The following is a 57,671-nucleotide window of genomic DNA, read 5'->3' on the forward strand; positions in this document are numbered from 1 at the left end:
AACTAAAAGTTATTACATCTGAAAATTTTGCACTAACAGGCTCATAGACAATTGCCTGAGCAGCATCATTGACAACAATTGCCCCAACCGATTCAGCTTTTTGTTTAATTAATTTCATATCCGTAGAAACATTAAAATTGTTATTCATTTGTGCAAATGCGATAACTTTAGTTTTATTATTAATATTATTATGCAAGTCGTTTTCAACTATTATTTTTGCACCGGTTTTTTTGGAAATTTCTATTCATGGAACAAAATTCGATGAATGATTAAATGAACTTAATAAAATTTCATCACCAGGCTTAAGTTTTGATTGTAGCATTAGAACTAACATATTTAATGACGCAGTAGTACCTGAAGTAAAAATGATTTTTGTCTCGCTAATGTTTGTCTCTAATAAGTCACAGATTTTTTTACGTAAACTATTGATAATAGCAATATTTTGGATTCCCAAAGGTGCATTGTTAGTTCTTACACTAACAGAATATTTTAGATAAAAATCTGTACTTGCTTTAATAGCCATATCCGGCTTTAAACATAGTGCTGCATTATCGAAATAAGTAATTTTTTTTAACATTTTGAAATGATCTCTTAGTTTTTTCATAATTCAATTTTATTGCACTATTTGAAATATCATTCAACTTTCCAAAAAATTTCCTTTTAATTTTGGAGATTTAATGTATATTTTTATTTATACCGAGATAAGCTTGTGTCGCTTAAATCGATATACCATTCGGTTCGACGAATGAAATCCAGTAAAAATTATCCCGTTAACGAATTGGTTTTACCAATTAAAAAATATTGAGGAGAAAACAATGAGACAAACAACTATTGTAAACAAAGAAAACGCAAATAAAAAATGATACGTTGTTGACGCCGAAGGACAAGTTCTAGGTCGTTTAGCAGCCACTGTCGCAACAGTTTTAAGAGGAAAGAACAAACCAACCTTTACTCCAAATGCTGACATGGGCGACAATGTTATTATCATTAATGCTGAAAAAGTTGTATTAACAGCTAACAAAGAAGAAGACAAAGTTTACTACCACCACACAGGATATCCTGGTGGTCTAAAAAGCATCACTGCTGCTAAGTTAAGAATTAAGAAACCTACAGCAATTGTACAAAAAGCCATCTACGGTATGTTGCCTCACACAAAATTAGGTGACAAACAACGTAAAAACTTATTTGTATATGCAGGTCCAGAACATGCACACCAAGCGCAACAACCAGAAAGTTTAGAGGTAAAATAATATGGCTACAAAATCAGTTATCGAATATCGTGGTTTAGGACGTCGTAAAAGTTCTACAGCACGTGTTATTTTAAGACCAGGTAAAGGTACATTCACTATTAATGGTCGTGATGCAAGAGCTTATTTAGCATCGGATTTATTTTTACAAGATGCTTCACAACCTTTAGCATTAACTGAAACAGTTGGAAACTTCGACATTACAGTTAATGTTCGTGGTGGTGGACTAAGTGGTCAAGCCGGTGCAATCCGTTTAGGTATTGCTCGTGCATTATTATTAGCAAGTGATTCATACAGAGCTAAACTAAAACCAGCAGGTATGTTAACTCGTGATGCTCGTGTTAAAGAACGTAAAAAACCAGGTTTACGTAAAGCACGTCGTTCACGTCAATTCTCAAAACGTTAATTTTAATTTTTTATTTAATAATCCAAAAAGTTGCGGTATAATTAATTCCGCAACTATAATTGCGAGCGTAGCTCAGCTGGTTAGAGCACACGACTGATAATCGTGAGGTCGATGGTTCGAGTCCATTCGTTCGCACCATTTCATTAAGTTGACCAAGTGACCCTAGCGGTCATTTTTTTATTATTTTTTATAGAATTGTTTAAAATTAATAATATGTTTAAAAAAATAAAACTAATTAAAGATGTAATAAATATTAAAAATGATGTCAATCATTCTAAATGGACAAACGAAGAACTTTCGCATACCTTATTTAGTAATAAAGGCCACAAAATCGAAATAATACATTCTTTTGAATATAATTCCGATTGAATGCAAAACAATGATTTAGAACATGCCTTTTTAATCAAGGGAACAGCAACTATTGAAGACGAGAACAGTAATATTTTTGAGATGTCAGAAGGGGACTGTTTGCGAATTAAAAAAACACTAAACATAAAATAATTAAGACATCGCAACATGCAATTTGATTAGTAATTCATATAGGAGATACAAATGAATAAAAAAGTTAAAAAATTAATTATCCCAGCAGCTGGATGAGGAACAAGATTTTTGCCAATGACAAAAGTAGTTCACAAAGAATTAGTGCCTATTTTAAATAGACCTTCTTTGGACTTATTAGTAGACGAAGCCTTAAGCGCCGGTATTGAAGAAATTATCTTGGTAATTAGCGAACGTAAACAAGATATATTAAATTTATTTTCAGTTAATCAAGCTCTTGAAGAAGAGTTGGAATCAAAAGGCAAAGCTAAATTATTAGATTTGGTTCGCAAAACAAATCGCTTTAAACACATCAAATTTGTTTTCCAAGACAAACAAAATGGACTAGGAGATGCTTTAGCTTCAGCAAAAGAATTAATTGGTAATGAACCATTTGCTGTGATTTTAGGAGATGATTTAATTAAATCAAACACTCCTGCTATAAAACAACTAATTGACTTTTATGATAAAACAGGAGCTAATATTTTAGGTGTGCAAACGGTAGAACCAGAAAATGTTCACAAATATGGCGTTGTTAAACCTCTTAATAACGAAGAAAGAAATTTAAAATCATTTGAAATTAGTGACGCAGTAGAAAAACCCGCTTTGGAGGTTGCCCCATCGCACAAGGCAATTCTTGGAAGATATGTATTTAATCCTGAATTATTGGATATTTTGTCTAAAATTGAATATGATGGTAAAAATGAAATACAAGTAGTCGATGCATTTGAAGAGTTAAAAAACAAATATAATCAAAAAATCTATGCTTTCGAATTTGAAGGCACTAGATATGATTTAGGTTCAATCGAAGGATTCGTTAAAGCAACTATTGATTATTCATTAGAAAATGTTGAAATTAAAGATAAAATTAAGGAATACATCACACAAAAAGTTAAATAATAACGCAAATTGTGTATGATTAATTTCGTAAGGGAGAATCATGAATAAAAAACTTTTATTAACCCTAGGGTTTGCTTCTAGTGTTCCATTGGTTACTGTTGCAGCTAGTTGTTCAAAACTAAGCAAAGATGGTCAAGAATTACAACAATATGTTGAAAATGTAGAAAATACTCTTTTACTTAAAATGAAGAATCAAATCTTCAGTAGCGATAAATTAATTAGTGAATTAATACCAAAATTAGAAAAGGTGATTTTAGATGCTAAAAACTTAATTAATGATACTCAAAAACATGAGGATTCAGAATATAAAATGCGCCTTCACAATTTGGTTGATGTGTCTAAAGTTAGTCAAGAAAGAATAACTTTGCTTGACACCAGAAATAATTTAAAAATTGTGATGAAAACATTAGAAGTTGATATTGAAGAACATCAAAAAGCTCCAAAATATTCAGATAAAAGATACAAAAAAATAAAATCTTTATATGATGAAATAAAAGCCAATATTGATAATGAAGATATTACCATATTACAATCATTATATAAAAATGCTCAAGAATTATAAAAGGAGACTATCATGCCAACACCACACATTAGTGCCCAAAAAGGCGAAATAGCAAAATACGTATTAATGCCAGGAGATCCATTGCGTGCAGAATACATGGCTAAAAAATTTCTTAAAAATCCAAAATTAGTTTCTTCGGTAAGAAATGTATTATTTTACACCGGAGAATATAATGGAATGCAAGTAACTATCGGTGCCTCAGGAATGGGCGCTGCATCAATCGGAATTTATGCATACGAACTTTATACTGTTTATGGCGTTGAACAAATCATTAGAGTGGGTTCAACCGGTTCTTATATTGAAGAATTAAATGTAAAACAACCAGTTCTAGTTAATAGAGCTTATGCTGATGGTTTCGGATTTGTTGAACTTATGGTTGGTGAACGTACACATGAAATGTTTCCAACAAAATCAACAATGGATTCGCTAATTAATGCTGCAAACGATATGGGAGTTGAATTAAAACAAGTTTCATGTCATACAACAGACGTGTTTTATGGTTTAAGAAGTATCGAAGAAACAAAAAAAGTTACCCAATGTCAAGTTGTAGATAATGAATGTTTTGCATTATTTGCCACTGCTTTAAGATGCAATAAAAAAGCCGGTGCTTTACTTTCAGTTTCTGAAAACATTGTAACCGGAGCTAGCCTTTCAAGCGATGAAAGACTATTAGAATTTTCAACTATGTTTGAAATTGCTTTAAATTCACTAAATAAATAATATATAATGAAACAATAATGTTTCATTTTTTGTTAAATATTGAATAATGTGTTTATTCGTAGAATGGAGATATAATGAAAAACAACACAAAACTATTCCAAAATGATTGAATAAGTGTATTTAAATCTGATAAAGGTTTTACTTACTGTCAACGCCGCAGTATTAACTCAATTGCGGCTCTATTGTTTAAAAAAACAGACACGGGATATGAATTTATGATTCATTACCAACCTCTTCCAGAAGTTAAAGAAAAGAAACGATGAGATCAACCATATCCATCTGCTATAACTGGTAGTATTGAAGACAATCAAACCCCAAGTGAATGTTGCATTAATGAAGTATTAGAGGAAGCTGGTTACAAAATAGAATTATCTAATATAATAGCTCATAATGTTTGTGTTGCAACTACACAAATGAATGAAAAAGTATATAACTTTGTTGTTGATGTAACAAATTTAACAGCTCATGATATACTAACTGATGGTTCAATATTCGAATCAGTTGCTTATAATGAATGATTCACGCAGGAAGAATTTGAATCAATCTTAAAATCGGAATTACATCTATCTTCATTAAGCGCTCTTTATACGCTTTTCTTACTTAATAAGTAAATCTTATTTTGAGATTTTTTTATTAAATTGATAAATTTTATTGAATTTTTCAGCAAAAACATTAAAAATAACTTTTTTGTTCCTATAAATACAATTTATATATATAATAGTAAAGCAAAATGGGACAGTACTCAAGAGGCTGAAGAGGCGGCACTGCTAATGCTGTAGGGGTGGCAACACCCGCGGAGGTTCAAATCCTCTCTGTTCCGCCATTTTTTTTATACTTTTTTGTTAGGTTTTATAATATCCATTTAAAATAATATTCAAAGTAGAAAGGGAAATAATGAATAAAGAAGAATCATTAAAATATAACGGTTTAAGTTCAAAAGAAGTTTGGGTAAAAAAACAAAAATTTGGATCTAACTCGTTAATTAAAAATAAAAAGATAAATCCAATAGTAGCATTCTTTAAACAATTTTTGGACCCAATGATAATTTTATTAATTATTGGGGCCGCAATTTCATTGGGATTAGCCATTTTTGAACAAGTTACTAATAAAAAAAGTGGCGTGGATTTAACTATTAGTTATGTAGAACCAGCAATAATTATTTTAGTCATTATATTAAACTCAATGCTTGGCGCCTATCAAGAAGTGAAATCCGATAACGCTGTTAGAGCTTTGGAGAAAATGAACGAAACATATTCGAATGTGATACGTGACGGAAAAGTCATCAAAATCAAGGCTACTGACCTAGTTCCTGGGGATTTGATTATTTTAGCTGCAGGTGATACTATAAGCGCAGATTGCAAAATTATTGAATCCTCAAACCTAATGGTAGTTGAATCTTCACTAACTGGAGAAAACTTACCAATTTTAAAATTTGCTGATTGAAATGCGGAAACTAATGCAATATTAGCAGAAAATAAGCATTTATTATATTCTGGAACCTATATTACAAACGGTAAAGCTACTGCGTTAGTTATTGGTACCGGTGTTAATACTGAATTAGGCAAAATTAACGAATCAATACAAAAACAAGGTAAAAATATTACTCCTTTACAATACAAACTAAATAATTTAAGTAAGTGGTTTGGTATTGGTGGTGTTGCATTACTATTTGTTAGTCTTTTTGTTCAAATTTTACTGAATAATATTTATACAGGTGTTTGAAGCAATTTAGATATCTACACACACTCATTAGTAACAGCAATAAGCCTTGCAGTAGCTGCAATCCCAGAAGGATTAATCACATTTACGACTGTTTTATTATCCGTAGGTGTTAAGGCTTTATCAAAAGAAAAGGCCTTAGTCAAAAACCTATTAGCTGTGGAAACGTTAGGTTCAGCTTCAATTATATGTACAGATAAAACTGGGACATTAACGGAAAATAAAATGAAAATAGTTGATGTTTTCGACTTATCATCTAATTTGATGTTAAGTAAAAATAAAAACAAAAGTAAATTTAAAAATATAGCCTCATTATTAACACTTTGCAATGATGCTTTCATTGATTTGGACAAAAAAACGGGGTCATTCAATGAGATTGGAGATCCTACTGAAACCGGAATGTTGAGATTTGCCCATGAATTAAACATTACGAAGAAAGAAGTGTTAGTAAAAACACCGATAATTCAATCGCTACCTTTTGATAGCGACCGTAAAATGCACTCTGTTTTAGTTGAAATTAACAGCGAAAAGTGAATGATTACTAAGGGTGCGCCCGATATCATTATTAATAAATCTATTAATATAAATAAAGATGAAATACAATCAATAAATGATAATTGAGGTAGCAAATCATATAGAGTTATAGCTTTATCTCGTAAAAAAATTGATAAAGATACAATTTCATTTAGTGATGAAGAAAATTTCGAATTTATTGGTCTTGTTGCGCTGATTGACCCTCCTCGTGATAATGTTCGTGAAAGCGTTGAAAAAGCCAAAAAAGCAGGAATTAAAACAGTAATGATTACTGGGGACCATATCATAACAGCTAAAGCAATTGCTAAAAATTTAGGTATTTATCAAGAAAGTGATTTATGCATCTCTGGTTCCGAATTGTCTAAAATGTCTGATGAAGAACTTAATGAAAAGGTCACAAAAATAACTGTATATGCAAGAGTAAATCCCGAAGATAAACTTCGCATAGTAAAGGCGTGACAAAAACACGATGAAGTTGTTGCAATGACCGGCGATGGTGTTAATGATGCACCAGCACTTAAAGCTTCTGATATAGGTTGCGCCATGGGTATAACAGGAACAGATGTATCGAAGCAGGCAGCAGATTTAATATTGGTCGATGATAATTTCAATACAATCGTTAGTGCCGTTAAAAATGGACGTACCACTTTTGACAAAATCAAAACAATTGTTATGAACTTATTGGTTTCTTCAATAGTTGAAATACTCGTAATGTTGATTGGTATGGTTGTATTCTTTTTTGTTTATAAAGAATATTATTTACAGGAGTTTTATATTTTTGGTGCTAGTCAATTATTGTGGATTAACCTTGTATCTCATGGGTTACCAGCAATAGCTTTAGGTTTTGTAGATAACAAAAAAAATGTTATGGACAGAAGTCCATACAATAGAAAAGAAAGTATTTTTTCACGCGGAATGGGCTCAATGCTTATTTGACAATCACTATTATTAAGTTTTGCGACATTAGCTTCATACGCAATTGGTGCTGAATATGCAATCAAAAACGGATTAGAATTAGCTCAAATATCATCTACATGCGGGTTTATTACTTTGGGGCTAGCTTGTGGCATTAACACTATCAATTTTATCAGTGAAAAATCAATTTTTGTTTCTTTATTCAAAAAATACTGATTAGTTTGAGCAGCAATAGCATTTTCTGCAACAACAATACTGATAATTGCATTAGTCCCTCAAATAGCACAGATTTTTAGAATGGCAAACATTATTGACCACCCAATTCTAATTATTACATCAATTCTATTGGGATTAGTTTTAATTGCGATGAATGAATTGCTTAAATTATTCAAATTTATAAAAATTAGTGTTAAAAAGAACCGTTAATAGGCGGTTCTTTTTAATTTCTATTTGTAAAGAAATCGTCCTCAATTGCTTGTATATTTTCGTTCGAAACATGAATTTGTGCATTTTTAGTTTCAAAGTAATAGTTAAGTAATCTTTTTTCTTTTTCAATTTCGTCTAAGTTTTCATCATCAAATACAATTATATTTCTAATCTCGGCAAATAAAGGGTCTTGTCTTACTTCTGCCGGAATTAATGACGAAGCGCCTAAACGTTCGTTAAAGATAGTTTTTGCTACATCCGTAGCGATATTAGCTAACATTTGATTGAATTTTTTGCTGCCCTCTTCTGTGTAAACTTGATATGGGTTTTTTTGAGAATATTGAACTAAATTGACATTAGAGCGTAATTTATCCATTGTGTTAATGTGATTTTGTCAATATTTATCCACAACCGATAAAACTATTCGTTTTTCAGTATAAAACAATAAATCCTTGGCATAATCCTTCTCAACATTATTTCTTCAAATATTGTATTTATCAAGAATTTTTTCAATTAAATAGTCTTTCATGTCACTTTCATGAATTTTAATCAACTCCTCAAAATTGATTTTTTCTCTAACACCTTTGCCAAGAAAATCATTGTTTAAATACGATAGTAATTTTTCATAAACGAATGAACCCGTTTTATTTAAGAACTCAGGATTAGTTACTATTGAGTTGATCGAACTTTTTAACATTCTTTCAATAATAAATCCCAAATCTTCATGTATTAATATTAAATCTCTTTGAGCATAGAAAAGGTCACGCTGTTGTCGGATAACATCATCATAATGAAGAACACTTTTACGCGAATCATAGTTAAAACCTTCAATTTTCTTTTGAGCAGCCACAAAACCTTTAATTAACGATTTAGTGGTTATTTCTGCGTCGCCTTTAGAAGCAAATTGTTCCTTAAATTCTTCATAATTTGCAAAACGCTTCATTAACTGGTCGTCGAGCGATACGTAAAATTTAGATGTTCCTGGGTCACCTTGACGTCCACTACGCCCCCTAAGTTGGTTATCTATACGTCTCGATTCAGCCTTATCTGTACCAATAACATACAAACCGCCTAACTCTTTTGCTTCCGCGCTTAGTTTAATATCAGTACCACGACCAGCCATGTTCGTTGCTATTGTAACCGATTTAACTTGACCTGCATTTGCAATTATTTCAGCCTCAGAAGCATTTTGTTTAGCATTAAGGACTGTATGGGGAATCATAGCATTCAATAGATACTGATGTAATATTTCGGAATCTTCAATTTGAGCAGTACCAACTAATATTGGTTGTCCTTTTTCGTATAATTCTCTAATTTTCTCAGTAACGGCAGCCCATTTACCAGTTGCTGTTGCAAAAATTGAATCAGGTAAATCTTGTCTGATGACTGGTTTGTTTGTTGGGACAACATTTACCCGCATGTTATAGATATCAATAAATTCTTGTTCTTCAGTTTTGGCGGTACCTGTCATACCGCATAGCTTATTGAACATACGGAAAAAGTTTTGGTATGTAATGGTTGCAAGAGTTTTAGTTTCACTTTCTATTTCTACACCAGCGCAGGCTTGAATTGCTTGTTGTAATCCTTCAGAGTAAGCACGTCCTTCCATAATACGACCTGTAAAAGCATCAACAAGTTCAACCTTACCATCTCTAACGATATATTCGACATTTTCTTTCATTACTTTATGAGCTCTTAGTGAGTTTTGAATACGGTGTACCATTTCAGAGTTTTCAATATGGTAAAGATTCTCAAATCCGAAATAATTTTTTGCTCTTTGAATACCACTGAATGTCAATGAAATAGCTTTTGATTCTTCATCAATTTCATAATCATCTTCAGTTAATGTTCTAACAAATCTATCAGCAAGGAAATAGTCTTGAGTATCTTCTCCTTCTCCGCCGGAAATAATCAAAGGGGTTTTTGCTTCGTCAATTAAAATCGAGTCAGCTTCGTCAATTAGGCAAAAGTGAAGTCCTCTCTGAACTTTTTCTTCCATTGAACTCGCCATATTATCTCTTAAATAGTCAAAACCCAATTCAGAGTGAACTGAATAAGTAATATCTGCCGCGTAGGCTCTTCTTTTATCATCGGTCTCCATTTGGGCTTTATTGATGCCAACTGTCATACCCAATCAGTTGAATACTTCACCCATTTCGATAGCATCCCGTTCTGAAAGGTATTCGTTAACAGTGGAAACAATAGCCCCTTTCCCTTCAAGCGCATTTAAATATACTGGTGCAATCGAAGTAATTGTTTTACCTTCACCAGTTTTCATTTCCGCAACCGAAGCTAAATCAAGAAGCAATCCTCCTATCATTTGAACATCATAAGGTCTTTTACCAAGAACTCTTTTGGTAGCTTCACGAGAAACAGCAAAAACTTCCGCTCTCATTGATTCTAAACTTTCTCCATTAGCTAAACGGCTTTTGAATTGCAATGTTTTATTTTTAAGGTCTGCGTCGCTAAGTTTTTGAATTAATGGTTCAAAAGCATTAATTTTTTTTAAGGTCTTTTCTGCGATACGCATTTCTGTAGATTTAAAGTTAAATAGTTTCATATTCACAATTTTACATCATTAACAATATAAATTAAATTTTGATATTAATATTATTACTTAAATTAATTGCTCGATTGTTATGACATGACATTCATTTTTGTTGAATAAATAATAAAACTAGAAAAACTTTTGCAAAAACTAAATTTTAACTATTGATGTCTGATTTTTAATCGAATATGACAATAATACGATTTACATTTTGGTACGAACCTTGTAAAAAAACTCGCTGATAAATAGCGAGTAAAAATTAATAATTAAATTTCTTTCTTTGTTTTTCATTATATGAAATTACTTTATCTAAAATATCTGACTTCATTTTGTCATTTTTAGTTCTGTAAACGTAATCTATAATAGCTTCGGAAAGGCCGTTTTGGTTACAATCTGAAGTATAAAGGGAAACCTTAGATTTTACGTAATCAGAAGCGTTATCCATAGCATAACCATATCCGACTTTTGATAACATAGATAGATCGTTTTTACTATCGCCAATAGCCATAACGTATTTTAATTCTGTATTAAAAATATTGTTGCACATTCATTCAACGGCCGACCCTTTTGAAACATCTTTAGCTGTAATTTCAATAAAATCAAACAAGAAAACCATTTCAATATCAAGATTCATTGAATCTAATTCTTTATAAATTTGTTCAATACAATGAACCGGTTCCAAAATTTCGATTTTAAAAATGTCTTCAATCTTTGGCATAGGTTCTGAGTCATAATCGAAATCATTAAACTCAGATAAAAATTCCTTGGTGTTATTAGAAACGTTATAAATTCCAAACCCGTTTTCGTTGTTTCAAGAAATTCCGCCATTATATTTTTCAACAACCGACATTATTTTAGATAGCGCGGAATTTGAAATTGTTTTTTTGTAAAGATATTTTGATTCATGAGTATCATAAATTTCAGCGCCGTTTGAAGTAATTAAATATCTAGATTGAAATTCTTTGGCTAAATCCTTCATTTTTTGAAAAAGAGGATTACCTGTGGCTATTACAAATTCAACATCTTCAACTTTTGAGTTAATTATTGTTACCCTATTTTCTGCTGTTATGATACGCGTTGGATATTCGTAAATTGTACCATCAACATCACTAAAAACTACTCTTTTAAACTTGTTTTCTATCATATTAAATTAAAGGTTTCTCAGTCATTTCTTTTGGAATCTCAATACCCATGTATTTAAGAACTGTTGGTGCTATATTTCCTAATTTACCATCCGACAATTTAACATTTTTATCGGTGCAAACTAACATGACAGGATTATCTGTATGTTTAGTAGCTGGCCCGCCTTTTTTGTCGATCATTACTTCAGAGTTACCGTGATCAGCCGTAATAAATAATGTAACATTATTATTGTTAGCTCATTCTAATACTCTGGCTAATTGAGTATCAAGTCATTCAATTGCTTCAATTGTAGCATTTAATACTCCTGTGTGACCAACCATATCTGGATTAGCATAATTCATGATAACTAAATCATTTTCCAGTCCATGTGCTATTAATTGGTTTGTAATTTCTTCAGCACTCATCTTAGGGGCTAAATCGTATGTTTTAACCTTTAAAGAATCAACCATTATACGTGATGAATTGTCATATACCACGTCAACACCACCATCCATAAAATATGTGACGTGCGAGTACTTTTGAGTTTCAGCTAATCTTAATTGCTTTAATCCAGCATCAGCAATTACGGCGCCAATTGGATTTACAACCTTCATTTCTTCGATTGCTACAAGGCTATTAACACCTTCGTATTTCATCATAGATACAAAATTATGTAATTTAACGGAATTAGGACAATTATATTCAAATAAATCCGAACCTATAAAGCAGTGAGATAACTGTCTTGCTCTGTCAGGTCTAAAATTGAAGAAAATCACTGAATCGTTTTCTTGAACAAATAACCCTTTTTCACTAGCGGCAGGAACTAAAAACTCATCAGTAACATTTTTACCATACATACTGTTAACATATTCAATTACGTCAGAAAATTTGTTGTCTGTATTACCTCTTATTGCATCAAAATGAAGTTGGATACGGTCAAACATTTTATCTCTATCCATACCATAATAGCGACCTCCAATTGAAGAAATTTTGAATGAATATTCATTGCAAATTTCTTGTAAATGATTTAAAGAATCAAGTATTGATTTTGGCGCAACATCCCGACCATCGCCAATTGCATGAATAGAAACATTTCGCAATCCTTTCTGATGTGCCAATTCAATTAAAGCAAATAAATGATCTTCATGTGAGTGGACACCACCATCACTTAATAATCCAACTAAATGCAGAGTCTTACCTGACTTTTTAACATCATCCATTACCTTATTTAAAACACTGTTATTATTAAAATCGCCAGTTTTTATCGCATGATTGATTAAGCTTAAACCAGTATATACAACTCTACCTGCGCCAATATTTAAATGGCCAACTTCTGAATTACCCATTTGCCCTGCTGGCAAACCCACAAATTCACCCGAGGCTTGAATTAGGGAATGAGGATATTTATTTAAAAATTTATCTAAGGTTGGAGTTTTAGCTAAGTCGAAGGCATTACCTTCGTATTTTTTTCCTAATCCCAACCCGTCTATTACTATTAATACTGTCTTTGTCATTATTCTCCTTATTTTTTATTTATTAATAACATTTTAATATTTTTTACATATTTATTCCACATATTTATTTTGCACACTAAAATAAGGTGGTATTTATATCATTTTTTTGATTGTTTTAACTTTGCCAAAAAAATATTTTTAATAATTTAGGACATATTAAATTAATATTAATATAATTAAATAACTATATGGGGGGTGAAAATGGTTTACAAGGCATTATATCGTAAATATAGACCAAGAACTTTTAGTGAAGTTAAAGGTCAAGATCATATTGTTCAAACACTTAGAAATATAATTTTAAATCACAAGGTTAGCCATGCGTATCTATTTGCGGGACCAAGAGGTGTTGGTAAAACATCGGTTGCTAAAATCTTTGCAGCAACATTAAATTGTGGACATGGTAATGATTTAACGCAAATTTGCGATATTTGCCTTAACAAAATTGACCGAAATTTCGACATCATTGAAATGGATGCTGCGTCAAATAATGGCGTGAAAGAAATTAGAGACCTAAGAGATAAAATCCAAAACTCACCTGCACACGGGAAATATAAAGTTTATATAGTTGATGAAGTTCATATGTTGTCCAAAGGGGCGTTTAATGCCTTATTGAAAACACTTGAAGAACCACCTGCACATGCTATATTTATCTTGGCTACTACCGATCCTCAAAAAATTCCTTTGACAATTTTGTCTAGAGTTCAAAGATACAACTTTAGAAAAATTCCTACAAATGTTATTACAGAACAATTACAACACGTTTTGGCCGATGAAAACGTAGGATTTGAACCTAGCGCGCTAAACTACATAGCTAGACTAGCGACTGGTGGAATGAGAGATGCTTTATCAATTGCTGATCAAGCATTGGCTTATGGTAATGGTAATATTCATTTAGACGATATAGTTTTTGCATTCGGTATTTCTTCTAACGAGAATCTAATAAATATAATAAATCTTCTTTATGAAGGTAACATTAAAGAAGTTTTACTTATTTTTGAATCATTGAAATTAGGCGGGTTAGATTCTAACCAATTTGTATTGGGTCTTATAAACACTTTTAAGGATTTCATTATTTATGAAAAAACTGGCGACATTAAATTGTTGGAATTACTAAATGAACAAGAATTGAATGAATTGGATATTGATCTGGATTTCGCATTAGAAAAATCAGAATTACTATATAAACTATATAAAGATTTAATGTATGCTGACTCTCCATTTCAATTAATTGAATTAAATCTTTTAAAAATGTCTAATGATACTTTAGAAACGCTTAAAAAAGCAAAAGAACAAACATCTAATATTGAAAGAAAAGCTAATGATAATTTGCAAAAACAAGGAGTTGAAATGATTGCACCTGTAAAGAATAAAGATAGACAAGAAGACACCATAAAAACCGCATTGGAAGAGAGCTGTGAAATGATTTTAGAAACCAATGATGAGCTGGGCGACACACAAACTATAAATAATGATATTTTGAATTCTGCAAATGATTTTGATTTTGATGACGATGGTCTAATCACTACTTCAGAAATCACATTGGATGATGAATTAATAAAACCTAATGATATTATTGTGCCTAATTTTTCAAGAAATTATGCTTCAAAAACATCGTTTGAAACTACTCTAACAGATGACGAATTAAAAAACCTATTGTTACTTTCAGATATGAGCTTTATAAAACAGTTAAATGACAGCATTGATGTTTTAAAGAAATTATCTATCGATAAAGTGTATGACCCATATATAGAGGTTTTGAGCGACCTTACAATTCTAGCTGCTAACGATAACTTCATGTTGTTAAATACAAACGATGCCACAAAACTTAATTATTTAAACGATGTTTCACACGATTATAATTTCCAGGAATTTATTAAAAAATATTTAAATTCCCATAAACATATATTTTTAATTAAAGATAGAACAAGATATAAAGACGTATCAAAAGCTTTAATCAAAGAAATTAACGAAGGAATCACAACAAAACCAATTCCTTTAAAACCAATAAAAATTAATAAAGCTCAAACACCAACAAGTTTACTGTTTGAAACACTAAAATAAAGGAGGTCAATATGGACCAAGGAATGTTAAGAAAAATGCAAAAATTGCAAAAAGAATTAGAACAAAAAACTGAAGAATTTATGGAATTAACTTTTAGTGAAGAAAAATATGGTCTGGAAGTTATTGCGACTGGAGCTAAAAAAATTGTTTCTATCAAAATTAAAGATCAAGATTTATTAGACCCTGAGGATGCTCAAACATTAGAAGATTTAATGACATTAGTTATTAATCAATTATTTACCAAAATTGATGATGAGCAGGAAAAATTGATGCCACATATGCCTAATGGCTTTAGTTTCTAATGAAAATAGATACACTTGAAAAAGCTAATGAAGTTTTTAAAAAAATACCCGGAATAAGTAAAAAACTAGCCGAAAAAATAAGTACATTTATTTTGAATCAAAGTACTGATTTTTCAGTTGAATTAGTAAATGCAATTCAAGATATCAAAGACAATATTGTTTATTGTTCCCAGTGTAACTTCATTCGTGAAAATAATAAATGTCTAAATTGTGATGATCCTTTGAAAATGAATTCATTAATGATAGTCGAAAGTATTACTACCTTAATTAAAATTGACGAAATGGGTATCTTTTTTGGTTTTTATTTTGTTTTACCAGAATTGTTGAGTGTTAAACAAAAAAATGATTACAAATATGAATATCAACAACTTTTTGAATTTATTGGTAACCACAATTTTGACGAAATAATGATAGTTCTTTCTCCTTCATTAGAAGGTGAAATGACTACAGCTCATTTACAAAAATTGTTACAAAAAAGAGGCATAAAAGCAACAAGAGCAGCAATTGGAATGCCAATGGGTTCAAATCTTGAATATCTTGACCCATTCACAATAAAACAAGCTATAAAAAACAGAAATATTTAGGGGAGACATATGTTTATAACATTTGAAGGGCCTGACGCCAGTGGCAAAACCACAATAATCAATAAATTAGTTGAATACTTAACTTTAAGATTTCCTAATTTAAAATACCTGACAACTAGAGAACCAGGTGGTAAAGATTTGGTGGAAGCAGAAAAAATTAGACAAATAATTTTAGATAAAAAATCAGTATTAAGTCCTGTTGCAGAGGCAATGTTATATTCTACCAGTCGTAGAATTCACTTAGAAAGAGTTATTTGACCAGCATTAAAAGAAAATAAGCTTGTTTTGTGTGATAGATATGTAGATAGTTTTTATGCATATCAAGGATTTGCAAGAGGCCTAGGCATTGATTATGTTAAAACAATGACTAATCTAATTATTGATGATACCATGCCCGAAATCACTATTTTCTTAAATATAACCCCTAATGATTCTAAATTAAGAATGAACCAATTGCGTTTAGTGGAAGAACACGATCGTTTGGACAATGAGACAGATTTATTTAGACAAAAAGTTTACGAAGGATATTGAAAGTTAATTAATCAAGACCCCGAAAGATTTATAATTATTGACGCAAATAAATCCATTAGCAATGTACTTGATGAATTAATTAATAAATTATTTAGTAATAATAGATTCAGCGAATGAATAAAAGAGTCGGTTGAAAATGTTAGCCAGTAATTTAACAAAAATTATTGATTCTTCTATTAAATGCAAAAAAATAAATCACTGTTATTTATTAAAAACAACTAAAGGCGTAAATCTAGACGATAATATTATTTATATGATTAACTCATTTACTGGGTTAAACATTAAAAATTTAGATCAATCTTCTTTGCCATCAAATATTATTCTTGCTGATGCATCAAAATCGCAAGGAGAAGGATTAAAAAAAGATAATATTGTGGATATCTTTGAACAAAGTAATTTTTCTAATTTTCTTGAGAATGGATTGAAAATAATAGTTTTTAAAAATATTGATTTGGCATCACATCAAGCTTTAAACGCCCTATTGAAAACAATTGAAGAACCTGCAAATGATGTGGTATTTATTTTGACAACCCAAAATATTAATCAGGTTCTAACGACTATCAAATCACGTTCCTTTATCATAAATATAAATAAACAAAAAAAGGCTGTGTTGGAAGATGAAATTTCAAATCTCGGATTTGATAAAGACCAAGCCTGACTTTTAGCGAATGTTGTGTCTGATATATCACTAATCTTAGAGAATAAACAGTTATATGAATTCTCTAAGATTAATGATTTACTGACTGCTTTTGTTAAGTCGTTTAAAGATAAAATTTCGCTAATTATCTTATTAACAAAATTAAACAAACGTGAATATCACGATGATTTAGTTTTTCTAATCGAATGCTTAAAATTTATACTAACTTGATCATGAATGCCGCTTGATTTTCTCCCTAAGAAATTTCGATCATTTGCTAAAAAAATTGCTGATGCAAAATTCAATTACAAAAAATGTTTCTTAGTTATAGACAAGTTCTTAAATTCGGTCGGAACTAACGATAATTTATTTTTACAGACGGAAACAATGTTCGTATACATGTTGGAGTGTTATGAGTAAAATTTATATTATTGGAACACCAATTGGTAATTTAAAGGACATAACTTTGAGAGCATTGGAAACATTAAAAATTTGCGATGCAATCGCTTGCGAAGACACTCGCGTAAGTGGCAAATTATTATCATATTACGGGATTGATAAAAAATTAATTTCTTATAGCAAAATAAACGAAAAGAAAACGGCTGAATACCTTATTGAAATGTGCTTAAGTGAAGAAATTAATTTAGGTTTAGTTTCAGACGCAGGAATGCCAATGGTCAGTGATCCAGGTTTTGAATTAATTTCGCTTGCTAGAAAAAATGACATCAGTATTGAATTAATACCGGGCGTCAATGCTGCAATATCAGCATTTGCTTTAAGCGGACTATCATCCACATTTGTTTTTCATGGATTTCCTAAAGAAAAAAAAGGACAAAGACAAAACCAACTTGAATCATTATCGTCTGATTTTTCACATATTTTTTATGTTTCTCCACATAAATTAAATAATTTTCTGGATGATTTAGAAATAATATGAGCAAATAAAATACAAATTTTTATCGCTAGAGAATTGACTAAAATACATGAAACTCAGTACTTTGGGAATATAAGAGATATAAGAACTCAACTGGATAATACAAGTCAAAAAGGTGAATTTACTATTGTTATAAAACCTGTTGAATCTAAAAAAATAAAAATAAATAAATACGCAGAATTTTCAAAAGTCAAGAACTAGAAATTATTAGTTTTTGATTTTATTATTTAATTTTAAATATTATATTAATGTTTAGTATATAATACCCACAACTAGAAACTTTAAAATTCAATTAAATAATTTAACAAAATGGAGGATATATGAATCATATTAATATTTTTGCATTAGGCGGTTTAGATGAGAATGGTAAAAACTGTTACGTTTTAGAATATAACGAAAAAATCTATATCATTAATGCCGGAACTAAAGTTCCTATCAATTCACAAAACGGAGTTGACACATTAATTCCTGATTTTTCTTATCTTGAAAAAAATAAAGACAAAATAGTTGGGGTGTTTGTAACCGATGTTAAAAACGAAACTTTTTCAGCATTACCTTGATTATTAATGCATATACCAAATCTAAATATCTACACGTCACCATTTAATAAAATAATGATAGCGGATCGTCTTTCGAAATATAAAATCATGAACAAAGATTATAAGATAATTTCTTTAAGTAAGATGGCTAAATTGGGTGAAATTTTTGTCCAACCAATTGAGCTTGCTGGTTCAATGCCCGGACATATTGGTTTTGATTTTATTACTCCAGACGGTGATGTGTTATTTATGTTTAACTTCGTTGAAGGTAATTTAGGTATTTATGGAAAACTGGATTTTCAACATTTAAAAACAGGCTTTACAAAACGCAAATTAATTGCTTTAGTTGTTGATTCTGGTCGCGCAAACTATTCAGGAAAAGCAGTAGATAAAATCAACCTTCCTGAATCAATTAAAGATGTTTTTATGAGTGCAAAGGAAAATGAAAGAATAATTATTGGTGCCTATGACGAAGAAATGGTTTCAATACATCAAATACTAGAACTGGCAATAAAAACTAATCGTCCAATAATTACTTATGGCAAGACATATGGACAATTATTCTATCTAATGCAAAAGGAAAATCCTAATTTAAAATTACCGGAACAAATAGATTACAAAATGGCTAATAAATCAGACAATGCAGTTGTTTTGGTCACTGGAGCCATCGAACGTCTTTACTCAAGATTTTTAAGAATTACTGATAATAATGATGTTTTCTTAAAATTAAAACCAACTGATAATGTAATTATGATTGCACCCCCAATAGCTGGTCTTGAAAGTATTGCAGCAGTATCATTAGATGATATTGCTAGAATTACACCTAAAATTTCTGATGTTTCGAATAAAGAATTCTATCGTCACCGCCCAGCAAGACAGGATTTAATTGATTTAGTTAAAACTTTGCAACCCCAATATGTTATTCCAGTTCAAGGACTTTACCGTTATTTATCAGAGGCTGCTAAATGTATTAGTAAAGAAGCTAAAATCAAACCACAAAATTGTATATTATTACAAAATGGAAAGATAGCTCACTTTATCAATGGCAAATTATCAAGTACCAAAGGCAAAATTAAAGGTATCGGCGATGTTATTATTGATGGTTTTGGAATTGGAGATATTAGTACCGAAGTTATAGCAGAGCGTGAAATTTTAGGCCGTGATGGAGCAATAATAATTACATCGACTTATAATTCGAACACTAAAAAATTAACAGGACGTACACAAATTAACATCATCGGAGCAATCTCAAAAGAAGATAAAAAAGAAGCTGAAGAATTAATTATTTCAACAATTGTAAGTCTTTTAGAAACAGAAGAATTTGAAGGGTTGAAAGATTTTCAAAATCGTGCTCGTCATGTGATTAGAAAAAGAATTTTCAAAACATTTAATAAAGAACCAATGATTATCGTTTCTTTAAACCAAAATTAAAAATAGGGTCATAAAACTCTATTTTTTAATTATTTAAAACGAATTAGATTTGTTTAATCTTTACTTAACCTTTCTTTGATCTGCGAGGTTTTGAAGGTTCCGTAGTTCTGAAATCCTTTGGTAAAGAATTGTCCTTCTTAATTACATCAATATAGTAATCAATCAATTTAGGATTAAAGAAATATTGTTGCTTCTCATATTTATCCACAACCAATTCAAGCGTTTGATAAATAATCATTTTTAAACTTTCAGGATATTCATATTTCTTTGAATTATGAGCGAACTCATCCCTATCAACAATTGCAAGTTCGCGTTTTGGATATGACTTAATGTCTAAATCAAAATCAATAAATTTAATAGTATTATCTTCGTAAATTGGTTTTGAGGCTATATTTACATATATATAATTATGCTTTTTCTTTAACATTATTAAAGCATTATAGTTCTCATGTTTAGGCATGAATCAAATAACGGGCTCGCGATAAACTCACGAACTTTTTTCAGTTTCGGCAACTCTTGTTTTGTAAATAAACAGCGCGAAGTGATCATCTGTGTTTCTAATAACCTTAACTCCGTTTCACTGGCGATATAAATAACCGTTGTATTTATAAGCCTGCACATTAATAATAGCTCCCAAGAGTGGGAACTTCATTTCTTTGTTTTTATTTTCTGGCATTTTTCCCCTCGGAAAGATAAAAAATATCTTTATTTTTATTAAAAAGCTCTAATCGCTTATTTTTCCAAATCAATTCAATATATAAATTATAAAATATTTTTCCGAAACTATGACACAACTTTACGAATACACAGGCTTTATACCGCAATAAGCAAAATAGGCGATGCCTATTTATTAATATTGAATTTATATAATGAAGCAACTGTTAAAGCAGCTATTGTTCAACAACCTGAGTAAAGTATGCAGATCCAAACATTGATTTTATGTCCAAACAAAACAATATAATCTATACCTAATGCTTCTTTACCGAAATTAATATTACTTTCAGAAATATTTGCCAAACTTAAATATTTAAAAATATTTGTAAATTGAGTCTGCGGAATTACAGAACATATTTGAAGAAGCACATTATTATTTAAAGAGTTTCAAGGTATATATATACCTATTAAGAACCCTATAATTGACGAAAATAATGAACAAAATGCGCTATAAACAGATTTGTTTTTAAAAAAACTAAAGATAAGTGTAAATAATATCGAATTAAATAAAGTAGATAAAATAATCATCGGAACAAAATAAAGATAGTTATTTCAGCCATTAATTGCTGTGTGTTTAATTAACATGTAACAAACAACAATTAAGAATAATCCGGTCGAAATAATTAAATTAATAATTCAATTAATTAATATAAAACTCACTCTTATTGTTGATGATTTGATTGGAGTAATTGAAATATCTTTTAAAACACCACTTAATTTGTCATCAACTATTTGAGTCGCACCAGTCACGGCAGTTGTGATGGTTGTTATCGAAATAATTCCAAATAACAAAAACCCATCAACCAAAGCGTCTTTAGTAATTTTAGAAGCATTTGGTATATTTTCGAAACCACCTGCCATGAGTTTTCTTATTAGTATGAAATAAATGAATAAATAGATTAATGGTGTTAAAAATGTGAAAAATACTTTGGATTTACTTTTAAAAAAGCAAAGGAAATTTCTTTTTAATAAAGCATTAAGTTGTGTCATTATTCTTTCTCCTTAGTCACGTTTAAGAATACTTCATCCATACTTCCTTTTAGAATTTCATAATCTTTGAGATTAGTGGAATATTTATCAATGAATTGTTTTAAATCAATGAAATTCATAAATTTAATTAATCAATAATTATCTTGTCTGATAGCACCAACTTTATTGATTGTTGTTTTAATGTCTGACGCTTCGTCAAATTCATGTATTTTCAAAATTGTTGTTGAATAATTTGATTTTAATTCAAATGGTGTGCCTTCAATCAATTTAACACCTTTCTTAATTATGATTATGTTATCGCAGTCGTTTGCCTCTTCCATATAGTGAGTAGTTAACAAAATTGTAAGATTATGATCTTTTCTAAGTTTTTTTAATATCTCTCAAACCATTTTTCGCGATGAAGGATCGAGCCCGGTGGTTGGTTCATCAAGAAATAAAATACGTGGATTATGAACTAGTGCTCTAGCTATGTCTACCCTTCTTTTTTGGCCACCTGATAATTTACCATAAGGTCTATTTTTCAATTCATTTAGTTCAAATTCATTCATTATTCTATCAACGGTTTTCTTTACATTATTTACCTTATCTTGATACAAAGAACATCTTATTACTAAATTTTCATATACTGTTAACTCACCGTCTAAAACCGATTCTTGAAAAACTATACCTATTTTATTTCTTATTTTATCTATGTTATTTGTTAGTAAATCGCCTTCAATATATACTTCTCCGCCGTCTTTGTTTAAAAGACCTAAAATTATATTTAATGTAGTGGTTTTACCGGCACCATTTAAGCCAATAAAACCAAATAACTCTCCTTCATTTACTTCAAATGAAAGATTGTTTACAACTTTTAGTTTGTTAAATTTTTTAACCAAACCTTTTACTTTTATCATTGTTTTCTTATTCATTATTGCCTCGACAATAATTATAAACATATTTTATACTCAAAGCATTTAAACAATGAATGTCTTTTGCTTAAAAATATTTGATTTTCCTTTAAAATTTAGACACTATGGGATTTTTTAAATTTTTAAAAGAAAAAGTTTTTGGCAGAAAAAAGGATAAACTTGCTGAAAAAGAACAAAAAATTGAACAATTAGAAGAACAAAAACTGATTGAATCAAAAAAACTGGAAAAATATTCGACCGGACTAAGCAATGCATCTAGTCTTGGACGAAAAATTTTTAACCTGCAAAATAAGCACAAAAAAATTAATGAGGAATTTTTCGAAGAATTAGAAGAAATTTTAATCATGTCTGACATTAATGCTTCATTGGTGTACGCGATTATAACCCACCTAAAAAATGAAGTAAGATTGCGTAATTTACACGATACTAAGGATATTGGTGAACTAACAGCCGATCAGATGTTTGTTATCTACACGAATAAAAGTGTTGTTGATACTAACTTAAATTATAAAGATGGTCGCCTTAATATTTTTGTTTTTGTTGGGGTTAATGGTTCAGGAAAAACTACTTCTGTAGCCAAAATTGCTCATAAATATATTCAAATGGGCAAAAAAGTTTTGGTAGCTGCTGCCGACACATTTAGGGCGGGAGCTGTCAGCCAATTGGATGTTTGAGCGAATCGTGCTGGTGCTGATATTGTTAAACCAGCAAAAGAAGGTGTTGACCCTTCATCAGTTGTTTTTGATTCTCTTAAAAAAGCTAAAGAAGAAAATTATGATTTGTTACTGATTGACACCGCTGGTAGATTACAAAATAAAATAAACTTAATGAAAGAACTGCAAAAAATGTACGGAATAATAACCCGTTTCCAAGATGACGCACCCCATGAATGTTTATTAGTGTTGGACGCAACCACCGGACAAAATGGTGTTAGCCAAGCACGGCACTTCAAAGAAGCAGCAAATCCAACCGGAATTATTTTGACTAAAATGGACGGTACAAGCAAGGGTGGAATTGTCCTTTCAATTAAAGATGAATTTGACCTTAATGTTAAATACATTGGTTTAGGTGAAGGTTTAGATGACCTCGAACAATTTGATCTTGAAAAATTCATCTACACAATGACGAAAGATTTAATGGTGGAAAATGAGCAAGATTAATGATATTGAACAACGTGAAATTTACATTTCTTTATTTGAAAAATTTCAAAATTTATTAACACAAACTCAAAAACAAGCTTTTCAACTTTATTTTTTAGAAAATTTAAGCTATCAAGAAATCGCTGACATTACAGCCACAACTAGAGCAGCAGCATACGATAGTGTAAAAAAAGCAATTCAAAAATTAGAGAAATACCAAGAAAAAATTAATTAGCTAACTAAGAATTTATCCCGTTTGACAAAAATATGCTAAAATAAACAAATAACACAACTAAAAATTTATTTTAATTATATTTATGGTTATAATTAAAAAATAATTAAAAAGAATTTTACACACATAAGATTACACATAGGAGACAAGAATGGCAAGAGAAGGATTTACATTCCAATGTACTGAGTGCAAAATGGAAAATTACATTAGTAAGAAAAACAAAAAAAACCACCCAGAAAAAGTGGAATTAAATAAATACTGTGGCAAATGTAACAAACATACAAACCACAAAGAAAAGAAATAATAATCATAATTAATCGGCTTTGCCGGTTTTTTATTTAAATAAAAAATAGCTAAGAAGCTACTTTTAATCAAGGTTCAAATAAAATCAGCGCTATTACTACATTACCTAATATTAACTCAAACATAGGGATTTTTTTGAAATACAAAATTAAAGAAATAATAATTCCGATTGGTACATATACATATAAAACAATTCCCCTTCACCCTGAGAAAAATATGACTGTTTTATCACTGTAATCTAATCCAAAATATTCCTTAGCTGATTTATTAAATACTACTTGTGGCGCAATTAACCCAATAAATAACTGAATTGCTAAAGCGACAATTATTCCAGTTACAACCGGATTCATGATATTAATTAATTTCTTCAAAAACAATGAATCTTCAAACTTATCAGCATATTTCATCGCTAATTTCATCATTAAGATAGGCGGAACACAAAATGCTAGATAAGTCAATATCATTGCTGTATAACCCCATCATTGCCCTTCCGACACCAAATATCCCGTAACGGTCGCAAATTTCGGACTTAAAATTCCTGGAGTTGAATTTGAAATTGCAAATACACTATTAATTTGTTCAGTAGTTATAGTTATATTAAATCATTTAGCAAGGGATTTTCATAACCAAGTAAATATTGGCATAAATATTTGACCACCACCAAACACAGATAATGAAACAAGAATAATAAGGGGTAGAGAAACTAATAAAGCTAATAATCCCATTATTTGACCTCATTAATATTGTCTTGTTTTTTATTTATCTCTTCAATGTTATTCACCTCTGTTATTGAATGTGAAATTTCTACATTTTCAATTGATTTATCCGTGTTCTGGATTATTTTTTCTTGTTTTAATTGACATTTTAATTTCTTGATATTTTTTCTTTTTTGAACACAATAAATAGCAGCAAAAATACCAATAATTAAAAACATAATTGCGACTGGAACGTTATAAGGGGTAGGAACAAATAATGAAAAAGCCATCGTAATTAAAAATAATATTGTTCACACACCAATCTTGTTAGATTTAATTCCTTTTTTAAAATATGATCAACTAAAACCAATTAAGCTCCCAACAATAGCGACTAACACTCCAACCTGAACCACATATAAATATTCAAGTGGTAACTTTGACAATACAAAGAATAAGGCTATTGTAACCACAATATGCGGCAATGATGCAAATAAAACGACAAGAAAACCTTTTCAAAATCCAAGTGTTTTCATTGCAATATAAGATAAAGCCTCAATAGCCATTGGACCAGGTAACATATTTGTAATAACAACATTTTTGTCGAATTCATCACTATCTAGCCATTCATATTTATCAACAGCATATCGTTTTATCACAGGCATAAGGGCATTTCCGCCACCAAAACCAATAAAAGTTACCATAAGTATTAAGACAAATACATTTCAAAACGTGGGTTTTTTTATTATATGATTCTCTTTATTTTTATTCATTTTGCCTCCTCCATTGAAATAAATTTTACTAAATACTTATCTAAAATAATCTCATTTGATCTGTTTCATCTAATTTTGCAAAAATGCCCATTTTTTCCATCTTTTCAACTAAAGTTTTATTAACTTTGGCCCTGGTTATAAAATCCTGAATAGAACTGAAAGACTTTTCGGTGCGAGCATTTACGATAGATTCTGCAACTGAATCTCCTAAACCGTCAAGTGATTTAAAAGGTGGTATTAGACATTTTTCATCGTTATCAATTACTCACTCATGTGCTTGTGAACGTTCAATATCTATATTTGCTATATACAAACCGCGTGCATATAGTTCGCGCACAACTTCAAGCGTAGGCATTAAATCAATTGATTTATTATCTAACTCTTTACGATTAACGGATTGAAGCTGAACTAACTTATTGTGAGCTTTTTTTCCGTTACGCACATCCACCATGCTTTCTACATCAACGGCTTTTGCGTGAGTTGCAAAATAAGATGCATAGAATGCTAAAGGTTGATTTATTTTGAATCAACCAATTCATCAAGCCATTAGAACATATGCGACTGCGTGAGCCTTAGGGAACATATATGCAATCTTAAGCATTGAATCTATCTGCCATTCAGGAACATTGTATTTTCTTAATTCAGCTTGTTCTTCAGGTGTTAAACCTTTACCTTTACGAACCTTTTCCATAATGTTAAACGCATAACGATTCGGAACACCTTCAGCAACCAATTTAGCAAGAATATCGTCACGACAACAGAAAATGTCAGGAAGTCTAAAGCCCTCTTTCATAATTAAATCTTGATTATTTCCAATTCAAACATTTGTCCCATGACTTAACCCTGATATGGATACTAAATCGGCAAACGATTTAGGTTGAGCTTGTAATAACATTTGACGAACAAATTGAGTACCAAATTCAGGTAATCCTATGGCGCCAGTTGCTTCACCACCAATATCGGATGGCTTTATACCTAATGGATCTGTAGAGTTAAATACCTTAACAATTTCTGGATCATTTTTAGGAATATCAGCAATTCTCAATCCGGTATATGTTTCTAACATTTTAATTATCGTAGGGTTATCATGCCCCAGTAAGTCAAGTTTTAAAACATTATCATGGATAGCTTTATATTCAAAGTGAGTAGTGAATCAGGTTGAATTTGTATCATCGGCAGGATAATTAATTGGGGTGAAATCGTAAACATCATATTCAGTAGGAATAATGATAATACCACCCGGGTGTTGACCTGTAGTGCGTTTTACACCATCGATTTTAGTCGCTAAATACATAGCATAAGCATCTGAGTAATCTGTATGAGTTTCTTCAATAAAATTCTTTACATAGCCAAAACCTGTTTTAGGTGCAACTGTAGATATTGTTCCCGCCCTTAATGTATGTGTTTGACCAAATAATCTTCTCGTTTCATTATGGACTTCTCCTTGAAATTCGCCAGAAAAGTTAAGGTCAATATCGGGAACTTTGTCAGCTTTAAAACCAAGAAATGTTTCAAAAGCAATATTATGCCCGTCTCTTTCCATATCGATTTCACAGTTAGGACATTTTTTGTTTTTTAAATCATAAGCAGAAGTAATTCCAGGAACATTTGCTAATTCAAAAAACTTACATTTATTACATAAATAATATGGTGGTAGAGGGTTAACTTCAGATATTTCGCTTAGTGTCGCAACAAGAGACGAACCAACAGAACCACGACTACCAACAACATAACCTTCATCCAATGATTTTTTGACCAGCCTGTGTGAAATTCAATAGATTACATCAAAACCATACTCAATAATAGGGGTTAATTCAGCCTTGATTCTTTGGTCGACAATTTCAGGCAAATTATCACCATATTTTAATTTTGCATTTTGATAAACTAGTTCTCTAAGTTTTCTTGAAGAGTCATCAAATTTAGGAGTATACAGCTTGTCTTTTATAACAACGACTTCCTCACACATATCAGCAATTCTGCGACTATTAGTAATTACAATTTCTTTAATTAAATCTTCATCGCCAAGAAATTCAAACTGATTCAACATTTCATTAGTAGTTAAAAATTCCTGGTCAGGAATAGTTAGAGTACCTTCTTTGGCCCTTCCATAATTATATAAATAGTGGCGAGCTGCACCAATTCCTTTTGCATAAACCAAAATTTCAAAAGCTTTTTTATCAGCTTTATCGGAATATCTAACATCACCTGTAGCAACAGGGATTTTATTATATTCTTTAGCAGTTAAAATAATGTCTTTCAATCCATCGTGCAGTTGGTCTTTAGTAATGAATTCCATGTCAACCCAATGTTTGAAAACCTGTGGAGCTGGAATTTCAATATAATCATAACGTTTAATTTCCTCTAAAAATTGACTACGTGAAGCATAAAAATAATCATCGATTAATTTAGATTTTAATGTTCCTGAACCAAATAATAAATCAGGATCGGGTTTGATATCTTCATAAAATGTTCTCGGCCCATAACTATAATTTTTGGTTAAACAATCACTTACCATTGCAAATTGTTTTTTTAAACCCAATTGATTACGAACCAAGCTAGTAAATGCATACGGGAAACGATCTTTGAATTCATTTTCCGGTTTAAATTCTAATAAATCTTGAAATGTGAAGATATTTTTAGTTGACATGGTGTGCATCATTTCCAATCAAATATCGGCTAGGACTTTGGCATCATAATCTCCACGGTGAGCAACATTCGGGTTATAGTTAACACCTAAATTAGCTGCTAAATCTCCAAGCGAGTGTTTTTTGCGTTCAGAAAAAATTAATCTCGATACTGCTAAAGTATCAATAACAACAACATTTGGAAATTCCATATTATTTAACCTAAATTGTTCTTTGATAAAGTTGTAGTCAAATTTTGCGTTGTGCGCAAGAGCTATTTTGCCATTTAAATCATCATATATTTTTTGTAATGCAACTTTACAGTCAAGACCAGTACTATCAATATCTTTTTGTGTAATCCCTGTAAGTTGTGTAGTATATGGTTTAATTTTTTCCTTGGGCTTTACTAAAAATTGTGTTGGCTGAGGAGCAATTTTATTCACATTAATTACATATGAACCATATTCAATTAATTCATGAAACTTTGGACTTAAACCTGTTGTTTCAATATCAAAAGAAACATAAGAATGATCGGTAATTTTTCCACTCGGAACATCACCATAAAAAATGATTGGGTTTTTATGGAATACTGAAAAAGAAGCGGCATATAAACCTTTTACTTTAGATTTTCTTGCTTTTTGGTAAAAATTAGGATAACCTTGAACGGCATCTAAATCACAAATTGCAACGGCAGGCATACCAAATTCTTCCGCTTTTGAAATAATGTCAGGCGGATTAAATAATCCATCCATAGTATTTAATTTAGATGAAACATGCAATTCTATTCTTTTTTGGTCCTCAGAAGCAGTATCAACACGTTTTTTATATATTGATTCAGCTTTTTCGAATGAATCAATATATATAAATCATTCTGGTTTACCAAATGTTTGATATGCAGTAGTACCAAATAATTTAATAAAATTTCCATTTTTTAAATCTTTATTTAGAATGTCTTCATCAAGTGCATCATCTCTAAATCATTTAGCATTAATTGCGTCAGTGTGGTCAGTAATCGAAAATGAATAAATATATTTTTTATTTTTAGTAACTATTAAATCGCTAGCGTATATTTCGCCTGTAATAGTTATATTTGTTTTTTCCGGTAAATGTTTTATATTAATTATTTCAACATCCTGATATTGTTTTCTAGATCATTTTTTGCTAGGTTTACTATCCGAAGATTTGCTTTGTACGGGTTTAGAATTCATCAATTTTAAAAATTGTTCTTGGGCTAATAAGTCATTATCTCGATTTGATGCATCAAGTTCCTTTAATACAAGACTTTGATATATTAATTTTAGATTTAAATTTTTATAACCATATTTATTCAATGAATTAGATAACTGATCAACTAAATCTTTAAACTCATTAAAACGTTCCTCACTAATAGTAGTAACTTCAAAATTTGAACCATCCAAACCAATTAATTCTCTGTTTCAATCAAACACTTTTAGTTTTGAATATTTACTTTTAGTAGCGATTATATATTCAATAAATTTAACTAAATTAGTGTGTTTATACTGTAATAAGTCAAAACTAAAAGTTATAAATACTTTATAAATTTTATTTGCTCTTATGGCTGTTAATAAAGCAAAAAAATCTTCAGGATTTATTTCATCTCTGAAGTTTATATTAACACTGATTTGATCAATATCGGTTTCGTACTTTGTAACTTCGAGTTCAGTTTTTATCAAATTATCCGGAATTTTAAAACCTATTGAATCGCAAAATTTTTTAAATCTGATATTACTTTCATTCATAATTCCCCCAGCCTATTATTATCATTATAATTTAAAAGAACAAAACCATAAATAATGATTAGCATTTTCTTCATAAATTAGAAATGAGCGCCGTAGCGCTCACTTCTAAAAACTATCGAAGTAATAAAATAAGAACTCATCAACCATTGCGGCTCGTCTTTTATAATAAGTTGTTTTAGAGCAAAGCATATCTCACCAGAATGGGTCATCGCAAGGGTCTAACAACTCATTATCTAATATTTCGCGGCTAATGTCACTCATACATACCAACACTCTTTGCATATTTTCTGAGTAATAGTTGTATAAGTTTTTTATATCGCTAGTTAACGTTGAAGGTTTCTTGCCATTTTTAAATTCATTCATTCTTTTACTTTTGGCTCGACCTAATTCTAATTGACATATATCTTTAACACCTTTATATTTTTCGAGTTGCGTTAAATTATAATTCGAGAAGTTTTGGATTAAAAAAGAATTCATATTATCTCCTAATTAAAAAAACCTAGCAAAACGCTAAGTTAATCCATTAGTAAGCGCGTGCAAAAATCACAAAACGTTTTGTAATACGATGGCACGTAATACATGGTTTCATTTTTTCGTCTCTTTCCATTGATTTGGGAATACAACGTGCGGTAGCACCTGTTTCAGCTTTAATTTCTTCCTCTTCTTCGTCATGACAACAGAAAGGAGCTAAAACGAATTTAGATTTAGAAATTTGATCCGCAAATTCCTCGTATGTGTCAACGGCAACAATATTTTTGTCTAATCTTTCTTTTGCTGTTGCGTATAGATTATTGTGAATGTCATTAAGTAAAGTTTTTACTTCTTTTTTAACTTGATTGATTGGCATTACAATTTTATCTAGAGTGTCTCTACGAACTATTGTTACCATATTGTTTTCAAGGTCTCTAGGACCAATTTCAATTCTTAGTGGCGTGCCTTGGATTTCAGAATTAGAAGCTTTAAATCCAGGGTTTTTATCGGAATTATCTAATCTTACTCTATAGATTCTTCCTAAATCTTTAACTAATTGTTTTGCTACTTCACTTACTTTTGGGTTTTTAGATGCAAACAATTCAAGAATATCAATTTGTGTTGGTGCAATTCTAGGCGGAATAATTATTCCTCTATTATCACCATGGGTCATAATAATTGCTCCCAACAATCGAGTAGAAACACCCCATGATGTCTGATAAGCAAATTGAATATTGTTATTTTCATCCTTAAAAGTAATTTCAAAAGGTTTTGAAAAATTTTGAGCAAGATAGTGGCTGGTGCCTGCTTGTAAGGCTCTGCCGTCCTTCATCATAGCTTCCACTGTATATGTGCTACATGCTCCTGCAAATTTTTCTTTAGGTGTTTTCTTACCGACAATTACAGGGATCGCTAAGTAATTTTTAAGAAATTTTGCATAAAGTGAAATCATTATTCTTGTTAATTGACGCGCCTCCATTGCATTATTATGACATGTGTGACCTTCTTGTCATAAAAATTCCCGACTTCTTAAAAATGGGTTAGTTGTTTTTTCTCAACGAATAACATTCGCTCATTGATTATAAATAATCGGTAGATCCTTGTAAGATTCAATTGAGTTTTTAAATAAATCAGCAAATAATACTTCTGATGTTGGTCTAACAAAAACCTTTTCTTCTAATTTAGCTTCTCCAACTTGTGTAATAGTTGCTAACTCAGGGTTAAACCCTTCTATATGATCTTTTTCTTTGTTAAATAATCTTTCAGGTATTAACAAAGGAAGATAAACGTTTTGAACTCCTTGTTGTTTAAATTCTTCATTTAAGTATTTTTGAATCAACTCTCAAATACCAAATGAATTAGGCTTAAAGACTAATGTACCTTTTAATGGTCCATACGCAATTAGGTTGCCTTGTTTTACGACATCGGTGTATCACTTCGCAAAGTCTTTTTCTAATGGTGTAATTTTATCTAATTCTTTCATAAATTCATTATATATACTTTTTTGAAAAACTTAATATTTTTATTAAAAAAATGTGTTTTCAATCGCTTTTGCAAAAAAACACATTTTATTTAATAATTTTCTTTAAAATTTTCAGTTTTAATTCAGAATACGGATGCTCACTCAATTCAGTAGAAAATCAAGTTCTCCGATAATAACTGACTGAATTTGAAAATTCTAAAAATCCAGCATATCCCCGACTGCGTCCATGTCCTGATGCTCCGACACCACCAAAAGGTAAATAATGGTTAGCTAACTGAACCATTAAATCGTTAATTACTAAAGCACCAGTGCGTATATTTTTAAAAACTTCATCGACAAATTTTTTTTCTTTTGTAAAAACATAAGTTGCTAATGGTTCTGATTTTTCAGAAATCTTGCGGACTATTTCTGAAAAATCTTGATACTCAATAACAGGTAACAATGGGCCAAATACTTCCTGCTTCATAATTTTATTATTTCAATCAGAAATGAACGCTTTTGGCAAAATTTGAGTATCAGTGTATTGAACGTTGACATCATTGGGAATTAAACCCATAATTCTTTTGTGATGTTCCTCGCTAATTATTTTAGGATAATTCTCAAGTTTATCTAATTTTGCATTTATGTAATCTTGACAATATTCTATAAATTTAGTTCCTTTATTTTTAGGAACAACAATATAGTCTGGAGCAACACAAGTTTGACCGCTATTTATAAACTTAGCAGTCATAATTTTATTGGCTGCATTCCTTAAGTCTGCACTATCATCTAGAATAACTGGACATTTACCACCGAGCTCAAGAGTTATTGGAGTGTGAAACCTAGAAACTTGTTCAGTGATTAACTTCCCTACACGTTCCGAACCAGTGAAAAAGACGAAATCGAATTTATTTTTTAACATCTCTTTAACATCATTAACGTCAGAACTCATAACATATACCTTATCTGTTTTTAAATCTTCATTAATAATTTTCATTATCAAACTAGAAGAATGTTTTGATAGTTCAGATGTCTTTATTATCACTCTATTCCCAGCTGCTATAGCAGAAATTAAAGGCATAAATGTTAAATAAAATGGATAATTTCAAGGACTAATAATTAGACAATGCCCCAATGCCTGTTGAATAATTTTAGAAGCACCAGAAAATAAAGCTAATGGTGTTTTAACTTTTTTAGGTTTCATTCATTTTTTTAGATTTTTAAGTACAAATCTAATTTCATTCAAAATTAAACCAATTTCAGAAAAATAAACTTCATTCTCATGTTTGTTTAAGTCTTTTTTTAAAGAAAAGTTTATATTGTTAATGTTTTCTTTAATTATTGATTTTATTTTTTTAAGAATTGAAACACGTTCTTCATAGGAAATGAAAGGTGTCTTTAAAACGTCGTCCCTCTGAGATTCATATTTTAACAAATCTTCTTGTTTCATAAATTATTAAGATCTTTCTTCTGGTTTAGAAAAGACATAATGTCCCGTTTCCGTGACTAAGACATCATCTTCATTTCTAGCACCGCCAAGACCCTCAATATAAATTCCAGGTTCAACTGTGATGACCATACCAGGTTCTAAGATGTAATCATAACCTCTAGAACTTACATATGGCAATTCATGAACATCAATACCCAAACCATGACCAGTACCGTGAACAAAATACTCACCGTAACCAGCGTTATTGATGTAGTCACGACAAATTTTATCGATGGTGCTTGCTTTAATGCCGGGCTTAACTGCATCTCTACCAGCTTTAGCAGCTTCTAAAACAATGTCTAAAATTTCTTTTGCTTTTGGATTGTTAATGTTAACCTTACCATTTTCGTCAGGCATAATAATTGTTCTGGTGATGTCAGCAGAATACCCTTTATACAAAGCTCCGAAATCAATCTTTAATAAATCACCGGCAACTAATTTTCTATCTGTTGGGTGATGGTGAGGTTCAGCTGAAGAAGGTCCTGTAGCAACAATCTCATCAAAACTTTCTTTCTCGGCACCATTTAACTTCATTAAATAATTTAATTTCGCAGCCACTTCCTTTTCAGTCATGCCTGGTTTTATTCATTTATAAAGTTCTTTAAGAGCTTCTAAAGAAATATCTATTGATTTTTGCATTATTTCAATTTCTTCATTTGATTTTAAAATACGTAATTCTTGACCACGGATGAAAACTTCTTCGGTTGGATTAATTATGCTTTGTAAATATTTGTGTGTTTGAAGGTTTAAATAATCTTCCTCAAAAGCAACTTTGTTGTATTTTTTTTCTGCAAAAAAATCTTTCAGAGAAGTTCCGACCAATAAGTGAATATTAACATTTTTAGCATTATTGCGAGCAAATTCAATGTATCTTCCATCGACAAATAAATGCGCTTCGTTTCTCTCAATAATTACATACCCATCAGTTGTTTGAATGCCGGTTAATCATAATCTGGTTTGCGGCGCTTCCGACACGATAGCGTCAATATTGTGTTCTTTAAACACTTTGTCCAAATACTTTCTATTCATATTTTCTCCTTTAATATCCCATTTTCTTTAAAAATTTAGGATCATTTATCCATTTATCAGCTATTTTAACTTTTAGACGCAAATCGACTTTAGCACCAAATAGCATCGACATACGTTTACGGGCATTAATGCCTATATTTTTTATCATTTGCCCATCTTTACCAATAACCATTCCTTTTTGTGAAGGTTTTTTTACAAAAATTAGGGCTTCGATATTAATTTGATTTTCATTTTCAATAAATTCACTGACCTCAACAGCAATTGAGTGAGGAAGTTCTTCACGAAGCAATTTCATTGCTGAAACTCTAATTATTTCTTTAGCCATAAATCTCATTGATTTATCAGTTATAAAATCCTCATCATAATATGGTTCCCCATCGTAACAATATGATTTCAATTCCTCTATTAAACTCTTAATTGAAGAGATATTATCGGTTGAAATACTGTATATTTTTTCAAAACCAAATGATCTTAATTCTTCAACTTTAGCCAATAAAATATCTGGCGATTTGGCTAAGTCCACTTTTGAAATAACAGCTATTTTATTTTTTTGATTTTGTATTTTCTCTAAAATTACCTTATCTCCCGCCCCGATATTTTCATTTACAGGCGAAAGAAATAAGATACAGTCAATATCCTTCAATGAATTGTACGCATTCTTGTTTAATGATTCGCCTAATTTATTTAATGGTTTGTGTATTCCAGGAGTATCAACAAAGACAATTTGGTAACCAGGTTCATTATAAACACCATTAATTTGATCTCTTGTTGTTTGTGGTATGTTGGAAACTATAGCAAGTTCATAGTTTAAAATTTGGTTCAGTAACGATGATTTACCAACATTTGGTCTTCCGATAATGGTTACAATACTTACCTTCATTACTTAATTTGCTCACTTCTAATTGGTAAAGGTACTAATTCAACTAATTTGAATGTTTTAACTACATCCCCCTCACCATTGTATAAGTGAACTAATGCATCATCTTGCATAAATTCAGTCAATACTTGTCTACAACCAGCACATGGTGAAACCACACCAGCCCCAGACGAAATAATGTGAATTTCCTTAAATGTTCCTACCACTGCGCCGTGTGCAACTGAACCAAACAAAGCTGAACGTTCAGCACATAATCCAGATGGAAAAGCAGCATTTTCGACGTTAACGCCTGGTCATTCTCTCCCTTCTGCATCAATTGCGACGGCCGCCACTTTAAAGCGTGATCAAGGGCAGTATGAATACTGTAAAAGTGATTTTAATTTTTTTACGTCCATTTTTATTCCTCTCTTGTAATACCTAATGGGTTGAATATACTATCAACCATTTTGTCCATTTCAACTTTTTCGATTTCCGTTTCATGATCATAACCCATTAAATGAATTAATCCGTGAGCAAATAAATAACAATACTCTCTTCTCACAGAGTGATTAAATTCAATGGCTTGAGACTCAACTTTTTCGTGACTAATAATTAATTCACCAATCGGTAAAATCGGTAATTCATTATAGAAGTCATCATTTCCAAAATCAAATGACAAAATATCGGTTGCGTAATCCTTACCGCGGTATTTTTTGTTTAATTTTTTGATTTTTTGATTATTTACTATCGAAACATCCAAAACAATTGTTTTATCGATATTAAAATAATCTTGTAGATTCCTTAATATTTGTTTGTATTCATTTTCAAAATGGAACGATGTACCATTTTCAATATTAATATTAATTTCAACCATATGTAAATTATATAATAATGACCTAATACTCCATTGATATAAAATTAGATAAAATCGAACCTTTGTCATAGTATAGTACACCTTCAATATGCGTGTTTGAAATTAGTCTCATATTTCGTGGTAATTTGTAAAAAGTAACTAAAACATTTTCATTTATTTTTTTAACTGCACTTACCTTTAATAGGTAGATTTTATTATCATAGTTTATTGATATTTCTTTATTTTTTTCAATATAGAATAAAGACCTTTCAGGAGCTAATAGCACTAAATTCTTCTTTTCATCAACAATGAAATTAATCTTAATAGTTTTTTCAATCTTATATGTTAACACGAAGTATAAAACAAAAATGGATAATAGGGTTATAGCAGCCAAGTATAGTCAAAATCACTTAGTTAATTTTGTTAATTTTGTCAAAATCTACCTCCTTGTTTACATGCACATATTTTTTATTATGGTTGATTTCAATAAAGAAAGCATCTTTTTGATATTCTTTTATTTTTCGAATCATCAATTTAAATATTTTTTCATCAACATTATCAAAAGCCTCATCTAACATTATAAGTCTATATTTTTTAGTAAATAGTTTAAGCAGCACAATAAATTGTTTTTGACCCTTAGAAATGTTAGAACCATTATTAACTAGTTCTGTATTTAAATTCAACCTTAATAATTCCATTAATTCATCCAATTTATATTTTTTAATATTTTCCAATAATGTTTCTTGATTTTGTTTATTATTTGATGTAATAAATTCAATAATATTGAAAGATGGTAGATACGGATCAGAAGTTATCAAAATCGAATTTTCTTTAAGATTTTCATTATCTATAAAATCGAGATCTATATCGTTAATCCTAATTTGACCTAATCAATTGCAAATTCTGTAATTTAGCAAATTTAATAAAGTGGTTTTTCCACTACCGTTAGAGCCTATAATTTGAGTATTTTTTGCTAATACTAAACTTTTAATGTTTAGAATTTTTTTGCCATAATCATACCCGAAATTAATATCGGTTAATTCAATTTTGTCTATATTTTCAATTTCAACCCCTTCACTTTTTATTTTAGATTCGTTTAGATTTAAAATAAAATTTACCATTTGAATATGTTTATTAACAATATTTTTCATCATTGTTATTGCGGTTAATGAAGTAATGGGTTGTACAAAATAATTTAATGTTGTAAGAACCATTACTAATGTACCAACCGTTAAAGAATTCTTGAAAATTAATAGACACCCTGTAAACACAATAATCATCCCCAAATTTCCAATTACCAAATCAACAAGTAAATTGTTCGAATTTTTTTTATTAAACATTGAATAATCTGCATTCATACTTTTAAGCATCTTTTCCCTTCTTCTTAACTCTTTATAATTTTGATCAAGAGAAGAATTAAAAGTATTTAGTGTAAATATAACATCTAAATCTGATTGTGCTTTTTGATGGGTTTTTGAAATAAAGTCATTATATTTTCTATTAATATGCATTTGAAAAATAACATTTGTAAAAACAGCAAATATTAAGAATATTAAAATCATCAAAAATAATAAATAATTCAATCAGATTAGTAAAACACAACTAACAACAATTGACGCTGTTTCTATAAAAAAAGAATAAACAAAATTAGCTTTATAATTTGCGATAAAATTAATATAACTAGCCCTCTTTATTAGTTCGTTATGTGTCATTTTATTCAATTCATTAATCGGCAATCTTTGAATTTTCAAATAAAAATTCTCAGAAATTTCTAACTCGATTTTATTGGATAACTTTCTTATAATTATGTCTTTTATCGAAGAATTTATAAATCGGAGAATATTTATTCATAAAAATGAAATAAATAAAACAGTTAATGTTTTAACTAAATTATTGGGTAAGACATAATCAAAAGTTAGTTTTACAAAAAATGAAGAACTAAATGTTAATATAACCGATAAAACGGCAAGTAATAATAAACCGAATGTTTGTTTTGTAAATGTAAACATTGAACTAACTTTGTCTTCAATTTCATTTATGGTTTTTTTGTTTTTTGAATTATCCAATTTATAAGCAAAAATGATTACATTTTGGTAAATAGATTTAAACTCTTCAAAAGAAAGTTTATTTCTACCACCAATATTAGAATCTTGTACCACTAAACATTTATGCGTAATTTTCTCTACTATTAAATAGTGTGCTAACCCATTATTTTTAACTAATACTAAAAAAGGGAAATCAATTCTATTAATATTTTTAATTGAATCAAAATCTGCATTATATGAATCAAGTTTTACTCCGTGTTGCGTTGCAATTTCACTCAAGTTCGCTAAATTTATCCCTTGTGAAGTATAGTGTGCTTTAAGTTTTAAATAATTTATATCAACATATTCTTTATTTAACTTCATAAAAAGATATTGCAAAACGTGCAAACCACAGTCTTTAGAATCATATTGTTTTGTAATTTTCATATCATTTATTAGCAGAAAAGTGGTTGCTTTTTAAAAAACGGAAAAAATTAATAAAAACGGATACTTTTTACTATAATAATCATAAATGTAAGGAGAATTATGAGTAAAAAAATAGTAGCTATGGCTAGCGACCACGGTGGTTGCAAATTAAAAAATGAATTAATTAGTTATATCAATGAACTTGGATATGAAGTTGTAGATTTAGGCCCAGCCGATTCATCAACTTCTGTTTCTTACTCACTACAGGGTCATAAATTAGCCAATTATATGAAAGAACATAAAGTGAGTTTTGGATTAGGATTTTGTGGAACAGGTTTAGGTATTTCATATGCACTAAATCGTCACCATGGAATTCGTGCTGCGAGAATTACTAGTGTCGAAGATGCTCACTTAGCAAAACAACACAATAATGCCAATGTTCTAGTTTTGGGCGGAAGACAAGTACCACTTGATGAAGCTAAAGCAATGATTAAGGAATATATCAACACCGAATTTGAGGGCGGTAGACACCAAAATCGTATTGATGATATAGAGAACTTTTAAACAAAGTGCTGACTTTGTTTTTTTATAAACTTACTATCATCAAAAATCTATGGGAGTATAATCAATAATTATGCGTGAAGTGTTTATATCTACTATAACCAACTCTAACCTCATTGGTGTATGTATTGCGAGCATTTTATTGATATCAATAGGTTATTTGTTCACTAAATTTGGAATTTTAAAATCATCTTGAATTAACTCTTTTACTAAAATTATTCTTGAAATTTCAGTTCCAGCAATAGCTCTAAAAGGATTTATGTCGAGCATTTCCCTTAATAAGCTCAAAGAGCAAGCATGAATATTGTTGTTATCGCTCCTTTTTTACATAATTCTTTGCTTTTTTGTTTGATTATGAGTTAAATTTGATTGAAAACTACCAAAATTAGTTAAAAATGCTTCAAACAAAACTATGCTAGGCACAATTTCAGCCACTACGAATAATGATGTGCCAAAAGAACGCGCATTAATGATGTTTATACTGATAATTTTTGGGGCTACAGCCACATTTGGATTGCCTGTAATTAGCGAATTTTATCAAGGAACATCGCATCAAGCCGGAGCAATAATTAGTGTAAGTATGTGGAACATTCCGCAAAGAATAACTTTATATACATTTGTTTTTGTTATTATCTCTGGTATTAAAATGAATAAAGATAACTTTAAACAAACATGTAAAAAGTTAGCAACCAATTCAACATTAATGATTACGATTTTAGGTTTATTTTTATGATTAACTCAGTTAATTCCAGGATTAGGAAACTCAACAAAGGATATTGACCCTATTCCAATTGATGTTTTCGCGAAACAAATAGACGGTGTTAATTATTTCGACACAATAGAAGTTGTTAAGAAAGCAAAATTTGGTACTAATTTCAACTCTATTTATATTGCAAAAGACTCAAGCAAATACATTTTTGATGTCTCTAAAAATCTTTACATAGCAACCAATATCGAACCTACTGGATGAATGGATTTTCACACAACCATACCTTATGTAAATAATGTTGTTTTAACATTATCACGTTTATGTACACCGCTTGTCTGATTAACAGTTGGTATGAAAATGAGTGAAAAACGCCTTAGAGAAGTTTTTACGGATAAATATGTTTGGTTATACACATTTATAAAACTAATCATTGTTCCGCTAATCATGCTTGGAATCATGTATTCATTCTATACTGCTAAAAAAATACCAGCCGAAGTTTGTTTAACTATTGTTGTTGTTAGCGTAACGCCTCCGGGAACGGTTCCTGCTGCTCTATCATTAATGTATAATAAAGCACCAAACTTCACTGCGAGAGCTTCGGCGCTTTCAACAATAATGTCAATAATTCTAATTCCAGTCTTCATTGTACTTTGTGAATTTATATTTAAATTAACATAACAGCGTCAAAGGCTGTTTTTTAATTAAATTTTGAAAATAATTATCAAAACAACTACTATAAATGGATACTTTTCACATTTTCCCTTAAATCAAGGTCTTGACTCTGTAGTTTGGATGGCAATTAATATTTTATGGATATAATTTCAGTATAGTATAAAAAAAGTTTAAATGGAGGAAATATGCTAACAATTTATCAAAATGAAAATGTAAACGCGGTTGCAATCGAGTTAGATATCTATAAATTTAAAAATGAAATTGATACTTTGAAGAAAGAATTTGAAGAAAATATTTCAAAATTAAAAATGAAAGAAAATTATGGACTCATAAATTATTCATTATTTACAATTCAGCGCAAGAGTCAAAGTGTCTTTACAGCTGAGGGAAAATATGATATAAATCACTTTGTGGACCAAAACGATTTTAATAAAATTAGCAATAAAATTGATATATGTTTTAAATCATGATATGACTTTCATAATGCAATCGGTGGATCTATTAACTACGTAATTGATTTATTGCAAAAAGCTGATCCGCTTTGATACGCGGCAGATGCCTTAGGAAATAACTTATCGCATTTGAATATTGATTCTATACCGGAGCTACAAGTCGCGTTACAAGGAGGAGTTTTGGTTTGCACGCTTTTAGGTCAACTTCAAAACTTAAAAGAATATAATTCTTATTCCAAAGCATTTGTTATCCAAATATTCGGAAAATTAACAAACATTGCCGAATCAAAAGATATAATATTAATAATGAATTCATTGGAGGAGGCACAAAGAGCTTTAAATAATGTCACTTCCAAATGGAATAACTTCATTTCACTAAAAATCTCAAAATCTAAAGTAAATCGGGTTTACGATACAGTAAAAACGATTTATGAAATTGCGTATGAAAAACTAATGGAATATAACAGAGATATTATGTGAGGTACAACATGTTATTAAAAGATAAAATTAATTTTTTAAAACAAAAAAACTGAATCAAAAACAGCTTGAAAAGATATTACTTATTTTTGTTTCTTTCTACTCTGCTTTTTTCAGTAATTTTATACATTTTTGTTTTGGTAAGTACCAGTAATTTTGAATTATTTAATATCCTGAAAAATAAAAATAAAGGACAAGATATAGCTTTTAAAACCTACGTTTATTTGTATATTCTACTAATTGTTTTATTATTTTTGCAGGTTATTTGATTCTTAAATTCGCTTTCAATAATTTATATTAACAAATATTATGAATATAACTGATTCAGGGCATATAAATGATTAAAATTGAAACTTTTTGTTACTCTGAATATAAGAGTTTTGAAACAAATGACTACTAAAAACGAACAAAAGGATGATGTCGAAAGAAATATAATTTTCAGAATGCAAAAAAACGGTTTCGTTTTGCATGGTTCTAAATCACTTGAACTAAAATATAAAGATTATTTCAGAAAGGCAAACGATTTAGATTTCATTTCTTATGAAAAAAACTGTAAATTAAATAATATTGGTAATTTAAAAACTATTTACAACGATGGTTTATTTGCAAAATACTCTTATGACAATAAGCCGGTGGAAATCTTCTTGCCTAAATTTATACAAAAAAACAAAATTTGAAACAAAAATGGATTTTTCCTTCCAAAACGCTACTTTTTAATTTCAATGAAAATACACCAACTTTTTAAAAGTTTCATGCTTAGTAAAAAAAATCTCGACAAAAGTGATGAAAAAGTAGAAAATGCGTTGATGGATTTAGCATTTTTGATATCAAAATCAAATATTTTAAGTATCAAAAAAATTATTAGTCACATTGAATATATGTATTTTTCAAATTTCTTTGTTTCCTATTTTATGAAATCCGATGCGTTTGTACCCACAAAAGATAATATTAATTCTTTCTTAATTTATATTAATTCCAAACTCAATTTAAATGGTCATCTGTTTGAATTAAATGAGTTATTTAATTTAATTTTTAAAAAGATGAATCTCAAAAAATTTAATTTAATCAGCAAGAAAATTAATGAAATAATCAAAGATAAATATAAATTTGAACAGGAAATATTAAATATTTCTACACATAAAGATAAAACAATTTGTAGTCTGAAAAGAGTTTTTTCCTCAGACAATGAATACAATATTTTGATGTCTAGATTTAAAGAAATCGATTATAAAAATCTATCGGGAGTTTTAAACTCACTTATAGACGAATTCAAAGGAATACAAAACGAAAACAATGGAAGTATCAGTATTGACATCAGGGAGCTTTTACTTTTAGAACTAGCCAAAAGATTAAGAAAGGAAAATTATGAATAAAAAAAATTATCGCACATCATTAATTTTATTCTTAGTAACTTCTTTAACCTATTTATTCATTTCAATAACCGTTTCAATATTCTCTATCATTGAACAAGTGAATAAATTTGCTGCTCTGCCTATGTTTACATTTATATCGTTAATGTTTTGCTTTATGATATTTGCAGGATTTACATCTTTATATCAATATATCAATTCTTGTGTATTTATAGAATATAGAAAAAACTCTCTAATTATTGAAATAATAGTAATTTTATCAGTATTTGCATACTTTGCTATGATTGTGACATGAATTCTATTACCTGTGAAACATTATATCAATATCTTTTTATCGTTTTCAATTGTTATCACAGTGTTTACGATTATTTCTATAGCATTGACAATTAATAATTTATTATTAATAAATAAAAAATAAACACTCATAATCAAGTCCTTTAATAAGCAACTCAATATACTTGTGTTGCTTTTTTCATAAATCTCCATATAATATTAATATGAGCAATAACGAAGAACAAATTTACACTGGCCAAAATCCAAAAAAAATAAAAAAGGCATATAATAAAAAGATTAAAAAATCAGTTATTAATAAAAGTGTTATACCTAACGAAAATAAACAATGGTGATTACTAGAAAAAATAATCAAATTTTTTATTATGCTTATTTTGTGAATTGCAACTCCAAAAACTACATGGAAAAATAAAAGCAAAACAAAGGAATTAATTGATAGAACGTATAATCGTTTTACCGCCAAAGATCTAACTTTTATACCAATTTCTCTATCATTTTATTTTTTGGTTTCTTTTGTTCCTATCTTAACGGTAGTTATTGTCCTACTTTCATTTATTCAAGACTACAATAATGTATTTTTAAATGTAATATTAGTTAGAATCATTCCCGGGGTTGAAAACCTAATTAATGTGCCAAATCTTAATATTAATCACGGTGTACAGTACACAACAATTGCCATTTTATTATTAACATCAACATGACTGGGCTCAAACGGCTGAGGAAGATTTATTTACTCACAAAATTACATTTATGGACATGAAACATTAGGAAACTTCTTCATAAATAGAATTAAGGGGTTTTTTATTGTTGTTAGTATAAGTATTTACTTATTCTTAGTAACCGCATTTTATATTTTTATCTATAAATTAATTTCAACTAATTTAAACTCAGTTGGCGAAAAAATATTTTTCTATGTTTCTTTCGATATTTATTTAATGATAGTCTTATATTTTGGTTTTACTTTAATTTACAAACTAACACCAAGTTTTAAATTATCGTGAAACTCTGTATTACCGGGCGTTCTTATTGCTTCATTTCCAAATATGTTATTTATTGGTGCTTTTGGTTATCTTACATCGTTAATTAAATACAACCAATATGGAGCAATCGGAACTTTTATGTATATTGCTTTGTTCGTATCATCGCTTTCTTACTTTATTTTCCTAGGTTTAATCGTTAACGAATCCTATTATAAAACTTACCATTCTAGCTACACAATTGCAAAACGTGAATGACTTTTTAAAAAAATTAAATAAATTTTTATTGAATTAGCTTTTTTATCTAATAAACTAATTTTATTATGTTATTTATCACGGCAATTTAATTTAGCAGTCTAATTATTATTGTGCTAAAATATAAGTCATGAGTAAAAAAGATTATTATAAAGTTTTGGGCGTTTCAAAAGACGCAACAGAAAAAGAAATTAAGCAAGCGTACCGAAAACTTGCGATGCAATATCACCCAGATAAGTTAAAAGATGGAACCAGTGATAAAAAAATGCAAGAATTAAATGAGGCGTACGAAGTTCTAAGCGATAAACAAAAACGTGAAAACTACGACAAATATGGTTCTGAAGAAGGGCCACAAGGATTTAGTGGTTTTGGTGATTTTAGTGGTTTTGGTGATATCTTCAGCAATTTCTTTAGTGGATTTGGTGGATTTGGCCGTAATTCATTTGAACCATCACGTGGTAACGATATGTTAATGCGCTTACAGATATCATTCAATGAATCAATAAGAGGTAAGGAAGTCAAACAAAATCTAGATAAATGAGAAGTATGTAGCCATTGTAACGGTCATGGTGGAGAAACACCTGCCGATATTGTTACTTGCGACTCTTGTCACGGTAGTGGGCAACAGCAAATTCAACAAAGAACACCTTTCGGTATTATTAATAACACTTCGGTATGTAATAGATGTAAAGGTAAAGGAGAAAAAATAATAAATAAATGTAAAGTTTGTTCAGGAAAAATTTACATCAAAAAAGAAAAAGTTGTAACTTTTTCAGTTCCCGCCGGCTCTGATAATGGTGATAGAATCAAACTTAACGGCTATGGTGGTCGAGGTGAAAATGGTGGCCCTTCAGGAGATTTATATGTTGAAATTAATGTTCAGGCTCATCAATTTTTCCAAAGGGATAATCTAAATATTTATCTAGAATATCCAGTTTCATTTATAGATATAATCAAAGAAAACGAAGTACTTGTACCCACTCCTTATGGAACAGAAACTATTAAATTACGAAGAACTTATCAAAACGGCAAAACACTTGTTCTAAGCGGCAAAGGTGTTAGAAAGAACAATCGTGCCGGTGATTTAAAAATATTATTGAAGGTTGTTATTCCAGAACTTTCAACTTCAGACCTAAAAAAACTTTCGAAAGATCTTGAGCAATATTCGGATACAACAAACACAGATTTCATTAAACAATTCAAATAAACACCAATCGGTGTTTTTTCTTTATTTTAATCTTAATTATTATTTAAAATATAATATATATTATGAAAACAAAGAAGAACCAAAATTTTATTGAACATCTTAATCACAATGACTATAGCCAACAAAGTTTATTTGCTAGTTTTCTGGAAGCAGATTCTGAATTTTTAGAAGATGTTTCAACTTATTACAAGTTGAAACCAAATAACTCACTTATTTCAATTATGATTGACCCTTGCTTATTTGCTTATAAATCAAAAGTAAACGACGTTATCAAATATATTGAAGTTAGAGATTGATATGACCTTCAGGTTAATTTAGGAATACTAACTTCTAAACTGTCTAATTTTAAAAAAGATATATTTAAATCAGTATCATTGCAACGGAAAGATATCTCTAAATTTATGAATGAAAATGTATATGAAATGTTGAATAGCGGTTCAAACTTAGATTTGGGTTTAGAATCTCGTTTTAATAACGAAGATACCGTAACAATGGCTGAATCAGCTGAAATTGTCATAAATAAAGTACAACTTTAATTCAAAAATGATATTTTTTAGTAATATTAAATAATATAAATTATATTGGTTTCAATTCAAATGGAGGATTTATGAAAAAAATAAATGTTGCAATCGATGGGCCGTCTGGTGCTGGCAAATCGACTGTATCAAAAGAAGTGGCGAAGCGTCTAGGATATACTTTTATTAGTTCTGGTAGCGTCTATAGAGCCATAGCTTATGTTGTTTCTAACAAAAATATTGACCCTAAAGATGAAAAAGCAGTAAATGCTATTTTAGATGACCAAATTTTAAAAATTAGTTTGGATGAACATGAAAGAATATATAGCGACGGTGTCGATATCAGTTCATTAATTAGAGCCGATAAAATATCGAAAATTTCATCAGATATTGCCGTTTACAAACACGTTAGAGAATACGTTGTTAAATACATCCAACAAATTACTAAAGCTAAAAAAGGTTATATTATGGATGGTAGAGATACAACATATCGAATTATGCCTTATGCTGAAGTTAAAATATTTTTAACCGCTACTGCTCACGAGAGAGCAAATAGAAGAATCCTTCAAAACAAAGAATTGGGCTACAATACAAATTTTCACCAAGTTCTCAAAGAAGTCCAAGCGCGCGATGAACAAGACTCTAACAGAAAAAATGATCCATTAAAAATTGTTGATGATGCATATGTTATTAATTGTACAGAGATGAATTTTGAAGCCGTTGTTGTTGAAATAATAAGATTAATAAAGGCGGTTGTAAATGAGAAATAATGTAATAGCAATCATTGGAAAACCAAATGTTGGAAAAAGTACACTTTTTAATCGTTTTGTTGGCAAAAAAAGTTCAATAACATACGATGAACCAGGTGTTACAAGAGACAGACTATACGAAACTTTTGAGTGGAGCGGTAAAGAAATTAGAGTCATTGATACCGGTGGTATAGAAGTGGAAAATAGACCATTTCAGGAACAAATCAGAACTCAAGCAAAAATAGCTATTGAGGAAGCTAATGTAATTATTTTTATGGTTGACGGTTCTGCCGAAATTACAAATGATGATCAAATGATTTTAAGCATGTTAAGAAAAAGCGAGAAGCCTGTTGTGGTTGTTGCTAATAAATTGGATAATACCGACATGTTTAACTGATCATGATATTCATTGGGAGCTGACAAAATATTCCAAATTAGCGCACAGCATGGCCATGGAGTGGGAGATGTCCTTGATGAATGTCTTAAAAACCTATATTTGGATGACGAGAAGACTGACCGAAACTTTAGATTATCAATTATTGGTAGACCAAATTCAGGAAAATCATCGCTTCTTAATCTCCTTTCTGGTGAAGATCGTTCAATTGTTAGTGATATAGCAGGCACAACCAGAGATAGTGTTAAAACGGTTGTGGAGTTAAAAGGTGAAAAATTTGAGATTGTTGATACTGCCGGCATTACTAAGAAAAGCAAAATCGTTGACATGATTGATAAATATGCACTAATGCGCGCGATTTCCGCACTTGATGAATCAGATTTATCGATTATTATGATTGATTCTTCAAGAGAACTAAGTCATTTTGATGCGCGTATAATTGGCTACGCACTTGAAAATTCAAAACCAATAATTATTGCAGTAAACAAATGAGATTTAATCGAAAAAGAAACAAACACAATGATAAATTATGAAAAAAATATGAGAAACAGATTTCATTTTGTACCATGAGTCCCCTTCTGTTTCATCTCGGTATTGCATAATAAGCGCGTAGATAAACTAATTGACACAATCATTAAAGTTAAAACAAATCTTGAACGGGATGTAAAACCATCATTACTATCAAATTTAATAAGAGAGACACAATTAATACAACCTGCTGCACCATACAATGGAGGTAGATTAAATATATACTTTGCCAGAAAATTATTTGACACAAGAATACCAACATTTCTAATCTTTGTAAACAACAAAAAATACTTACACTGAAGTTATGAACGTTATATTGAAAAACAACTACGCCAAGTTATTGATTTTACGGGTTGTCCAATCAAGTTAATTTTCAAAAATAAATCAGGACTTGAGTAATAACCACCTTTTTTCAATACTTTTGGGTAATTATTCATAGTTTATCAAACACAAATTAGACAAAAATTGTTATAATAATATTGCATGATTATTATGACTGTATACAAATAATCATTTATACATGAAAGGATGCATTATGACTAAAAAAGAATTCGTGGCAGAAGTAGCTGATTTAATGGATGTACCAGTTAGAGTTGCAAATGATTTTTTCGATAAATTTGTTTTTGTTCTTAAAGAGCGTTTAACAAATGATGAGAAAGTACAATTAAGTTCCTTAGGAACTTTTGAAACATCAATTAGAAAAGGGCGTGAAACTCTAAACCCATTTACAAAAGAAAGCATTACAATCGAACAAAAACGTGTTGTAAAGTTCAAACCATCTAAATACCTTAAAGATGTTATTAACTAAAACCTTTAATTATCGGTAAGAAGTCAATCACACCAGGATATGTGAGTTCGACTTGAAAACCGATTTTTTTTATTTCATCATAGCTCCATGAATTTTTTCAATTATCTTTGAGATATACTGAATTAACAATATAAAACTCATCAACATTGCTAAATAAAATTATGAAAAAAGCAAAACCACCCGATTTATAAATTCTGTCTAAATATTCAACTTGGTGTTTTTTAATATTACTATTAGGCAGTCTAAATTCATTAGTGGATTTAGCTTCAAATGCAATAAAACGACCTTCAAAACAACCAATATAGTCAACAGTACTCTTCTTGAAAATGTAAGCATCAAACAATTGACGGTTTTCATTAATTTTATAAAACTTAATTGGTAAACTTTTTTTCTCTATGAAAGCCAAATTATTTTTTTCATAATAATTTATTGTTTGATTGATAATTTTCTCTAATAACATTCCGCGGTTTTTCTTCATACATTGTCTTTTCCATTTTTTTGAAAATGTCATCTTAAAATGGAAAAAATTAACACTTTTATTGAAAAAATTAATAAATTAATTATTATGCTGAATTAATATCACATTAATTAAATATTAATATTTATATTTATATTAAAATTTACATATAATAATCTTATGAAATTAGGAATCGATTTAGTTTTAATTGATAGATTTAGATCTATAGAACAAGGATTTGAAAAGCGCTTTTGTCATCCATCGGAAATCGATTATCTTCACAATTTAGCCAGCGAAGAGGTTAGAGTGACATATTTAGCATCACTTTGAGCGATTAAAGAAGCGCTATTTAAGGCTGACAATAAATTTTTTGATTTTTCGAAAATTAAACTTGTCAAAGAAAAATCTGGTGTTTGAACATTTGAAGACTGAAAAATTTCAACCAGCCACGAAGGAAATATGCTAGTAGCAATCGCGGCATTAGAGGAGGTGTAAAATGAGTTTTAATTTTAAAATGGTTTTTTTATGGTGACATTTTTTATGATGTCTTTGAAGATTAAGGGCAATGGTAAAAAAATACCGTCGTATGCCGGATGAATTGACTCCACAACAAAGAAATGACTATTTACTTAAAAGAGCAAAACAGTTATTGTGATATTTCAATGTGAAAATCAATGTTGAAGGTTATAACGACTTACCTAAATCGCCTGCATTACTATTGCCCAACCACAAATCTAATATTGACCCGCTAATTATTTTAGCTGCTTTGGAAAAGAAAGACTTTGCAATGTTAGGAGGAAATAAAATTCCTACATTTTTGGGCAAAATTGAATTAAAGCGTAAAAAATTTGCAAGCGGTGTTTTAGAATTATTAGATACAATCTTCATTAATCGTCAGGATTTACGCCAATCTCTTAAATCACTTAATGAATTTGGGGATTTTGTTAAAAATAATAAACGTTATGGAGTTATTTTCCCCGAAGGTACACGCATCTTGACTAATGAATTGGGCGAATTTAAGGCAGGAGCTATTAAGGTTGCCCAAAGCCAATATCTAACAATTGTGCCAGTATCAATCAGCGATACTCGCCAAGCCTTGAATAAAAATAGAGGTAAAAAAATAATAGTAAATGTTAAATTTTTAAAACCTATTAAACCAACAGACTTTTTAGCAATGGATAATTTAGCAATCATTAACAGAGTAAAAAACGAAATAGAAATGAGTTTAGACAAAAATGAATAATTTATATGAATCAGACGATAAAAAATTTGATATAAGTATCGAAAATTTTGATGGGCCATTAGATTTACTTTTAGCATTAGTCCAAGATAAACACAAAGATATTATGGATGTCGATGTTGCCGAATTGGCCAGTGCTTATCTAAAAATAATTCAAGATTTGCAAGAAAACGAAATAGATCTTGCTGGTGAATATTTAGTTATGGCCGCAACTTTGCTTGCTTTGAAAACAAAGATGATGTTATTTACTCCTGAAGAAAAACCAGAAATTGAAGAAGACAAGCGTGAAATTTTACGTCGTCTATATGAATATCAACAATTTAAAGAAATATCTAAAACACTTCGCGAACACGAAGAATTACGTACAAATATTTTTATCAAAAAACCAAGCGACATTGAGGAATATCTTCTTGATGATGACAAAACACAACTAGACGGTAATTCGACACCGCTTAAGTTAATTACAATTTTAAGAAAAATGTTCGAACGAACATATGCGCAAAAACTTAGAAAAACCAAGTTAGACCATTTTCAACTCACTCCGCAAGATCAAATACCTTTTATTTTAGAACTTTTCAAAACCACTGACAATGTAACATTTGAAATGATTTTTAATCAACCTTCAATGAATCACTTTGTTATAACCTTTATGGCTGTATTAGTGCTTGTGAAAATGCAAAAAATTACTATGGAACAAAATGAACAATTTGGAACAATAACATTTGCGAAAGGACCAGATTATGAAAAATAATATTTTAGAAGCGTTGTTATATATTCAAGGAGATGAAGGGTTATCTCTTGAACAAGTTAAAGAAATATTCAACTTAAACACAATTCATGAAGCAAAAAAAGTTATGGCTGATTTTACCAAAGACTATAACAACCGTGATGGAGCACTTAAGGTTGTAAACTTTAATGACATCTACAAACTAGCTACACGCGAAACCTATAAAGAATACATTACAAAAATGGTTCAAGTGGTTAAAAAACACCGTTTATCAAATGCTGCTATAGAAGTCGCTGGAATTGTAGCTTATAAACAACCAGTTACTCGTTCAATGGTAAATAATATTCGTGGCGTCGCCAGTGAACAAGTTATGAACACGCTTTTAGCTAAAGGTGTTATTGAAGAAGTAGGAATTAGTCCAACACCAGGAAATCCAGTTTTGTATGGTATTACAAACAAATTTTATGATTATTTTAGAATTAGAACTCTTGCTGAGTTACCAAAGTTAACTGAATTCAACTTCATTGATGGAGTGGAATCGGAATCTCAAGAAGACTTTAGTTTCTTTGATTCGCAAAGACCGGACCAATACGAATAGTGGTTTTACCACTATTTTCTATTAGTTATGTCAAAACAAGAATTTATCGCAACCAGTAATGACCAAGGTCGTAAATTACTAAAGTTTTTAACTTCTATTTATAAAAATGTTCCTATATCAAGAATTCATAAAATATTAAGAAAAGGCGATATTCGTATAAATTCAAAGCGCAATAAAGATCCAAATTACATTATAAATTCAAATGATTCAATAACTATTTATGGCTTAAATGATTCCGATGCATTTTTGTTAAAATCAAATCCAAATCTAACTTTGAACTCTGAAATTATTTATGAAGATAAAAATATTCTATTAATAAATAAATTACCAGGTGTTGAGGTTCACTCAAACCAAAATTCCTTAGACCAACAGGTCTATTCATATCTAAACTTTACTCAAAACACGGCATTTAAACCAAGCCATGTTGGTAGATTGGATAAATTAACAAGTGGTTTAATAATTTATGCCAAAAACTATGAATCGCTTGTCCAATTAAACACAAAACAAGATTCATTAGTCAAAAAGTATCTTTTTATACCCGAACATCATATTGAACCTGGTATTTATTCTTTTTTGACTTCAAAGGATGATTCAGTACAAAAAATGGTCGTTACTCAAGAGAATCGAAATAATGCTAAGTTAGCTACAACCAAAATCGAAGTAATTAATAATCAATACTTTGCTACTTTATTAAGTGGGCGTAAACACCAAATTAGATTAACTTGTGCTAACTTAAAAGCACCTGTTTTGGGTGATATTAAATATGGAGCAAAGAGAGCCAGAAGACTTTATTTACACTCATATTCATTAAAATTTAACAATTTAGAAGGAAGTTTAGAATACTTAAATAATAAACAATTTACAGCAAATCCAATCAATTGAATCGAGGAGGAAAAATGAAAAAAATAGATAAAACAAAACTTGTTGAAATAGTTAGTTCATTAATGCTTGAACCAAGCGATGAAGTAATTAATCAAATTTTAGTTGAATGAAACAGCATTCAAAAACAGTTATCTTTTTTAAATAAAATAGATACCAACGGAGTAAAACCGTTAACCCATATCAACGAAACACCGGTAGTTGACTTTTTTAGAGAAGATGAAGTTGACTACACTGGAGCAATAACTAAAGAAATAGCATTAAAAAATGCGTATGATTCTGATGAAGATTACATCATAACTTCGAAGGTGGTACAGTAATGAAAATTAAAAATTTAGGTAATCTCGAAAAAGCTTTAATTTCCATTGAAAAAGACGAAAATAATGCTGTTGCTCATATTTTTAATGCTCCTAAAAAAGTTGGGGACGGGTTACTAAACAATGCTATTTTTACAATTAAAGATGTCTTTGCTACTAAGGAGGCAAAAACAACTGCTTCAAGCAAAATACTGGAAAATTTTCATCCAGGCTATAACGCTACTGCTGTATCTAAATTAATTGATGCAGGTGCTATTCCAGTTGCAAAGGTTTATAATGACGAATTAGCATTGGGAGGTACAGGTACCTTTAGTGCGTTTGGTTTGATAAAAAATCCACTAGACTCACTACGTTTAGTTGGAGGTTCATCTTCTGGTTCTGCCGCAACATTAACTAAAGACATTTGCTTCTCATTAGGTTCAGATACCGGCGACTCAGTGCGTTTACCAGCTTCATACAATTCGCTAGTTGGATTCAAACCTAGTTATGGTGCAATCAGTCGGTATGGGATGTTCCCGTATGCTTCATCACTTGACACTGTAAGTTATTTTGCTCACAACGTGAATGACATTGCAGTGATTTCAAAGGTTCTATATGGCATTGATAAAAACGATTTCACGACCGTAGAAGTTAAAATTAATAATATTGAAAAAATCAAACCTAAAAAAATTGGGATTTTAGACATAAATATTAATCTGCTGTCAGATGTGGTTCAAGAATCCTATACTAATATCATTAAAAAGCTTCAAAATACTGATATTTCAATAGAGATGGTAAAAATTAATGAAGATTTGATTCGTGCTGTAAAGCCAGTTTATGATATTATTTCATACTCTGAAGCATCAAGCAACTTAGCCAATCTTAATGGTATAGCTTTCGGTTCAAGAAAAGAAGGTCAAACTTGACAAGAAATAATGACCAATACTCGTTCTCAAGGATTCGGAACGATGGTTCAAAGAAGACTGACATTGGGTAGCTTTTTCTTACACTCTGAAAATCAAAAAGAACTTTTAATCAAAGCACAGCAAGTTCGCCGAATAATAAAACAATACTGAGACCAATTGCATGATAAATATGATTTAATTATTTTCCCTGCCAGTGGCGACATAGCGCCATTTATAGAATCAACAAAAAATATTTCTAGAGATTATATGGAATACATACTAACTACTTCTAATTTAGCTGGTTTGCCCTCAATCACCGTTCCATGAATCAAAAATTCTGATGGTTTAGGTGTAAATATAGCATTAGAAACATCAATTTACACAGATGAAAAATTGCTTTCATTTGCACTTTGAATGGAAGAATTTTTAGGAGGTAATAATGAATAGTTTTGAAACAATAATTGGTATAGAAATTCATGTTGAATTAAACACTAAAACAAAAATGTTCTCAAGTGCTAAAATTGATTTCAATGCTGAACCAAATACATGTATAAATCAAATCGACTTAGGTTATCCGGGCACATTGCCTCTGTTAAATAAACAAGCAGTAATTAGCGCTATAAAATTGGCTAAGGCATTAAAAATGGATATAGATACTGAGTTGCATTTTGACCGTAAAAACTATTTTTACACCGACTTACCTAAAGGTTATCAAATCACACAATTCTTTAAACCAATAGGCTCAAATGGTACTTTAATTATTGACCAAAACACTGGAGATACTGTAACTATCGAAAGAATCCACTTAGAAGAAGATACCGCCAGACAACACCACGGAGAAGTTACTAAACTAGATTATAACCGTGCTGGTACTCCGTTAATAGAAATAGTTACTACACCTTGCATTAAAAGCCCCGAACAAGCGGTTAGTTATGTTTCCTCAATCCGTCAAATTGCTCTTTCATTAGGAATTTCAGACGCAAAAATGGAAGAAGGTTCTTTAAGAGCTGATATCAACATTTCATTACGCCCTAAGGGTTTTAATGATTTAGGAACCAAGGTTGAAATTAAGAATATCAACACTTTCAGAGGGATTGCAAAAGCTATTGAAAACGAAATCGAAATACAAACCAAAAAATTGCGTACTGGAGAAAAAATTCTACAACAAACAAAAAGATTTGACCCTGAAACTCAATCAAATATAGTAATGAGAACAAAAACTGGTGGGGTCGATTATAAATATTTCCCAGAACCGAATATTCCAATTATAAAAATTAGTGATGAATTCATAAGTAATATAAAACTGAATGAATTGCCTTGAGAACGCACTGAACGTTATAAATCAGAAGGTATTCAAAATATTTACATTAATTCATTAGTAAATGATTTGGAAATGGCTAAATATTTTGACTCAATTAATTACCCTGATAAAGAAAAATTATCAAAATTGTTTTTCGCTGAAATTGTTTCATTAGCAAATTCAACACAAAAACATGTTTGTGATCTAAATATTAACCCAGAGCAAATATCTCAGTCAATACAACTAATGGATTCAGATATTATAAGTGGACGTTCATTTAAAAAACTAATTCCATTATTACAAAATTATCATGACGATGTCAATGAATTAGTTAAAAAACACAATTTGGAACAAATATCAGACCCTAATATAATCACAAAATGAGTTAATGAAATAATTGAACAAAATACAAAATTAGTTGGTGAATACACTTCACGTCCCGAAAGAGTATTAAAAATGATACAAGGTTCTCTAATGAAAATTTCTGGTGGCCAAGTAAACCCAACTAAAGCAATAGAAATAGTCGAAACTATTTTAAAAGAAAAATTTAATAATTAGCAACTTTGTTGCTTTTTTATTGCATTTTTCAGTAAAAATACATTTTTTTTACTTTTTTTAAAAAAAAGGAATCTCTGAAAGATATTAATAATATATGAAATGATTAAAACTTATACCGCTACTATCTATTCCTTTATCAACATTGGCTTGTACCATGAATTTTTCGCAATATTCTAACTATAAATTAAATAGTTATTATGTAGCAGACGGAGATACAATTTATGCTTATATTGATAATGTTAAAGTAGGGATTCGTTTTTATGGCATTGATACGCCAGAAACGAAAAAAAGCAATAATTCTGTGGCTGATTTAGAAAATTTTTTTGCGCAAAAAGCTAAAGTTGAAGTTATCAAATTATTAAATAAAAAACCTATCAAAATTGTTAAAATTACAGAAGATAAATATAAAAGATGGATATGCAAAGTATTCAACCATAATGACAAAGACATTGCATTAAATTTACTGAAATCCGGTTTAGCAAGAGTAAAATATATTTCAAAAAATAGAAAAAATATAAATTATTGAACTAATGATTATGAGAATATACAATATTTAAACGAACTTAAAAAGAGCGAAAATCTCGCCAAAACCACAAAAAAAGGTTTATGGTTTTATGGTGAGCGAAGGGTTTTTTACAAAAAATAATTTTATTTAATAACAATGAATTATTGTGTTTATTAAATAATGTTGCTATATTATTTAAACAAATATGACTTAAATTCTATATTATTCAGTAAATCATTCATTATGAGAACAGTTATTTAACAGTTTAAAATGTAGAAAAAATAAATATCTTAAAAATTAATCATTAATATATAATTAAAAAGCAATTTAATAATTGCCTCTAAACTAGTGGGAGATATATATCGCTAGAACCACAATATCGAAAGGATAAATTTATTATGGCAAAATCAAAATCTGATATTGTTCGTGTACGTAAATTAGAATTCCCAGCGGGACAAGCCAAACCAGGTCCAAAATTGGCTGGTGTAGGTATTAACATGCCTGACTTCACCCGTGCTTTCAATGACGCAACACGTGACAGAGGTAACGAACCAGTTCCAGTTAAAATTACTGTTTACAAAGATAAAACATTTGATTTCAAAATTTACACTGCACCTGCAAGTTACAAATTAATTAAAGCTGCTGGAATTCAAAAAGGTAGCTCAAACGCTAAAACTACTAAAGTTGCAACAATTACTTTGCAACAACTTAAAGAAATCGCTGAATACAAACTAGTTGATTTAAATACAAACGATGTTGAATCTGCAATGGCTACAATAGCTGGCACAGCTAAAAACATGGGTATTTTAATCGAAGGTTGAGATGATGTTGCTGCTGAAAAAGCTGCTGCTAAAGCTGCTGCTAAAGCTGCTGCTGCCGCTGAAGCATTTGAGGCTCAATTAGATGAGGATGCTAGAGCCGCTGCAGAAGGTTCAGATACATCATTTGACACCGTTGAAGAAGAAACTGAAGGAGAAGAATAATGGCTAAAGTTGGTAAAAAAATTAAAGCTGCATGAGAATCATTTGATAAATCAGTTGCTTACGATTTAACAGAAGCTATTGACTTAGCTAAAAGAACTTCATACACAAAATTTGACGGATCAATCGAATTAGTATTCAAACTAAACCTAGATGTGCGTAAAGCTGACCAACAACTACGTGGTTCAGTTCTATTGCCTAATGGAACAGGAAAAACTGTAAAAGTATTAGTAGTTACAAATAACCCAGAAAAACAAAAACTTGCTAAGGCGGCGGGTGCTGATCAAGTAGTTGACGGTGCTGCTTTAGAACAAAAAATTAAAGAAGACGAATTTGACTTTGAC

General features: G+C 30.0%; 60 protein-coding genes and 2 tRNA genes (2 of these 62 cut by a window edge). 42 read left to right on the plus strand and 20 right to left on the minus strand.

What is annotated here, in order from left to right; translation table 4 throughout:
* A protein-coding gene (locus KQ878_RS00400) for an aminotransferase class V-fold PLP-dependent enzyme (protein ID WP_216567720.1) crosses the window boundary here: on the minus strand, nt 1-604 show its 5' portion. 554 nt of this gene lie to the left of the window's left edge; the window shows 604 of its 1,158 coding nt (coding positions 1-604); the start codon lies at nt 602-604; its stop codon lies off the left edge, out of view.
* Nucleotides 605-815: 211 nt separating this feature from the next.
* On the opposite strand from KQ878_RS00400, the gene rplM reads away from it, so the two are divergent.
* The 10 genes from rplM to KQ878_RS00450 all read left to right on the plus strand — a co-directional run bounded on the left by rplM (nt 816) and on the right by KQ878_RS00450 (nt 7,966).
* Nucleotides 816-1,250: a 50S ribosomal protein L13 gene (rplM, locus tag KQ878_RS00405; protein WP_171111128.1), complete on the plus strand. Its 435-nt coding sequence runs from the start codon at nt 816-818 to the stop codon at nt 1,248-1,250.
* 1 nt (nt 1,251) lies between these two features.
* Nucleotides 1,252-1,653 (plus strand): 30S ribosomal protein S9, encoded by a 402-nt coding sequence (gene rpsI, locus KQ878_RS00410; RefSeq protein WP_171111130.1) that lies wholly within the window; start codon nt 1,252-1,254, stop codon nt 1,651-1,653.
* A 61-nt stretch (nt 1,654-1,714) separates the two neighbouring features.
* Nucleotides 1,715-1,791: transfer RNA gene (locus KQ878_RS00415), tRNA-Ile, on the plus strand.
* A gap of 75 nt (nt 1,792-1,866) precedes the next feature.
* Nucleotides 1,867-2,154 (plus strand): cupin domain-containing protein, encoded by a 288-nt coding sequence (locus KQ878_RS00420; RefSeq protein WP_216567721.1) that lies wholly within the window; start codon nt 1,867-1,869, stop codon nt 2,152-2,154.
* A 51-nt stretch (nt 2,155-2,205) separates the two neighbouring features.
* Nucleotides 2,206-3,090, plus strand: coding sequence for a UTP--glucose-1-phosphate uridylyltransferase (locus KQ878_RS00425; protein WP_216505126.1), 885 nt, complete (start codon nt 2,206-2,208; stop codon nt 3,088-3,090).
* A gap of 40 nt (nt 3,091-3,130) precedes the next feature.
* Nucleotides 3,131-3,652 carry a hypothetical protein gene (locus tag KQ878_RS00430; protein ID WP_216505128.1) on the plus strand — a complete coding sequence of 174 codons (522 nt, stop codon included), beginning with the start codon at nt 3,131-3,133 and terminating at the stop codon, nt 3,650-3,652.
* Between the two features lie 12 nt (nt 3,653-3,664).
* Nucleotides 3,665-4,372 (plus strand): phosphorylase family protein, encoded by a 708-nt coding sequence (locus tag KQ878_RS00435; RefSeq protein WP_216505130.1) that lies wholly within the window; start codon nt 3,665-3,667, stop codon nt 4,370-4,372.
* A 74-nt stretch (nt 4,373-4,446) separates the two neighbouring features.
* Nucleotides 4,447-4,983 (plus strand): NUDIX domain-containing protein, encoded by a 537-nt coding sequence (locus KQ878_RS00440; RefSeq protein ID WP_216505132.1) that lies wholly within the window; start codon nt 4,447-4,449, stop codon nt 4,981-4,983.
* Nucleotides 4,984-5,104: 121 nt separating this feature from the next.
* A tRNA-Ser gene (locus KQ878_RS00445) sits at nt 5,105-5,195 on the plus strand.
* Nucleotides 5,196-5,266: 71 nt separating this feature from the next.
* Nucleotides 5,267-7,966: a cation-translocating P-type ATPase gene (locus tag KQ878_RS00450; protein WP_216567722.1), complete on the plus strand. Its 2,700-nt coding sequence runs from the start codon at nt 5,267-5,269 to the stop codon at nt 7,964-7,966.
* 13 nt (nt 7,967-7,979) lie between these two features.
* Here the strand turns inward: KQ878_RS00450 and secA are convergent, their stop codons facing one another.
* From secA to gpmI, 3 genes are all read right to left on the minus strand, one after another.
* Nucleotides 7,980-10,526 (minus strand): preprotein translocase subunit SecA, encoded by a 2,547-nt coding sequence (secA, locus tag KQ878_RS00455; protein WP_216567723.1) that lies wholly within the window; start codon nt 10,524-10,526, stop codon nt 7,980-7,982.
* Between the two features lie 247 nt (nt 10,527-10,773).
* Nucleotides 10,774-11,658, minus strand: coding sequence for a Cof-type HAD-IIB family hydrolase (locus KQ878_RS00460; protein WP_216567724.1), 885 nt, complete (start codon nt 11,656-11,658; stop codon nt 10,774-10,776).
* Nucleotide 11,659: 1 nt separating this feature from the next.
* Nucleotides 11,660-13,150 (minus strand): 2,3-bisphosphoglycerate-independent phosphoglycerate mutase, encoded by a 1,491-nt coding sequence (gene gpmI, locus KQ878_RS00465; RefSeq protein ID WP_216567725.1) that lies wholly within the window; start codon nt 13,148-13,150, stop codon nt 11,660-11,662.
* Between the two features lie 201 nt (nt 13,151-13,351).
* Here gpmI and dnaX point away from each other — a divergent pair, with 201 nt between their 5' ends.
* The 7 genes from dnaX to KQ878_RS00500 all read left to right on the plus strand — a co-directional run bounded on the left by dnaX (nt 13,352) and on the right by KQ878_RS00500 (nt 20,169).
* Nucleotides 13,352-15,211 carry a DNA polymerase III subunit gamma/tau gene (gene dnaX, locus KQ878_RS04540; RefSeq protein ID WP_216505139.1) on the plus strand — a complete coding sequence of 620 codons (1,860 nt, stop codon included), beginning with the start codon at nt 13,352-13,354 and terminating at the stop codon, nt 15,209-15,211.
* An 11-nt stretch (nt 15,212-15,222) separates the two neighbouring features.
* Nucleotides 15,223-15,513 carry a YbaB/EbfC family nucleoid-associated protein gene (locus KQ878_RS00475; RefSeq protein ID WP_216505141.1) on the plus strand — a complete coding sequence of 97 codons (291 nt, stop codon included), beginning with the start codon at nt 15,223-15,225 and terminating at the stop codon, nt 15,511-15,513.
* Nucleotides 15,513-16,097 carry a toprim domain-containing protein gene (locus KQ878_RS00480; RefSeq protein ID WP_216505143.1) on the plus strand — a complete coding sequence of 195 codons (585 nt, stop codon included), beginning with the start codon at nt 15,513-15,515 and terminating at the stop codon, nt 16,095-16,097. The genes KQ878_RS00475 and KQ878_RS00480 overlap by 1 nt, the downstream gene beginning before the upstream one ends.
* 9 nt (nt 16,098-16,106) lie before the next feature.
* Nucleotides 16,107-16,778, plus strand: coding sequence for a dTMP kinase (gene tmk / locus KQ878_RS00485; protein WP_216505146.1), 672 nt, complete (start codon nt 16,107-16,109; stop codon nt 16,776-16,778).
* A complete protein-coding gene (locus tag KQ878_RS00490) occupies nt 16,765-17,685 on the plus strand; it encodes a DNA polymerase III delta subunit-related protein (protein WP_216505148.1) in 921 nt (306 codons plus the stop codon). Before tmk ends, KQ878_RS00490 begins: the two co-directional genes overlap by 14 nt.
* Nucleotides 17,678-18,400, plus strand: a complete 723-nt coding sequence (rsmI, locus tag KQ878_RS00495) for a 16S rRNA (cytidine(1402)-2'-O)-methyltransferase (protein WP_216567726.1) — start codon at nt 17,678-17,680, stop codon at nt 18,398-18,400. The genes KQ878_RS00490 and rsmI overlap by 8 nt, the downstream gene beginning before the upstream one ends.
* Before the next feature lie 119 nt (nt 18,401-18,519).
* Nucleotides 18,520-20,169, plus strand: coding sequence for an MBL fold metallo-hydrolase RNA specificity domain-containing protein (locus KQ878_RS00500; RefSeq protein ID WP_216505150.1), 1,650 nt, complete (start codon nt 18,520-18,522; stop codon nt 20,167-20,169).
* 64 nt (nt 20,170-20,233) lie between these two features.
* On the opposite strand, the gene KQ878_RS00505 is transcribed toward KQ878_RS00500, so the two are convergent.
* The 3 genes from KQ878_RS00505 to KQ878_RS03865 all read right to left on the minus strand — a co-directional run bounded on the left by KQ878_RS00505 (nt 20,234) and on the right by KQ878_RS03865 (nt 22,784).
* Nucleotides 20,234-20,845: a DUF402 domain-containing protein gene (locus KQ878_RS00505; protein WP_216567727.1), complete on the minus strand. Its 612-nt coding sequence runs from the start codon at nt 20,843-20,845 to the stop codon at nt 20,234-20,236.
* Nucleotides 20,846-21,012: 167 nt separating this feature from the next.
* Nucleotides 21,013-21,873, minus strand: a complete 861-nt coding sequence (locus KQ878_RS00510) for an ABC transporter permease (protein ID WP_216567728.1) — start codon at nt 21,871-21,873, stop codon at nt 21,013-21,015.
* Entirely contained in the window at nt 21,873-22,784 is a 912-nt protein-coding gene (locus tag KQ878_RS03865) for an ABC transporter ATP-binding protein (protein ID WP_216567729.1), read from the minus strand. The genes KQ878_RS00510 and KQ878_RS03865 overlap by 1 nt, the downstream gene beginning before the upstream one ends.
* Before the next feature lie 104 nt (nt 22,785-22,888).
* Between KQ878_RS03865 and ftsY the strand changes: the two genes are divergently transcribed.
* From ftsY to rpmG, 3 genes are all read left to right on the plus strand, one after another.
* Nucleotides 22,889-23,944, plus strand: coding sequence for a signal recognition particle-docking protein FtsY (gene ftsY, locus KQ878_RS00520; protein ID WP_216505156.1), 1,056 nt, complete (start codon nt 22,889-22,891; stop codon nt 23,942-23,944).
* Nucleotides 23,931-24,158: a sigma factor-like helix-turn-helix DNA-binding protein gene (locus KQ878_RS00525; RefSeq protein WP_171111171.1), complete on the plus strand. Its 228-nt coding sequence runs from the start codon at nt 23,931-23,933 to the stop codon at nt 24,156-24,158. The genes ftsY and KQ878_RS00525 overlap by 14 nt, the downstream gene beginning before the upstream one ends.
* Before the next feature lie 148 nt (nt 24,159-24,306).
* Nucleotides 24,307-24,459: a 50S ribosomal protein L33 gene (gene rpmG / locus KQ878_RS00530; protein WP_171111173.1), complete on the plus strand. Its 153-nt coding sequence runs from the start codon at nt 24,307-24,309 to the stop codon at nt 24,457-24,459.
* A gap of 49 nt (nt 24,460-24,508) precedes the next feature.
* Here rpmG and KQ878_RS00535 read toward each other — a convergent pair whose 3' ends face one another.
* The 12 genes from KQ878_RS00535 to KQ878_RS04310 form a co-directional block, all read right to left on the minus strand.
* The gene (locus KQ878_RS00535; RefSeq protein ID WP_373422566.1) at nt 24,509-25,183 is read right to left on the minus strand and encodes a chromate transporter; all 675 of its coding nucleotides are present in this window, start codon (nt 25,181-25,183) and stop codon (nt 24,509-24,511) included.
* Nucleotides 25,183-25,923: a chromate transporter gene (locus KQ878_RS00540; RefSeq protein ID WP_216505158.1), complete on the minus strand. Its 741-nt coding sequence runs from the start codon at nt 25,921-25,923 to the stop codon at nt 25,183-25,185. The genes KQ878_RS00535 and KQ878_RS00540 overlap by 1 nt, the downstream gene beginning before the upstream one ends.
* 40 nt (nt 25,924-25,963) lie before the next feature.
* Nucleotides 25,964-30,307 (minus strand): PolC-type DNA polymerase III, encoded by a 4,344-nt coding sequence (locus KQ878_RS00545; protein ID WP_216505159.1) that lies wholly within the window; start codon nt 30,305-30,307, stop codon nt 25,964-25,966.
* A 105-nt stretch (nt 30,308-30,412) separates the two neighbouring features.
* Entirely contained in the window at nt 30,413-30,784 is a 372-nt protein-coding gene (locus KQ878_RS00550; protein WP_216505160.1) for an MG284/MPN403 family protein, read from the minus strand.
* Nucleotides 30,785-30,830: 46 nt separating this feature from the next.
* The gene (gene proS, locus KQ878_RS00555) at nt 30,831-32,261 is read right to left on the minus strand and encodes a proline--tRNA ligase (RefSeq protein WP_216567730.1); all 1,431 of its coding nucleotides are present in this window, start codon (nt 32,259-32,261) and stop codon (nt 30,831-30,833) included.
* Nucleotides 32,262-32,346: 85 nt separating this feature from the next.
* Nucleotides 32,347-33,690 carry an aldehyde dehydrogenase family protein gene (locus KQ878_RS00560; RefSeq protein ID WP_216505162.1) on the minus strand — a complete coding sequence of 448 codons (1,344 nt, stop codon included), beginning with the start codon at nt 33,688-33,690 and terminating at the stop codon, nt 32,347-32,349.
* 6 nt (nt 33,691-33,696) lie between these two features.
* On the minus strand, nt 33,697-34,758 hold the full coding sequence (locus tag KQ878_RS00565) for an aminopeptidase P family protein (RefSeq protein ID WP_216505163.1): 1,062 nt from the start codon (nt 34,756-34,758) through the stop codon (nt 33,697-33,699).
* Between the two features lie 10 nt (nt 34,759-34,768).
* On the minus strand, nt 34,769-35,638 hold the full coding sequence (gene era / locus KQ878_RS00570; protein ID WP_216567731.1) for a GTPase Era: 870 nt from the start codon (nt 35,636-35,638) through the stop codon (nt 34,769-34,771).
* Nucleotides 35,638-36,030, minus strand: coding sequence for a cytidine deaminase (gene cdd / locus KQ878_RS00575; protein ID WP_216505166.1), 393 nt, complete (start codon nt 36,028-36,030; stop codon nt 35,638-35,640). Before cdd ends, era begins: the two co-directional genes overlap by 1 nt.
* A 2-nt stretch (nt 36,031-36,032) precedes the next feature.
* Nucleotides 36,033-36,488 (minus strand): rRNA maturation RNase YbeY, encoded by a 456-nt coding sequence (gene ybeY / locus KQ878_RS00580; RefSeq protein WP_216505173.1) that lies wholly within the window; start codon nt 36,486-36,488, stop codon nt 36,033-36,035.
* 22 nt (nt 36,489-36,510) lie between these two features.
* On the minus strand, nt 36,511-36,903 hold the full coding sequence (locus KQ878_RS00585) for an MAG1140 family protein (protein WP_216505174.1): 393 nt from the start codon (nt 36,901-36,903) through the stop codon (nt 36,511-36,513).
* A complete protein-coding gene (locus tag KQ878_RS04310; protein ID WP_216567732.1) occupies nt 36,878-38,938 on the minus strand; it encodes an Mbov_0121 family peptidase domain-containing ABC transporter in 2,061 nt (686 codons plus the stop codon). Before KQ878_RS04310 ends, KQ878_RS00585 begins: the two co-directional genes overlap by 26 nt.
* A 99-nt stretch (nt 38,939-39,037) precedes the next feature.
* Here KQ878_RS04310 and KQ878_RS00595 point away from each other — a divergent pair, with 99 nt between their 5' ends.
* From KQ878_RS00595 to KQ878_RS00645, 11 genes are all read left to right on the plus strand, one after another.
* Entirely contained in the window at nt 39,038-39,481 is a 444-nt protein-coding gene (locus KQ878_RS00595; RefSeq protein ID WP_216505176.1) for an RpiB/LacA/LacB family sugar-phosphate isomerase, read from the plus strand.
* A 157-nt stretch (nt 39,482-39,638) separates the two neighbouring features.
* Nucleotides 39,639-40,865: an AEC family transporter gene (locus tag KQ878_RS00600; protein WP_216505178.1), complete on the plus strand. Its 1,227-nt coding sequence runs from the start codon at nt 39,639-39,641 to the stop codon at nt 40,863-40,865.
* Between the two features lie 179 nt (nt 40,866-41,044).
* Nucleotides 41,045-41,809: a hypothetical protein gene (locus KQ878_RS00605; protein WP_216505180.1), complete on the plus strand. Its 765-nt coding sequence runs from the start codon at nt 41,045-41,047 to the stop codon at nt 41,807-41,809.
* Nucleotides 41,800-43,161, plus strand: a complete 1,362-nt coding sequence (locus tag KQ878_RS00610) for an MAG4530 family protein (RefSeq protein WP_373422547.1) — start codon at nt 41,800-41,802, stop codon at nt 43,159-43,161. The genes KQ878_RS00605 and KQ878_RS00610 overlap by 10 nt, the downstream gene beginning before the upstream one ends.
* Complete coding sequence (locus KQ878_RS00615) at nt 43,154-43,576, plus strand: hypothetical protein (RefSeq protein WP_171111205.1); 423 nt, start codon at nt 43,154-43,156, stop codon at nt 43,574-43,576. The genes KQ878_RS00610 and KQ878_RS00615 overlap by 8 nt, the downstream gene beginning before the upstream one ends.
* Nucleotides 43,577-43,655: 79 nt before the next feature.
* Nucleotides 43,656-44,705 carry a YihY/virulence factor BrkB family protein gene (locus tag KQ878_RS00620; RefSeq protein ID WP_216505183.1) on the plus strand — a complete coding sequence of 350 codons (1,050 nt, stop codon included), beginning with the start codon at nt 43,656-43,658 and terminating at the stop codon, nt 44,703-44,705.
* 106 nt (nt 44,706-44,811) lie between these two features.
* A complete protein-coding gene (locus tag KQ878_RS00625) occupies nt 44,812-45,888 on the plus strand; it encodes a DnaJ C-terminal domain-containing protein (protein ID WP_216567733.1) in 1,077 nt (358 codons plus the stop codon).
* Between the two features lie 62 nt (nt 45,889-45,950).
* Entirely contained in the window at nt 45,951-46,424 is a 474-nt protein-coding gene (locus KQ878_RS00630) for a hypothetical protein (protein WP_216505185.1), read from the plus strand.
* Between the two features lie 71 nt (nt 46,425-46,495).
* Nucleotides 46,496-47,173 (plus strand): (d)CMP kinase, encoded by a 678-nt coding sequence (gene cmk / locus KQ878_RS00635; RefSeq protein WP_216505187.1) that lies wholly within the window; start codon nt 46,496-46,498, stop codon nt 47,171-47,173.
* The gene (gene der, locus KQ878_RS00640; protein ID WP_216505189.1) at nt 47,163-48,473 is read left to right on the plus strand and encodes a ribosome biogenesis GTPase Der; all 1,311 of its coding nucleotides are present in this window, start codon (nt 47,163-47,165) and stop codon (nt 48,471-48,473) included. The genes cmk and der overlap by 11 nt, the downstream gene beginning before the upstream one ends.
* Before the next feature lie 136 nt (nt 48,474-48,609).
* Entirely contained in the window at nt 48,610-48,882 is a 273-nt protein-coding gene (locus KQ878_RS00645; RefSeq protein WP_216505194.1) for an HU family DNA-binding protein, read from the plus strand.
* Here KQ878_RS00645 and recU read toward each other — a convergent pair.
* A complete protein-coding gene (gene recU / locus KQ878_RS00650) occupies nt 48,875-49,360 on the minus strand; it encodes a Holliday junction resolvase RecU (RefSeq protein WP_216505195.1) in 486 nt (161 codons plus the stop codon). The two genes, KQ878_RS00645 and recU, sit on opposite strands and share 8 nt — an antisense overlap.
* 159 nt (nt 49,361-49,519) lie before the next feature.
* Here recU and KQ878_RS00655 point away from each other — a divergent pair, with 159 nt between their 5' ends.
* The 11 genes from KQ878_RS00655 to rplA all read left to right on the plus strand — a co-directional run.
* On the plus strand, nt 49,520-49,834 hold the full coding sequence (locus KQ878_RS00655; RefSeq protein ID WP_216505197.1) for a 4'-phosphopantetheinyl transferase superfamily protein: 315 nt from the start codon (nt 49,520-49,522) through the stop codon (nt 49,832-49,834).
* A gap of 70 nt (nt 49,835-49,904) precedes the next feature.
* On the plus strand, nt 49,905-50,582 hold the full coding sequence (locus KQ878_RS00660) for a lysophospholipid acyltransferase family protein (protein WP_308506966.1): 678 nt from the start codon (nt 49,905-49,907) through the stop codon (nt 50,580-50,582).
* Nucleotides 50,575-51,330, plus strand: a complete 756-nt coding sequence (locus KQ878_RS00665; protein ID WP_216505201.1) for a segregation/condensation protein A — start codon at nt 50,575-50,577, stop codon at nt 51,328-51,330. The genes KQ878_RS00660 and KQ878_RS00665 overlap by 8 nt, the downstream gene beginning before the upstream one ends.
* Entirely contained in the window at nt 51,320-51,904 is a 585-nt protein-coding gene (gene scpB / locus KQ878_RS00670; protein ID WP_216505203.1) for an SMC-Scp complex subunit ScpB, read from the plus strand. Before KQ878_RS00665 ends, scpB begins: the two co-directional genes overlap by 11 nt.
* A gap of 27 nt (nt 51,905-51,931) precedes the next feature.
* Nucleotides 51,932-52,813 carry an RluA family pseudouridine synthase gene (locus KQ878_RS00675; protein WP_216505204.1) on the plus strand — a complete coding sequence of 294 codons (882 nt, stop codon included), beginning with the start codon at nt 51,932-51,934 and terminating at the stop codon, nt 52,811-52,813.
* A complete protein-coding gene (locus KQ878_RS00680) occupies nt 52,801-53,103 on the plus strand; it encodes an Asp-tRNA(Asn)/Glu-tRNA(Gln) amidotransferase subunit GatC (RefSeq protein ID WP_216505205.1) in 303 nt (100 codons plus the stop codon). Before KQ878_RS00675 ends, KQ878_RS00680 begins: the two co-directional genes overlap by 13 nt.
* Nucleotides 53,103-54,431, plus strand: coding sequence for an amidase family protein (locus KQ878_RS00685; protein WP_216505207.1), 1,329 nt, complete (start codon nt 53,103-53,105; stop codon nt 54,429-54,431). Before KQ878_RS00680 ends, KQ878_RS00685 begins: the two co-directional genes overlap by 1 nt.
* A complete protein-coding gene (gatB, locus tag KQ878_RS00690) occupies nt 54,424-55,842 on the plus strand; it encodes an Asp-tRNA(Asn)/Glu-tRNA(Gln) amidotransferase subunit GatB (protein WP_216505208.1) in 1,419 nt (472 codons plus the stop codon). Before KQ878_RS00685 ends, gatB begins: the two co-directional genes overlap by 8 nt.
* 94 nt (nt 55,843-55,936) lie before the next feature.
* On the plus strand, nt 55,937-56,488 hold the full coding sequence (locus KQ878_RS00695) for a thermonuclease family protein (RefSeq protein WP_216505209.1): 552 nt from the start codon (nt 55,937-55,939) through the stop codon (nt 56,486-56,488).
* Between the two features lie 257 nt (nt 56,489-56,745).
* Nucleotides 56,746-57,330, plus strand: coding sequence for a 50S ribosomal protein L11 (rplK, locus tag KQ878_RS00700; RefSeq protein WP_216505210.1), 585 nt, complete (start codon nt 56,746-56,748; stop codon nt 57,328-57,330).
* Nucleotides 57,330-57,671: the start of a 50S ribosomal protein L1 gene (gene rplA / locus KQ878_RS00705; protein WP_216505211.1), read on the plus strand. It continues 351 nt past the right edge of the window; only the first 342 of its 693 coding nucleotides appear in the window; its start codon is at nt 57,330-57,332; its stop codon lies beyond the right edge, outside the window. Before rplK ends, rplA begins: the two co-directional genes overlap by 1 nt.

The sequence above is a fragment of the Mycoplasma zalophidermidis genome (assembly GCF_018913985.1).
Classification (GTDB): Bacteria; Bacillota_I; Bacilli_A; order Mycoplasmatales; family Metamycoplasmataceae; genus Mycoplasmopsis; species Mycoplasmopsis zalophidermidis.